The sequence below is a fragment of the Caballeronia calidae genome (assembly GCF_900044055.2).
GTDB lineage: Bacteria > Pseudomonadota > Gammaproteobacteria > Burkholderiales > Burkholderiaceae > Caballeronia > Caballeronia calidae.
Genome location: NZ_FCOX02000007.1, coordinates 113,613 through 171,283, shown reverse-complemented (window position 1 = coordinate 171,283; position 57,671 = coordinate 113,613). Strand labels below are relative to the sequence as shown.

Genomic DNA, 57,671 nt, shown 5'->3' with positions numbered 1-57,671 from the left:
TGGAAATCTTCCTTGTAAAGACGCGCGCGCGGCGCCTGGCCGGTGATCGCGAGAATGGGGATGGAGTCGGCCTGAGCCGAATACAGCCCGGTGATCATGTCCGTGCCCGCCGGGCCCGACGTGCCGATGCAAACGCCGATGTTGCCGGGCGCCGCGCGGGTATAACCTTCCGCCATGTGCGATGCGCCTTCGACGTGGCGCGCGAGCACGTGGCTGATGCCGCCCGACTTCTTCATCGCCGAGTAGAACGGGTTGATGGCCGCGCCCGGCACGCCGAACGCGGTATCGATTCCTTCTTTTTCCAGCACGAGGACGGCTGCGTCAACGGCTCTCATCTTGGGCATGGTTGTCTCCTTCCTGGGGTCTCTATCCGAAAATTCTGTCTGCATTCATGCAGGGTTCCGTTGCACTTTAATTCTGTGAAAAAGGTTTGATAAGATCAGCTGGAGTCGCTTTTTCCCAAACAAAAAGTATGGAATGACGATGCCGCGCGGCTTTGCGGCCAGCGCGCAGCCGGAGACACGAGATGGACCGCTTCAAGCAGATAGAAACCTTCGTGCGCGTGGCCGAGGCGGGCAGCCTGGCCGCGGCGGCGCTGGAAGAGGGCGTGTCGCCCGTGATTCTCGGTCGGCGCATCGACGCGCTCGAAAAGCGGCTCGGCGTGAAGCTGATGTATCGCTCGACGCGCAGGCTGGTCGTCAGCGAAGAGGGCGCGGCCTTTCTCGAGCGCTGCAAGAATCTGCTCTCTGAGTGGGATCAGGCGGAAAACGAACTCACGGCAGGGCGGCGCGCGGTGGGCGGGCATCTGATCGTGTCGGCGCCGGCGGCGTTCGGACGCATGCATGTGGCGCCGCACGCGCCGCCGTTCGTGCGCGACAAGCCCGAATTGCAGGTGTCCTTCAATCTGACCGATCGCGTCGTCGATCTGGTGCGCGAGGGTTACGACCTGTCGATCCGCATCGGCGGAACGGTCGATCCGAACTTCGTCGCGGTGAAGCTCGCCAGCAACCGGCGCGTCGTGTGCGGCACGCCGGCGTACTTCAGGAAGCACGGGCGGCCGAAAACGCTCGAAGATCTGCCGAATCACAACTGCCTCGCGTTCAATCTCCAGGGCGGCCAGAACCGCGGCTGGTATTTCCGGCGCAACGGGAAAGTCGTGACGGTGCGCGTCACGGGCAATCTCGATTGCAACGACGGCGAACTGCTGCACCGCTGGGCGTCGGAGGGGCTCGGGCTCGGCTGGCGCTCGACTTGGGAAATCCAGCGGCAACTGGAGTCGGGCGAGCTGGAAACCGTTCTCGACGACTTCGAGCTGCCCGATTACGACATTCTGGCCGTGTATCCACAGCAGCGCTACGTTCCTGCGCGTGTGCGCTACTTCATTGATTATCTTAAGGAAATCTACGCGCAGACCGGTTACTGGAGCCGTCCGCTCACGCTTCCCGGAGAATCGCAGCAGGAGCCCGCCCTCGGGCGCTAACTGCTTGAAAAGACGCTCGAAATTGCATTTGCGTGAGCGGAGTCATCAAGCTATAATCTTGGGCTTCTCACTTGCCGCACCGGTCCGACGCCCGGGTGGCTTCAATCCACAAGTCAGCACAAGGAGTGAATATGCGTCATTACGAAATCGTATTTATCGTGCACCCCGATCAGAGCGAGCAAGTGCCCGCGATGATCGAGCGCTACAAGGGCACGATCACGTCGCACGGTGGCCAGATCCACCGCATCGAGGACTGGGGCCGCCGCCAACTGGCCTACATGATCGAGAAACTCGCGAAGGCTCACTACGTCTGCATGAACATCGAATGCGATCAAGCCACGCTCGAAGAGCTGGAGCACGCGTTCAAGTTCAATGACGCCGTTCTGCGTCACCTCATCGTCAAGATGAAGAAGGCCGAAACCGGCCCGTCGCCGATGATGAAGGAAGTGCAGCGCGAAGAAGCCAAGAAGGCGGCCAGCCAGCCGTCCGAAGCGCAGGCTTAAGGACAGTTTCGAACTGTCAAGCCACCAGGATCGAACACTTTAAGTGAACCGGCTGCAACTGACAGCAAGCGTCGTGGAACGCGAACCGGTGCGGTACACGCCCGCCGGCATCCCGATCGCGAGCGTCACGTTGCAACACGCAGCGGAAGTCGTCGAAGCGGGCATTGCCCGAAAGATCGAACTGACCATGCAGGCGGTAGCGGCCGGCGAAGCGAGCGGCAAGCTGGAAAGCTGTCCGATGGGCGTCGAAACACGCTTCACCGGCTTTCTGGCGAAAAAGAGCCGTAACGCGCGAACCCTGGTGTTTCACATCACAGAATTGCAGGACATTGGAAAGGACTAATCATGCCCCGCCCGACTGGTAAGAAATTCGACAAGCGTCGTCAGCAACAAAACCCGCTCTTCAAGCGCAAGAAGTTCTGCCGTTTCACGGCAGCCGGCGTCGAGTACATCGACTACAAGGACACGGAAACGCTGAAGGACTTCATCGGCGAAAACGGCAAGATCACGCCGGCTCGTCTGACTGGCACGAAGGCGCACTATCAGCGCCAGCTCGACACGGCAATCAAGCGCGCGCGTTTCCTGGCGCTCCTGCCGTACACCGACCTGCACAAGGCCTAATCAGACGACGCACTAAGGAAAGCCAAAAATGCAAATCATTCTTTTGGAAAAGGTCGTCAACCTGGGCAACCTCGGCGATATCGTCAAGGTCAAGGACGGCTACGCACGTAACTTCCTGATCCCCGGCAAGAAGGCTCGCCGCGCGACCAAGGACGCAATCGCTGAATTCGAAGTTCGCCGCGCGGATCTCGAAAAGGTCGCCGCTGAAAAGCTGGCAGCCGCACAAGCGCAAGGCGAAAAGCTGAACGGCTTCACGGTTCAGATCGGCCAGAAGGCTGGCGTCGATGGCCGTCTGTTCGGTTCGGTCACGAACGCGGACATCGCTGACGCGCTGAAGAAGCAAGGCTTCGCGGAAGTCGAAAAGGCGCAAGTGCGTCTGCCGCAAGGCCCGATCAAGATGGTCGGCGACCATCCGGTTCAAGTGGCGCTGCATACGGACGTGCTGGTCGACGTCACGGTGTCGGTGCTCGGCGAGCACGCGTAAGTTTCAGGCGAGGCTTCGTGCCTCGCGAGCAGTATGAAAATGGCAGGAGCTTCATGGCTCCTGCCATTTTTTATTGTCCACGCACGGCCATTGTTCGATAATCCCACCCCATGAACGCTCCGTCCAAAGACCCGCAACTCGACGCGCTGAAGGTCCCGCCGCACTCGATCGAAGCCGAGCAATCCGTGATCGGCGGCCTGCTGCTGGACAATGCCGCATGGGACCGCATCGCCGATGTCATGCATCAGGGCGATTTTTATCGCTACGACCATCGCATCATCTACGAGCACATCGGCAAGCTGATCGCGGCGACGCGTCCGGCGGACGTGATCACCGTCTACGAAGCGCTCACGATGGCCGGCAAGGCCGAGGAAGTGGGCGGGCTCGCGTATCTGAACGCGCTGGCGCAAAACACGCCGAGCGCGGCGAATATCCGCCGCTATGCCGAAATCGTGCGCGATCGCGCGGTGCTGCGCCGCCTGGTTTCGGTCGCGGATGAAATCTCCGCCGACGCCTTCAATCCGCAAGGCAAGGAAGTCCGCCAGATTCTCGATGAAGCCGAAGCGCGCGTGTTCTCGATCGCCGAGGAAGGTTCGCGCGGCACGCAGGGCTTTCTCGAGATCGGGCCGCTGCTGACGCAGGTCGTCGAGCGCATCGACACGCTTTATCACACGGCCAATCCGAGCGACGTCACCGGCACGCCGACAGGCTTCGTCGATCTCGATCGCATGACCTCGGGCATGCACGGCGGCGAGCTGATCATCGTGGCGGGCCGCCCGTCGATGGGTAAGACCGCGTTCTCGATGAATATCGGCGAATACGTCGCGGTGGAATACGGCTTGCCCGTTGCAGTGTTCTCGATGGAAATGCCCGGCACGCAACTGACGATGCGTATGCTCGGCTCGGTCGGCCGGCTCGACCAGCATCGCATGCGCACGGGGCGGCTGACCGACGAAGACTGGCCGAAGCTCACGCACGCCGTGCAGAAAATGAGCGAGGCGCAGCTTTTCATCGACGAAACCGGCGGTCTGAACCCGATGGAACTGCGCTCGCGCGCGCGCCGTCTGTCGCGGCAATGCGGCAAGCTCGGTCTGATCATCGTCGACTATTTGCAGCTGATGAGCGGCTCGGGCGGCGGCGAAAACCGCGCGACTGAAATCTCCGAAATTTCGCGTTCGCTGAAGAGTCTCGCGAAGGAACTCGACGTGCCGGTGATCGCGCTGTCGCAGCTGAACCGCGGTCTCGAGCAGCGGCCGAACAAGCGCCCGATCATGTCGGACCTGCGCGAATCGGGCGCTATCGAACAGGACGCGGACGTCATTCTTTTCATCTACCGCGACGAAGTCTACAACCCCGACAGCCCCGACAAGGGCACCGCCGAGATCATCATCGGCAAGCAGCGTAACGGTCCGATCGGTCCGGTACGTCTGACTTTCCACGGCCAATACACGAAGTTCGATAATTTCGCCGGCGCGCAGAACTTCTACGGCGGCGAATAAACGCTCCACCGCATCCACTGTCAATGTGTCGCGACACCCGCAAGTCGCGCGTCAGGCACGCGCGGTGCGCGGGGTAGTGTGCGCAGGTACAATATGTCAGTTTGATGTCCGCCTCAAAACTGACCCATTTAACGGGAATTTCATGTTCGGTCGTTTCATGCCCACCGAGGGCAAATTCTTCGAGATCTTCAACGCGCACGCGAAATGCATGGTCGATGCCAGCCGCGAGCTCGAACTCCTGATCGACAACCTCGACGAAGCCGAGGTCCACAAGCAGAACGTGCAGGCGAACGAAAAGCGCGCCGACAAGCTCACGCACGAGACCATCGATCTGCTGCACAAGACGTTCATCACGCCGCTCGACCGCGACGAAATCCACAAGCTCATCACCACGATGGACGACATCCTCGACCTGATGGAGGACGTCGCCACGGCCATTTCGCTGTATGACGTGCGCTCCGTGACGTCGGAGGCGAGCCAGCTCGCGCATATCTGCACGAGCACGGTCACGCGCGTGCAGCAGGCCGTCGAATTGCTGGCAGATATGAAGCGCGCAAGCGAGATCCTGAAGATCTGCGAGGAAATCGACCGCCTCGAGTCGGATGCCGACCGCGTGCTGCGCTCGGCGATGTCGAAGCTCTTCCGCGAGGAAGACGACGTGAAGACGCTCATCAAGCTGAAGGCGATCTACGAACTGCTCGAGACGATCACCGACAAGTGCGAGGACGTCGCGAACATCATCGAAGGCATCGTGCTGGAAAACGCCTGATCAAGTCGTCCGAACCCGCGGCGCGCGGCAAGCCAGCGCGCCCGCACGAAAAACCGGCAGCGCATTTCCAGACCGGTCAAAACAAAACCAACTGATGCATTCGATTCAACTTGCCATTTGGGCAGTCGCCTTGCTCGTCATAGTCGCACTCGCGTTCGACTTCATGAACGGCTTTCACGACGCCGCCAACTCCATCGCGACGGTCGTTTCTACCGGCGTGCTCAAGCCGCAGCAGGCGGTCGCGTTCGCCGCGGCGTTCAACGTCATCGCGTATTTCATCTTCCACCTGAAGGTCGCCGCGACCGTCGGCAAGGGCACGATCGATCCCGAAATCGTCGATCACTACGTCATCTTCGGCGCGCTCGTGGGGGCGATCGGCTGGAACATCGTCACGTGGATCTACGGCATTCCCTCGAGCTCGTCGCATGCGCTGATCGGCGGTCTCGTCGGCGCGGCGCTCGCCAAGTCGGGCTGGGCATCGCTGAACTGGGACGGGCTGCTCAAAACCGTCGCGTTCATTTTCATTTCGCCGCTGCTCGGCTTCGTGCTCGGCTCGTTCTTCATGCTGCTCGTGTCGTGGCTGTATTTCCGCACGCCGCCTTCGAAGGTCGACCGGCGCTTCCGCCGCTTGCAGCTCGTGTCCGCCGGCCTGTATTCGCTCGGCCACGGCGGCAATGATGCGCAGAAGACCATCGGCATCATCTGGATGCTGCTGATCGCGACCGGCTATTCCTCCGTGACGTCCGAAGCGCCGCCGATCTGGGTGATCGGTCTCTGCTATCTCTCGATGGGCCTGGGCACGCTGTTCGGCGGCTGGCGCATCGTGCGGACGATGGGTCAGAAGATCACGAAGCTCAAGCCCGTCGGCGGATTCTGCGCGGAGACGGGCGGGGCGCTCACGCTCTTCATGGCGTCGTTCCTCGGCATTCCCGTTTCCACGACGCATACGATCACCGGCGCGATCGTCGGCGTCGGCGCGACGCAGAAGTTCAGCGCGGTGCGCTGGGGCGTCGCAGGCAATATCGTGTGGGCGTGGATTCTGACCATTCCCGCATCCGCAGCGCTCGCGGCAGCGGGCTGGTGGGTCGGCCACCGCTTCCTGTAAGGGTTCCACCTTGCCTTCGGCCCCGAACGCTTTCGGGGCCGAAGCGCGTCAGATGATCGGCGACGACACTCCGTCCATCGGAATGATCGCGCCCGACACGTAACTCGCGCGGCGGCTCGCCAGAAAGAGCGCCACGTCGGCGATTTCCTCCGGCTTCGCGTAGCGCCCGAGCGGCACTTTGGCCTGGCTGTCGGCGAGTACCTGATCGCGCGTGATGCCCTGGCGCGTCGCTTCGAGTTCGAGCGCTTCCTCGACACGTTCGGTCAGCGTCGCGCCCGGATTGATCGCGTTGATGCGGATGCCGAGCTTCGCATAGTGATGCGCCAGCCCGACCGTGTTGAGCATCAGCGCCGCATTGGCCGCGCCGCCCGCGATGTGGATGTCCGTCGCGATCTTTCCGCCCATCCCGACGATATTGACGATCGCGCCGGGCTCGGTCTGCGGATCGTTGCGCAGGCGCTCGGCCATGCGCTTCAGCACCACTTGCTGCGGATAGACATAGGAGAAGTACTTGGCGTCCATCGCGGCCTTGTAGGCGGCGGCATCGAGCGTATCCGGATCGTAGCGGCGCGCGGCGCCGGCGCTGTTGATGAGAATATCGATCGGTCCGAGCGCGGCGCTCGCTTCCTCGACGACATCCTCGGCGCTGTGCGCCTCGTGCAGATCGGCGCGGGCGAGATGGACGTGATGACCGGCGCTCGCCAGCTGCTCGCGGGCGCGGGCGAGATTCGCGGCATCGCGCGAGACGATCGCGACTTTCGCGCCTTCGCTCGCGAACGCTTTCGCGCATGCGAATCCGATTCCCTTGCTGCCGCCCGTGATCAGGACGACCTTGCCCGCGAGTCCCAGGTCCATGATGCCGCGCTCCGATGAAGATGATCGGAACACGATAGCAGAGACGTACAGCGCGCGTCAGTTGCTGCCAGTGGCGAAGCGCGCGATGGGATCGTCGCTTTGTGCGGGGCGCGGCGCGGCGAGCGAGCCGGTGGACGCGCGCATCACGCGCACGGGCGGTTCGGTGGAGTCCGCGGGTTCGGCCGGTGCCTGGGCAGCGCGTGCCTGCTGGCGCGCGGCGCGCGAGGTCGGCGGCGGCGGCTCGAAGGCGTCGGCGGCGGCCTGGATCGGATCGGACGACGCGTTGATCGTCGCGACGGAAGGCGCGGTCGCGCCCGCGGCCTGCGCCTGACGCTGCGCCGCGTTCAGGGACGAGGGCGGCGGCTCGAAGGCGTCGGCGTTCGCCGGCGCTGCTTGCCGGGCGTAGGCCGGCGCCGGAGCGGGCGCAGGCGTCTGCGCCGGCGATGCCATGTATGTGGGCGCATCGAACGGCGTCGGCGCTGCCTTGGGCGCCGCAACGCGCCGGATGCCGTCGAAGCGCTTTGCCCAATACGGATTCGTCAGATAGTCGAGCCGCACGGTGCCGCCCGTCGACGGCGCATTCACGAAGCGCAATTTGCCGACGTAGATGCCCACGTGCGAATGCGGCCGCCCGGTCGTGTTGAAGAAGACCAGATCGCCCGTCGCGATTTCGTCCGGCTCGACGGAATCGCCGCGCGAACTCATCTCCGCCGTCGTGCGCGGCAGATTGACCGACGCCGCGCGATCGACGACATAGCGCACGAGCCCGCTGCAATCGAATCCGGCGTCCGGCGTATTGCCGCCCCAACGGTACGGCACGCCGACGAGCGACATCGCCTGAATGGAGATTTCCTCGCGCCCGACGCTGTGATCGACGAAATTCGGGAAGCCGGGCGGCGGTTTGTAGGTGCGATTGGCGTTCGTGCTGGCGGCGGGCTTGCGCGCCGTCTGCTGCGGCGCGGTTCCACACGCGGCGAGCACCACGGCAACGAGAAGCAGCAACCAGATTCGACGCATTGCAATAGGCGAGCGAAAACGCGCCAGAAAGGGCAGTGTGCCGATACTAATCCGCCGAACGGGCGTGCAGCAAGATGTCTTGAGGATTTACATGAAGTTTATGCCGTAAGTGTTGCAACCGCGGAACGTTCAGACAAAAGAAAGCGGCCCGGCGGATCGCTCCGCCGGGCCGCTCATCGCGATGAATGCCGCGCGCTTACAGAATGTCGGACGCGTAGTCGGCGAGACGCGAACGTTCGCCGCGCGCGAGCGTCACGTGACCGCTGTGCGTCCAGCCCTTGAAGCGATCGACGACATACGTGAGGCCCGAGCTGCCTTCAGTCAGATAAGGCGTGTCGATCTGCGCGATGTTGCCGAGGCACACGATCTTCGTGCCCGGGCCCGCGCGCGTGACGAGCGTCTTCATCTGCTTCGGCGTGAGGTTTTGCGCCTCGTCGATGATCACGTACTTGTCGACGAAGGTGCGGCCGCGCATGAAGTTCATGCTCTTCACCTTGAGGCGCGAGCGGATCAGCTCCTGCGTCGCGGCGCGGCCCCATTCGCCGGCGGCGTCGTCGGTTTTCTGCAGGACTTCGAGGTTGTCGTCGAAGGCGCCCATCCACGGCTGCATCTTCTCTTCCTCGGTGCCGGGCAGAAAGCCGATATCCTCCCCGACCGGCACCGTCGCGCGCGTCACGATGATCTCGTTGTAGCGCTTGTCATCAAGCACTTGAGCGAGGCCCGCGGCGAGCGCCATCAGCGTCTTGCCGGTGCCCGCCTGACCGAGCAGCGTGACGAAATCGACTTCCGGGTTCATCAACAGGTTGAGCGCGAAGTTCTGCTCGCGGTTGCGCGCCGTGATGCCCCACACGTTGTTCTTGTGATGACCGTAGTCGCGCAGCGTCTGCAGGAGCGCGGTCTTGCCGTTCAGCTCGCGCACGACCGCGTGGAACGACGGCTCGCCGTTCTGCGGCTCGAGATAGACGAACTCGTTGACGAGCATCGAAGGGCACAGCGGCCCGGTGACGCGGTAGTACGTCGTGCCGGTCTTGGTGTCCTGCCAGCTCTCCATGCCCTTCGCGTGCCGGGTCCAGAAGTCCTGCGGCAGCGCGCGCACGCCCGAGTAGAGCAGGTCCTTGTCCTCGAGAACCTGATCGTTGAAGTAATCCTCGGCGGGCAGGCCGAGCGCGTGCGCCTTGATGCGCATGTTGATGTCTTTCGACACCAGCACGACCTGGCGATCCGGACGCTCCTTCTGCAGCGCGCGCACGACGCCGAGAATCTGGTTATCCGCCTTGCCGACGGGCAGGCCCTGGACCGGCTCGATATCGGTGAGCGTCGTCTGGAAGTAGAGGCGGCCGAGCGCATCGCGGTTGCCTTGCGACGCGAGCGGAATGCCCTCGGTCATCTTGCCCGCGTCCGCGACAAGCGCGTCGAGCGTGCGGCTCACCTGACGCGCGTTGCGCGCCACTTCCGACATGCCCTTCTTGTGGTTGTCGAGCTCTTCCAACGTCATCATCGGCAGATAGACGTCGTGTTCTTCGAAGCGGAAGAGCGAGCTCGGATCGTGCATCAGCACGTTGGTATCGAGCACGAAAAGCTTGCGCAGTTCGGTTTCGGCTGCCGCGCTCTTGCGGCGTTTGCTCTGCGCGCGGGTTTCCGTGGCAGCGGCCGGCGCGGGCGCGACGGGCGTCCCGGCGCGCTCCGCGCGGACTTCGGCTTCGCCCGGCGTGGCGCGCGCGGCGGGCGCGGGCTGGAGCAGCGCCGCGGTCTGTTTCGATTTTCGGCCGCGCGTGGGCACGGTGCCGGGCGCGGGCGGCGGCACGACGGCTTCCGCGTGCGCTTCGGCGGGAATCTGAGTCAGCACGTCGCTCGCGATCGAGCGCAGCGTGTGCGCGGCGTTGGTCGCGGGACGTTCGGCGGCGACGGTCTCGACCGCGCCGTACGCGTCGTCATCGCTCGCCGCGGCTTGTTTTTTCGACTGCTTCGAAGGCCGGGCTTTGGCCTTGTATTCTTCAGCCGGTAGGAGATGGCCGAGCTTGGCCGGGGCGGTAGGCAAAGGCATGGTGTTCCCTCGAAAGGAATCGGGTTCGTGTATCGTGCGCCGCCTGTCGCATCCTGCTCGTACGCCCTCGAAGCGATACGGGTCCCGCAGTTTGCGCCCGGTGGCGCGCTTCGTTGTCGAAATCGCCGGTTCGCCTAAGTTTCGATCTGCTCCTTGGAGGTTGCATGCAACACGCCGCGCGCGAGCCGATGAAGCGTGGCTTTTGTGCGACGCCAAATAAAAAAGCCGCCGTTCCGACTACCGGAACCAGCGGCTCACTTCTGCTGCAGAGCGCCTTTCCCTTGCCGAGTCCACGTAGCCGGGGTCCATGCCGACCGCGCCGACTGGCGCACGGCGGCTCGCGCTAAGGCAAAGGGAATGGGGAGGACAGGCGCTCATTGCGGTCCAATATAACGTGCCTCAAATCGCTTGTACAGCCTCGACGATGGCCTCTACGTGGCCCGGCACCTTGACACCGCGGAACTCGCCACGAAGCACGCCTTTGGCGTCGATGAGGAAGGTCGAGCGCTCCACGCCGCGCACTTCCTTGCCATACATTTTCTTCATTTTGATGACATCGAAGAGCGAGCAGATGGCTTCGTCGCCGTCCGATACCAGCGTGTACGGCAGCTCCAGCTTCGCCTTGAAGTTGTCGTGCGATTTCACGCTGTCGCGCGAGATTCCGACGATTTCCGCGCCGGCCGCCTTGAACTGGTCGTAGTGATCGCGGAATTGCAGGCTTTCGGTCGTGCAGCCCGGCGTGTTGTCCTTCGGGTAGAAGAAGAGCACGACCTTCGTGCCGCGCAGGCTCGAAAGCGTGAACTCGCCACCCGTCGCGGGTGCGGTGAAATCGGGAACGGGCTGGTCGACTGCGACTGACACGAAGGCTTCTCCAGTTGTTGTGATTTGGTAGCTGAGAAATAGCGACGAGACGACGTGCCGCCACAGCGCGCTGCTTTCAGCCCGGCTGAACGATCAGCTCGCCCGCGCGGCCCGGAATCTCGCCCCACGTCACAGGGTACGTGGGCAGCGTCGAGCGGTCCAGCGCCGCATGGTAATCGCCCATCGTGGCGAAGCTGTGTCCCTGCGCGCGCCAGCCGGCGAGCAGTTGCTCGAACACCGGCGCGAGCTTCTGGCCTTCGAGCTCGGCGTGCAGCGTGAACACCTGATCGTGCGGATTGTTCTCCGTGCGACCCAGCAGATGCGCCGCGACATTGCTTACGTCGACGCCATCGACGCCCAGCACTTCATCGAGCGTGGGCAGGGTGGTGGGCATCTGGACGTGGTTGAGCGTGCGGCCGTCGAGCACGGGGATGTACGGCGTGTGGCCGCGCCCGTCCGATGCGTAACGCATGCCCCACGCATCGATCTGCTCGAACGCGTAGCCGTTCATCTGCCAGCCGGCGGCGCCGTGCGTGACGGGCGGCGCCCCGAAGATCTCGATGAAGCGCGCATGGCTCTGCCGCATCTGCGCGACGGTCCATTCGCGGTCGCGCGCACGCACGTTGTCCTGCCAGTAGACGTGGTCCCACGTGTGGATGCCGCATTCGAAGCCGGCCTCGTGGATGGCGCGCATCTCCGACACGGCTTCGCGGCCGATGTCCGGTCCCGGCAAAAGGACGCCGTACATGAGCGTCTTCACGCCGTAATGCTCGACCACGGACGTGCGCGACACCTTCTTGAGAAAGCCCGGCCGGAACACGCGTCTGAGCGCCCAGCCGGTGTGATCGGGGCCGAGGCTGAAGAGGAACGTCGCGCGGGCGCTGTACTTGTCGAGCAGACGCCCGAGATTGGGCACGCCCTCGCGCGTGCCGCGCAACGTATCGACGTCGATCTTGAGAACGATGCGGGCCACGCTTCTTCCTCTTGCTTACGCTTGCTCGACGAGCTTGCGGGCTTCGCCCACGTGTCCGCGGTACGCTTCGAAGATCTTCCGCAGCGCGTCGTCCATGGTGGCTTGCGGGGCCCAGGCGAGCTCCTGCATCGTGTTCTCGATCTTCGGCACGCGGTTTTGCACGTCCTGATAGCCCGTGCCGTAATACGCGCCCGACGAGGTCTCGACGAGCTGCACGTTCTTCGCGCTGTCGGCGTATTCGGGGAACTCGTTCGCGAGCGCGAGCATCTTGTTCGCGAGCTCGCGCACCGAGAAGTTGTTCTTCGGATTGCCGATGTTATAGATCTTGCCGGTCGCCACGCCGTTCTTGTTCTCGATGATCTTCATCAGCGCGCCGATGCCGTCGTCGATATCGGTGAACGCGCGCTTCTGCGCGCCGCCATCCACGAGGCTGATGTTCTCGCCGCGCACGATGTGGCCGAGGAACTGCGTCACGACGCGCGACGAACCTTCCTTCGGCGTGTAGATGGAGTCGAGGCCCGGGCCGATCCAGTTGAACGGACGGAAGAGGGTGAAGTTCAGCCCTTCCATGCCGTAGCCCCAGATCACGCGGTCCATCAGCTGCTTCGAGCACGCGTAGATCCAGCGCGGCTTGTTGATCGGACCGTAGGACAGCACGGAGTTTTCCGGATCGAACTGCTCGTCGGTGCACATGCCGTACACCTCGGACGTCGACGGAAACACCAGATGCTTGCCGTACTTCACCGCCGAGCGCACGATCGGCAGGTTCGCTTCGAAGTCGAGCTCGAACACGCGCAGCGGCTGCTTCACGTAGGTCGCGGGCGTCGCGATCGCGACGAGCGGCAGGATCACGTCGCACTTCTTCACGTGATACTCGACCCACTCCTTGTTGATCGTGATGTCGCCTTCGAAGAAGTGCATCCGCTCGTGATTCGCGAGGTCGCCAAGGCGATCGGTTTGCATGTCCATCCCGAAGACTTCCCAGTCGGTGGTCTCGAGGATGCGCTTGGACAGGTGATGGCCGATGAAGCCGTTGACACCGAGGATCAGAACTTTTTTCATGAATGACGAGAGGATTGAATGATTCGGCCGACTTCGGCGGGATCGACGGTGCGCGCTTCGCCTGACGGAGCGCCTTCGGCCTCGAGCGGCCGATGGCGCAACTCGCGGATGGCGACGACGCGGCCATCGCCGCAGACGCCAAACAGCGCATTATCCGCCACCCTTAGGCCCGGGGGCAAACTCCGCAGCTCACCGAGTCTTTCGGGAGAGACGCCGGGTGCGCCGGTTTCGGGCACGAGCCGCGCCCGCGCGACGATGAACCGGTGCTCGCCGATATCCGTGAATGCGCCCGGATACGGCGGCGCGACCGCGCGAATCAGGTTGTAGACGCGCTGCGCCGGCTGCGTCCAGTCGATGCGCCCGTCTTCCGGCTTGCGCCCGCCGTAGTAGCTGCCGGATGCGAGATCGTTCGGCAGATGCGGCGCTTCGCCCGCGAGCAGGGCGGGCAGCACGCGCCAGAGCGTCTGCTCGGCCGCGACGACGGTTTTGTCGAAGACTTGCGCCGCGGTGTCGTCGGGGAGAATGGGCACCGGCGTCTGCGCGAGGATCGCGCCCGCGTCGGGCTTCTCCGCCATTTCGTGCAGCGTCGCGCCGGACTCGGTCTCGCCGTTGAGCACCGCCCAGTTCGTCGGCACGCGGCCGCGATACTTCGGCAGCAGCGAGCCGTGCATGTTGTAGGCGCCGCGCCGCGCGAGCGAGAGCAGCGAAACCGGCAGCATGTTCCGGTAATAGAACGAGAAGATGAAGTCCGGCGCGAGCTTCTCCACGGTGTCGTGAAGCTCGGGCGACTTCGGATCGGCGGGCGTGATCGTGTCGATGCCGTGTTCCGCCGCGACCTGCGCGACGCTGCCGAACCAGATGTTCTCGCTCGCGCTGTCTTCGTGCGTGACGACGAGCGCGACATCGACGCCGCGCGCGAGCAGCACCTGCAGACAGCGCACGCCGACGTCGTGATACGCGAAGACGACTGCGCGCGGCTTCATTGGCCGTCTTCCTCGCGGACGATGGCCACGCGCTGGACCGGGTCCGGAAGCGGCTTGGCCGTCATGGGCAGGCCTTCGCGCTCCTCGAGGATCGTCTGCACGAGATAGCGCGGACGCGCGCGCACCTGCTGATAAATCCGGCCGATGTATTCGCCGAGCAGCCCGAGCGCGAAGATGATCACGCCGAGCATGAAGAACGTGATGGCGAACAGGGTGAACACACCCTGAACTTCCGCGCCGAACATGAAGCGGCGAATCAACAGCAGCAGGAACAGGCCCGCCGAGCCGACCGAAAGAATCACGCCGATGAACGACAGCCATTGCAGCGGCACGACCGAGAAACCCGTGACGAGATCGAAGTTCAGGCGGATGAGGCTGTAGAGCGAATACTTCGATTCGCCGGCGAAACGCTCCTCGTGCGCGACATCGACTTCGATCGGATTCTGCGCGAAGGTGTACGCGAGCGCCGGAATGAACGTGTTGATCTCGCCGCAGCGGTTGATCGTATCGATGATATGGCGGCTGTATGCGCGCAGCATGCAGCCCTGATCCGTCATCTTGATCTTCGTGATGCGCTCGCGCAGACGGTTCATCGCGCGCGACGCCTTCTTGCGCCACAGGCTGTCCTGACGCTGCTGACGGATCGTGCCGACGTAGTCGTAGCCCTCGCGCATCTTCCTGACGAGCTTGCCGATTTCCTCCGGCGGATTCTGCAGGTCGGCATCCAGCGTGACGACGATCTCGCCGCGCGACTGCTCGAAGCCCGCGAGGATCGCCATGTGCTGGCCGTAATTGCCGTTCAGCAGAATGACGCGCGTGGTGTCGGGCCGCACGTGGAATTGCTGCGCGAGCAGCGCCGCCGATTTGTCGCGGCTGCCGTCGTTGATGAAGATCACCTCGTACGACGTACCGAGCGCGTCGAGCGCCGGATAGAGGCGCTCGAAGAGGGCGGCGAGCCCTTCCTGCTCGTTGTACACCGGGATGATCACCGAAAGCTCGGGGGAGGTCGCCGGAAAATCCATATGACTCATGTTGCGCTGGTTGTCCTTGGTTACCCGTGGCTCTTGCTGTGGTCCGCGAACTGCTCGCAGATCTCATTGATCGATTTCACGACGTACGTCACATCGTCCGGGCTCATCAGCGTGAAGAGCGGCAGCGTGACCGTCGATGCGCCGTAGCGCTCCGCGTGCGGGAACATGCCTTCCCTGAAGCCGCGCGCGCGATACAGCGTGAAGAGATGCAGCGCCGGGTAATGCAGACCCGTGCCGATGCCGCGCTCCTTCATCTCGGCCATGAACGCCGCGCGCGTGAGCCCGAGCTTCTCGAGCGGCAGCGCGATCTGGAACATGTGCCAGTTGCTGTCGGTGAAATTCTCCGGCGGCAGACCGACGCCGAGCTTCACCGCAGCGCCGCCTTCGAACGCGTCGAAGTACGCGCGCGCGAGCTGCCGGCGCTTCTCGGTGAAACGCTCGACCTGGCGCAACTGGCCGAGCCCGACGCGCGCCGCGACATCGGTCAGGTTGTACTTGCCGCCCAGCACGTCGCAGTCCATCCCGTCGAAGCCCGTGCGCGTGATGCCCTGCAGCCGGTACTTGCGCGCGAGCTCCGCCTCGTCCTCGTTGTTCATGACGAGCGCGCCGCCTTCGATCGACGTGACGTTCTTGTTCGCGTGGAAGCTGAACGAGACGATGTCGCCGATCGCGCCGATGCGCTTGCCTTTCCAGGTCGAGCCGAACGCCTGCGCGGCGTCCTCGATCACGCGCAGCTTGTGGGCGCGCGCGATCTCGTAGAGCTTGTCCATATCGACCGGCAGGCCCGCCAGATACACCGGCATGATCGCTTTCGTGCGCGGGGTGATCGCACGTTCAAGCAAGTTCAGGTCCATGTTGCGCGTGACCGGATCGATGTCGACGAACACCGGCGTCGCGCCCACTTCGATGATCACGTTCGCCGTCGACACCCAGGTCATCGGCGTGGTGATGACTTCGTCACCCGGGCCGACGCCCGCGATGCGCAGGCCGATCTCCATCGTGCAGGTGCCGGAATTGAACGCGCGCACCGGGCGGCCGCCCACATACGCCGACAACTCGGCCTCGAACTGCTGATTCTGCGGGCCGGTGGTGATCCAGCCGGAGCGGAGCACGTCGACGACGCCCTGAATGGTTTCCTCGTCGATCTCGGGCTTCACGAAAGGCAGAAACGGCCGCGTTGTTTGAGTCATGGACTATGCGCTTAAAAAATGATTGATCCGGGCGAAGCCGCGATGCGGCCCACTAGCCGCGCGCGAGCACGACGACACCGACGAGAATGATGCCGATGCCGACGAGCCGCTGCATCGACAGCACTTCGCCGAACAGATACCACGCCGCGAACGCATTGACGACGTAGCCGAGCGAGAGCATCGGATAGGCGATCGACACATCCACCCGCGACAGCCCGACGATCCACACGACGACGCTCAGCACATAGCACGCGAGCCCGCCGATGATGGGCAGCTGCGTCGCGATCTTGAAACCGACCGGAATGATATTGGCGGGCGTGAAGTCGAAATGGCCCACCGCATTCACGCCGGCTTTGAGCAGAAGCTGGGCGCACGCGTTCAACGATACGCCGATGACGATGCAAATAAAGGAAATCGGGTTCATCGCGCGTTTTTCAAATGCGGAACAAGGATACTCGGTTCATCGGCGGATGCCGAACGATCGTGCGCCGCAGCATCGGCGCAAGCGGGGGTGAAATGGCTCACGGCTGCGGCTTCTCCACAATCACGCGGCGCTCGTCGCGTGCGATCACCTGCATCGGCACGTGGCGCGCGGCGAGCTCGTCGTAGCGGCCCGGCGGCATCAGCGCGAGCGCGTAGCGCTTCGAATCCCACAGCGTGACCCACTCGTCGATGCTCGGCACCCATTTCTGCGGCTCGGTCTGCACGCCGAAGGTCAGCTCGTCGGCCTCGCCGACCATGATCATCGTGTGGCCGAGATAGAAGGGCATCGTGTGATCGAGCTTCGCGATCGAATAGAACGGCGTGTCGGGCGGCAGCTTCGCCATTGCGGCCTTCACGGCCGGCACGAGGTTCACGCCCGAGCTTTGCGTGCCGAACACGTCGTGTCCCGAGCCCGCGATAGTGCCGAGCAGCAGCCATGCCGCGCCCAGTCCCGCCGCGCCGGCGAGCACGCTGCGCCGGTTCAGCCAGAGCGCGAGCAGCGTCACGACGAAGGCGACGGCGAGGCCCGCGTAGACCCAGACTTGGAACGCACGATACAGCGCGTTGGGCGTGTTCGCGCTGCCCGCCCGGCCGAGGAAGATCGCGCCGAACGCCGCCGCGATCAGGAACACCGCGTAGCCGATCAGATGCATGCGGTACTGCGGCTTCGTCAGCGACGGCAAATAGAGCCCGATCACGAGCGCGATCGCGGGCGCGACCGGCAGCACGTAGGAAATGAGCTTCGAATGCGACGCGCTGAAGAACAGGAAGATGAACGCGGACCAGACGAGCAGCAGCGTGACGGGCGCGAAGCCGTTGGGCTGGCGCGGCGTCTTCAGGCCGTGGCGCACGCTCTGAAAGGCGATCGACAGCCACGGCAGAAAGCCGACGATCAGCACCGGCACGAAGTAATAGAACGCGCCGGGGCGATTCTGCTCGGGCGTCAGATAGCGCTTGAACTGCTGGACGATGAAGAAAAAGTCGAAGAACTCGGGATTCTTCATCTGAACGAGCGCGAACCAGGGGCCCGTCACGATCAGGAACACGATCAGCCCGCTGCCGATGTAGAGCCGCTTCCAGAGCGCCCAGTCGCGCGCGAAGAGCGAATAGAGAACGAGCACCGCGCCCGGCAGGATCAGGCCGACCAGGCCCTTGGAGAGCACCGCCGCGCCCATCCCGGCCCAGCAGAGCCACATCCACAGGCGCACCTCGCGCGTCGGCAGGCCGGGGCGCTGGGCGAGCAGAAGCGCGCAGAGCGTCAGCTCCATCCAGAACGCGAGACCCATGTCGAGCGTGTTGAAGTGGCTCATCAGGTTCCAGTACGGGCAGGTCGCGAGAATGACCGCGGCCGCGAAGCCGGTCATCGCGTTGAATACGCGCGTGCCCGTGTAGCCGACGAGCAGCACGCCCGCGAAACCCGTGAGCGCGGTATAGAGACGCGCCTGCCATTCGCCGATGCCGAACCACGCGAACGTGAGCGCATTCGCCCAGGTCTGGAGCGGCGGCTTCTCGAAGTATTTGTAACCGTTGTAGCGCGGCGTGATCCAGTCGCCGGTGATGAACATCTCGCGCGCCATTTCCGCGTAGCGGCCTTCGTCGCTCGGCACGAGATGGCGATAGCCCAGCGGCGCGAACCAGATGATCGCGAGCGCGAGAACCAGAAGAATGAGCGAAAGACGTGTGAGCGGTAGCCGCGAAGGCGTATCGTTCATGAAGTCGACCTGTCCGATGCCGCGATGCGCGGCGCTAGTGAAACGAAATGGGCGATGAATGCGGGCAGCGCGACGATGCCGCTTGCGCATGCTCAGGCACGCATTTTCGCTGCAAGTTCGCAAACCCGGCCCGCCGCGCGCTACGCGCGCCCCATCGGCGGCCGGATTTGCGCGGCGAAACCATTCCGGCGAATGCCCGCCGAATCCGTCCGCGCCATGCCCGAGGCGCCCCGGAAAGCGAACGCCGGGCGGGAGTTTAGCGCACGACCGGCCGACACTCGTAAAATCGGCGCGCGACAGTCCGGGCTGCGCCGATCTCTGACGGGCGGCGGCAGTCTGCCAGCGCTTCCTTAGCGTTTCCTTAGGAATGTCGTCAGGCTTCGATCAGGAGCGCGGCGGCCACGCGCCGGCCTTCCGACATCAGGATGTTGTAGGTGCGGCAGGCGGCACCGAAATCCATCGTCTCGACGCCGATGCGATGCTTCGCCAGTTGCGCCGTGAGACGCGGATGCGGAAAGCGCAGGCGCGCGCCGCTGCCGAAGATGACGACTTCCGGCGCGGCCTCGACGAGCGCATCGAAGTGCTCGGGCGTGAGCGCATCGAACGATGACACCGGCCACGCCGCGACGGGCGTCTGGGGCATGATGATCACGCTGCCTTCGTGCCTTTCGAGATTGACCGCCACGAAACCGTCTCCGTAGCTCGTTATGGTGTTGAGCGCGCTGTTGGAATCCTGGTGAAGTTTCAAAACAGTGATCCGGCAAGGGAAAGAGGAGAGGCCCGGCGTCCGCGCAGCCATGCCAACCGGTGGGCGCGTGCATGCGAACCGCGATTTCCGCCGCGGCCGGCGCGTTCCTTTGGTGCATTGCGGAACTGGGCCATAATCAGTAAATTATAACTTTCCGGCTGCCGGCCTCGCTCGTGCGCCGCCCGTTGCGCTCGCGTGCCGCCACAAGCCGCCTCCGACACGCAATCCGGTCCGCATCGCCCATGCCTTACCTGGCGCGGCGTCTAAAATGCATCGTTCGGCGCTCGGAGACGAGCGAGTCGTCCGGGCGAGCCGCCTTCAGGCTTCAACCTCGGTTCCTTGCACCCCGCCCATCCGCTGCCCGCGCGCGGGGCTGGCTGTGCGGAATACCGGGCCGCGCCTGATCGGCACCAACAAAAACCAGTCCGCATCACCACCCAAGACCCAGAGCGCCAGCGTGAAACCGATTCTCAAATCCAACAAGCTGCAAAACGTCTGCTACGACATTCGCGGGCCCGTGCTCGAACACGCGAAGCGCCTCGAAGAGGAAGGCCATCGCATCATCAAGCTCAATATCGGCAATCTGGCGCCGTTCGGCTTCGAGGCGCCGGACGAGATCATCCAGGACATGATCCGCAATCTGCCGGGCTCGTCGGGCTATTCGGATTCGAAGGGTGTGTTCGCCGCGCGCAAGGCGATCATGCATTACACGCAGCAAAAGGGTGTGACGGGCGTCGAGCTGGACGACATCTACATTGGCAATGGCGCGTCCGAGCTCATCGTGATGGCGATGCAGGCGCTTCTCAACGACGGCGACGAAGTGCTGCTCCCGGCGCCGGACTACCCGCTCTGGACGGCCGCCGTGAGCCTGTCGTCCGGCACGCCGCGCCACTATATGTGCGACGAGAGCAACGGCTGGATGCCCGATCTCGACGACATCCGCGCGAAGATCACGCCGAACACGAAGGCGCTCGTCGTCATCAACCCGAACAACCCGACCGGCGCGCTGTACTCGGACGAGCTGCTGCTCGACCTGATCGCGCTCGCGCGGGAGCACGGGCTGATCATTTTCGCGGACGAGGTGTACGACAAGATCGTCTACGACGGCAAGACGCACACGTCGATGGCCGCGCTGTCCGAGGATGTGATCACGGTCACGTTCAACAGCCTGTCGAAAAGCTACCGGTCGTGCGGTTATCGGGCGGGCTGGATGGCGATTTCCGGATTGATCGAAGAGAACCGCCGCCGCGCGAAGGATTACCTCGAAGGCCTCGGCATCCTCGCATCGATGCGACTGTGCCCGAACGTGCCCGGCCAGTATGCGATCCAGACCGCGCTCGGCGGCTATCAGAGCATCAACGACCTGATCGTGCCGGGCGGGCGCCTCTTCAAGCAGCGCGAGCTCGCCTACGAGATGCTCACGGCCATTCCGGGCGTGACCTGCGTGAAGCCGCAAGCCGCGCTCTACATGTTCCCGAAGCTCGATCCGAAGATGTACCCGATTCAGGACGACCAGCAGTTCATCACCGATTTGCTGCTCGAGGAGCGTGTGCTGCTCGTGCAGGGCACGGGCTTCAACTGGCCGACACCGGATCATTTCCGCGTGGTCTTCCTGCCGAACGTCGACGATCTCGCGGATTCGATTCACCGCATCGCGCGCTTCCTCGACGGCTATCGCAAACGACATTCCGCTTAATTTCTCTTTTATAGACTCGCGCTGCATGGAACCGATCAAAGTAGGACTCTTGGGCTTCGGCACGGTCGGCAGCGGCACCTTCACGGTGCTGCGCCGTAACCAGGAAGAAATCAAACGACGCGCCGGACGCGGCATCGAAATCACGCGCGTCGCGGTGCGAACGCCGGCGAAGGCCGAAGCCGCGAAGCAGGAAGGCATCGCGGTGACGGACGACTTCAACGCCGTCGTCGACGATCCTTCCATCGATATCGTGTGCGAAATGATCGGCGGCACCGGCTTCGCGCGTGAACTCGTGCTGCGCGCGATCGCGAACGGCAAGCATGTCGTCACGGCCAACAAGGCGCTGCTCGCGGTGCACGGCACGGAAATCTTCGAGGCCGCGCGCGCGAAGGGCGTGATGGTCGCGTTCGAAGCGGCGGTGGCGGGCGGCATTCCCATCATCAAGGCGCTGCGCGAAGGGCTGACCGCGAACCGCATCGAGTACATCGCGGGCATCATCAACGGCACGACGAACTACATTCTTTCGGAAATGCGCGACCGCGGGCTCGACTTCGCGACCGCATTGAAAGCCGCGCAGGAGCTCGGTTACGCCGAGGCCGATCCGACCTTCGACATCGAAGGCGTCGACGCCGCACACAAGGTCACGATCATGAGCGCGATCGCGTTCGGCGTGCCGGTGCAGTTCGATCGCGCGTACGTGGAAGGCATCAGCAAGCTCGCGGCCATCGACATCAAATACGCCGAGGACCTCGGCTATCGCATCAAGCTGCTCGGCATCGCGCGCCGCTCGGAGAAGGGCATCGAGTTGCGCACGCATCCGACGCTCATTCCGGCGAAGCGCCTGCTCGCGAACGTCGAAGGCGCGATGAACGCGGTCGTCGTGCACGGCGATGCCGTCGGCACCACGCTGTACTACGGCAAGGGCGCCGGCGCGGAGCCGACCGCTTCGGCCGTGGTCGCGGATCTCGTCGACGTGACGCGCCTGCATACAGCCGATCCGGAGCATCGCGTGCCGCATCTGGCGTTCCAGCCGGACAGCCTCTCCAACACGCCGATCCTCCCGATCGACGAAGTGACGAGCGGCTATTACCTGCGTCTGCGCGTCGCGGACGTGACGGGCGTGCTCGCGAACATCACGCGCATTCTGGCCGACAAGGCCATCTCCATCGATGCCTTGCTGCAGAAGGAATCGGAGGAAGTCGACGGCGCGAACAAGGGCGAGACGGACATCATCCTCATCACGCACGCGACGCTGGAGAAGAACGTGAACGCGGCGATCGCGGAGATCGAGGCGCTGTCCACCGTGGTCTCGAAGGTGACGAAGCTGCGCATGGAAGCGCTCAACTAAGGGCAAGCACGATGAACTACATCTCGACGCGCGGCGCCGGCACGAACGAGCGCCACACGTTTTCCGACATCCTGCTGGGCGGCCTGGCGAAGGACGGCGGCCTGTATCTGCCGAACGAGTATCCGAAGGTCAGCGCCGATGAGCTCGCGCGCTGGCGCACGCTGTCGTACGCGGACCTCGCGTTCGAAGTGCTGTCGAAGTTCAGCGACGACATTCCCGCCGACGACCTGCGCTCGCTCACGCGCAAGACCTACACCGCGCAGGTGTACAGCAACGTGCGCCATGAAGAGAGCGCCGTGCAGATCACGCCGCTGAAGACCCTCGGCGAGGAAAACGGCACGACGCTGTCGCTGCTGGAACTGTCGAACGGCCCGACGCTCGCCTTCAAGGACATGGCGATGCAACTGCTCGGCAATCTGTTCGAGTACGCGCTGGCGAAGCACGGCGAGACGCTGAATATCCTCGGCGCGACTTCGGGCGACACCGGCAGCGCCGCCGAATATGCGATGCGCGGCAAGACCGGCGTGCGCGTGTTCATGCTGTCGCCGCACAAGAAGATGAGCGCGTTCCAGACCGCGCAGATGTTCTCGCTGCAAGATCCGAACATCTTCAATCTGGCCGTGGAAGGCAACTTCGACAACTGCCAGGACATCGTCAAGGCCGTGTCGAACGATCACGCGTACAAGGCCAAGCACAAGATCGGCACGGTCAATTCGATCAACTGGGCGCGCGTCGTCGCGCAGGTCGTGTACTACTTCAAGGGCTATTTCGCGGCCACGAAAAGCAACGACGAGCGCGTGTCGTTCACGGTGCCGTCGGGCAACTTCGGCAATGTGTGCGCGGGTCATATCGCGCGCATGATGGGCCTGCCGATCGATCAGCTCGTCGTCGCCACGAACGAAAACGACGTGCTCGACGAGTTCTTCAAGACCGGCGTGTATCGCGTGCGCGGCGCGGCGGAGACGTATCACACGACGTCGCCGAGCATGGATATTTCGAAGGCGTCGAACTTCGAGCGCTTCGTGTACGACCTGCTCGGCCGCGATCCGGCGCGCGTGCTGCAACTGTTCCGCGACGTCGAGGAGAAGGGCGGCTTCGATCTGGCCGCGAGCGGCGACTTCGCGCGCGTGAAGGCGTTCGGCTTCGTGTCGGGCAAGAGCGGGCACGACGATCGCGTGAAAACCATCCGCGACGTCTTCGAGCGCTATCAGACGATGATCGACACGCACACCGCCGACGGCGTGAAGGTCGCGCGCGAGAACCTGAAGCCCGGCGTGCCGATGATCGTTCTCGAAACCGCGCAGCCGATCAAGTTCGGCGAGACCATCCGCGAGGCGCTCAATCGCGAGCCGGAACGGCCGGCGGCGTTCGTCGGACTTGAAAAACTGCCACAAAGGTTCGATATCGTTCCTGCGGATGCAGGCGTCGTGAAGGCGTTCATCGCCGAGCGCACATAACGCGAGAGGCGCATCCGCCTCGTGCGGATCGCCTTCGGAACGCATGGGGCGCGGCCGCATCGGCTGCGCCCTTTTTTCATGATGCGGCATGCGCGCCGCATTCGGGCGCGGTTCGCCGGAATTGCGCCATCGGGCAAAACCCCGCCAAAAGCTGTTAAAATCTCAGGTTTTTCGTCGTACCCCATTCAAAAGGACGCGCCGTGCTGTCTACCGCCAATATCACCATGCAATTCGGGCCCAAGCCCCTCTTCGAGAACATCTCGGTCAAGTTCGGCGAAGGAAACCGCTATGGACTGATCGGGGCGAACGGCTGCGGCAAGTCGACCTTCATGAAAATCCTGGGCGGCGATCTGGAGCCGAGCTCCGGCAACGTCGCGCTCGAGCCGAACGTGCGTCTCGGTAAATTGCGCCAGGACCAGTTCGCGTACGAAGACATGCGCGTGCTCGACGTCGTGATGATGGGCCACACCGAAATGTGGGCCGCGATGACCGAGCGCGACGCGATCTACGCGAACCCCGACGCGACCGACGACGACTACATGCGCGCCGCCGATCTCGAAGCCAGGTTCGCCGAATACGACGGCTACACGGCCGAGGCGCGCGCGGGCGAGCTGCTGCTCGGCATCGGCATCGACATCAACGATCACAATGGCCCGATGAGCAACGTCGCGCCGGGCTGGAAGCTGCGCGTGCTGCTCGCGCAGGCGCTGTTCTCGAAGCCCGACGTGCTGCTGCTCGACGAGCCGACCAACAACCTGGACATCAACTCGATCCGCTGGCTGGAAGACATCCTCAACCAGTACAACTCGACGATGATCATCATCTCGCACGATCGGCACTTCCTGAACCAGGTCTGCACGCACATGGCGGACATGGATTACGGCACGCTGAAGGTCTGGCCCGGCAACTACGACGACTACATGCTGGCGTCGACGCAGGCGCGCGAGCGTCAGCAGGCCGCGAACCAGAAGGCGAAGGAGCGCGTGGCCGACCTGCAGGACTTCGTGCGCCGCTTCTCGGCCAACAAGTCGAAGGCGCGTCAGGCGACCAGCCGTCTCAAGATGATCGACAAGATCAAGATCGAGGAATTCAAGCCGTCGTCGCGTCAGAATCCGTTCATCCGCTTCGAGTATGAAAAGAAGCTGCACAACATCGCGGTGGTCGCGGAAGGCATCACGAAGAAGTACGACCGCACGATCTTCCAGAACTTCGATCTCAGCGTGCAGCCGGGCGAGCGCATCGCGATCATCGGCGAGAACGGCGCGGGCAAGACGACGCTGCTCAAGTCGCTCAAGGGCGCGCTCGATCTCGACGCCGGCAACGTGAAGTGGGCGGAGAACGCGAACGTCGGCTACATGCCGCAGGACACCTACGAAGAGTTTCCGAAGGACGAAACGCTCACCGAGTGGATCGACCAGTATCGCAAGGAAGGCGACGACGAGCAGATGATGCGCGGCACGCTCGGCCGTCTGCTCTTCAACGCGGACGACATCAAGAAGAACGTGAAGGTGCTGTCGGGCGGCGAGAAGGGCCGCATGATCTGGGGCAAGCTGATGCTCGGCCGCCACAACGTGCTGCTGATGGACGAGCCGACGAACCACATGGACATGGAGTCGATCGAATCGCTGCAGATCGCGCTCGAGAAGTTCGAAGGCACGCTGATCTTCGTGTCGCACGACCGCGAGTTCGTGAGCGGGCTGGCGGACCGGATCATCGAAGTGAAGACCGATGGCACGTTGCGCGACTTCGGCGGGAATTACGAGGATTTCCTGTTGAGTCAGGGGATTCAGTAAGTCCGCGCCTCCAGCCGCATTTCGCAAAAAAAGCCGCATTTGCGGCTTTTTTTGCGTGGAAGCGTACCGGTTTTGTTGTGTCGGGAAACCGGCAACCCCGCATCGGCAGCCCATCCCGGGTTTCGCCATGACGGAGGCGGATACGGCTCTCCGGGTCCGCCGATTGTCATCTTATCCGGCTGGCGGACGGGCGTTCACAGCCTGTCGTTCCGGAACCGCATCGCCGTTCCCTCGCGCGTGATGCGCTCCCAGATCGCGCGCTTTTCCTCATCGGAAAGAAACACCCAGTTGGACACTTCGCCCGCCGTGCGGCCGCAGCCCTTACAGATTTCGTCGAACAGCGTGGAGCACACGCCGATACAGGGGCTGTCAGGAAGATCGTGAAGATTCGAAGACATGAAGGCAAGCTCTAAGCCGCGTCATCGCGGGGAAAAAAGGGCGATAACGCGACGGTCAAATTCGAAAAAAACTCAGCGCGATACTTTAGCCTATTCGCGCGATCCGGTGATGCCGCTGATGTCGTCGGGGGCGGCGTTACTCCGAAACCACCGCCTGCCACAGCATCGCGCCATTCAACGCGACGATCACGCCCGCGCACGACCACGCCAGCGCGAGCGGCACCCGCGTGACGCGCCATCGGCCCATCAGGCCTGCATCGGAGGCGAAGCGCACGAGCGGAATCACCGCGAGCGGCAATTGCAGGCTAAGCACCACCTGTGTCGCGACGAGCAGCGCGTTCGAGCCGTGCTGCCCGAAGCCCGCAACCGCAACGAGCGCGGGCCCGATCGCGAGACCGCGCGTCAGAAGCGCCCGCGCCCAGCGCGCCACCTTCAGGCGCAGGAAGCCTTCCATGACCGCCTGACCGGCCAGCGTGCCGGTCACGGTCGCATTCAGCCCGCAGGCGAGCAGGGCGGCGGCGAACACGACACTCGCCCAATGGCTGCCGACGAGCGGCGCGATGAGCCGGTGCGCATCGGCGAGATCGTCGACCTGGGTGTGGCCGGCCGCGTGGAACACCGCCGCCGCGACCACCAGCAGCGATGCGTTGACGATGAACGCGAGCCCGAGCGACGCGAACGTGTCGATGTTGACGCCGCGCAGCGCGTGCCCGATGGCCGCGTCGTCGCGGGCGTTCGCATGCTCCTTGACGAGCGCCGAGTGCAGATAGAGGTTGTGCGGCATCACCGTCGCGCCGAGCACGCCGGCCGCGAGCCACAGCATGCCGGCGTCGCGCACCAGCTCGCGCGACGGCGCGAGGCCGCGCAGCGCCTCAGCCCAGACCGGATGCGCGAGCGCGAGCTCGACCACGAAGCAGACGCTCACGAACAGGATCAGCACCGTCACGGCGCGCTGCAATGGGCGTTTGCCGCGGCTTTGCAGCGCGAGCATCGCGAAGGTGGCGACCGCCGAGATCAGCACGCCCGCGACGAGCGAGAGGCCGAAGAGCAACTGAAGCGCGACCGCGCTGCCGACGACTTCCGCCACGTCGCACGCGATGATCGCGATTTCGCACGCGATCCACAGCACGAGCGTCGTGCGCGGGCCGTAGCGTTCGCGGCACAGCTGCGCGAGATCGCGCCCGGTCACGACGCCCACACGCGACGCGACCCATTGCAGCAGCATGCCCATCAGGCTCGCGAGCAACACGACGACGAGCAGCGAATAGCCGTAGCGCGCGCCGCTCGACAGCGCCGTCGCCCAGTTGCCGGGGTCCATGTAGCCGACGGCGACGAGGGCGCCCGCGCCCGCGAACGAGGTCCATCGTCCGCGCGGACGCGGGGCGGGCGTCGTGTCCTCGCGGGCGGGCCGCTGCGTGCCGGATTTCGCGGCGGAAAGCCGGCTGAGCACGGACGGATTGGTATTCATGCGGGAAGCGGCCTCGATAGCGATGCAACGGCGGCGAGTCGGTCGTCTGCGCGTGCGTTGCCGGTTCAGAAGACGCCGCTGTGGGCGGCGCACGTCGAATTGGCTCGCAACAACCGTTCCGCTGGCTATTCGTCAGGCTCGGGGCGCCCGTCATCGCGGGGCTGGAGGCCGATCATGAATAATGACATTGCATCGGGCTTACGCGTCCGTGTCACTTTGCCGAGTGTGGTTTTCTGAGGTGCCGCCGGGGTCGATTAGGGGCTAAAATGCGCGGTCTTTACGGCCGCCTCGAGCAGCGGTCGCGGCCGGCAAATACCGTATGCCGGAGCTGCGCGGGCGCATGGCGTGAGGGCGTGTACATTTTGCGCGACACGCCGCGCATTATTTTTTGTCGCGCTTGTGTTTAGTGGTAGTTTTCGGGGTTTTAAAGGGAGTCGCGGGCCAGACCGGCGATGGGACAATGCGCCGGGTCCGCGCGGCACGACGCCGTGACAAGTCGGAAAAAGGGAGAATCGAGATGAACGAGAAACTGGCAAGCCCCGTGGCGAAGCTGGCGGGCGCCCTCGCATGCGCCGCGATGTTGGCGCCGCTCGCAGCGTCGGCGAAGGACACACAGTTGAACGTGTACAACTGGTCGGACTATATCGCCAAGGACACGATCCCCAACTTCACCAAGCAGACCGGCGTCAAGGTGAAGTACGACAACTACGACAGCGACGACACCCTGCAGGCCAAGCTGCTCACCGGCCACTCGGGCTATGACATCGTCGTGCCGACGAGCAACTACGCGGGCAAGCAGATCGCCGCGAACATCTTCGCGCCGCTCGACAAATCGAAGCTGCCCAATCTCAAGTATCTCGATCCCGACCTGATGAAGCTCGTCGAGGGCGCGGATCCGGGCAACAAGTACACGGTGCCCTGGGCGTACGGCACGACCGGTCTCGGCTACAACGTCGACAAGGCGAAGCAGATTCTCGGCGCGAACGCCGAACTCAACAACTGGGACATCCTCTTCAAGCCCGAGAACATCTCGAAGCTGAAGGCCTGCGGTGTTTCCGTGCTCGACGCGCCCGACCAGATGTTCGCGGCCGCGCTGCATTACATCGGCAAGGATCCGATGAGCACGAACCCGGCCGACTATCGCGAAGCGCTCGCGATGATGAAGAAGATCCGCCCGTACATCACGCAGTTCAACTCGTCGGGCTATATCAACGACATGGTCGGCGGCGACATCTGCTTCACCTACGGCTGGTCGGGCGACGTCGTGATCGCGAAGCATCGCGCCATCGAGGCGAAGAAGCCGTTCAAGATCGAGTACTACATTCCGAAGGGCGGCGCGCCCGTGTGGTTCGACGTGATGGCGATCCCGAAGGACGCGAAGAACAAGGAAGCCGCGCACGAGTGGATCAACTACATCGAGACGCCGCAGGTTCACGCCGCAATCACGAACGCGGTGTACTACCCGAGCGCGAACCTCGAAGCGCGCAAGTACGTGGACAAGGACGTCGCGAACGATCCGGCCGTGTTCCCGCCGCAGGACGTCATCAAGACGCTGTTCCTGCTGAAGCCGCTGCCGCCGGAGATCCAGCGCCTGCAGACGCGGCTCTGGACGGAATTCAAGTCCGGCCGATGAAACTGGTAAGCCGGTTATTCTTTTGAATCGACGAAGCCCCTGGACCTCCGGGGGCTTTGTTCGTGGTCGCATCGCACGTCGGGGCGAGCCACGAAGGACGCATGGAAGCAAGGAGTTGAACAGGCAATCATGAGTGAGCAGTCGAGCGCGTTGAAGGCAGCGCCTAATTCCGGCCGGCGCGAGCCGGGCAGTTCTCCGTCGTCGCTGGGTACGGACGACAACTTCGTGCAGATCGTCGACGTCGTGAAGAAGTTCGGCGAGACGACGGCCGTGCGGGGCGTCAGCCTGTCGGTGAAGAAGGGCGAGCTTTTCGCGCTGCTCGGCAGCTCGGGCTGCGGCAAGTCGACGCTCTTGCGCATGCTTGCCGGGCTCGAGTCCGTGACCGAAGGGCAGATTCTGATCGACGGCGAAGACCTCGCGAAGATGCCGCCGTACAACCGGCCCGTCAACATGATGTTCCAGTCTTACGCGCTCTTTCCGCACATGAGCGTGGAGTCGAACGTCGCGTTCGGGTTGAAGCAGGAAGGGGTGCGCGGCAGCGAGCTGAAAGACCGCGTGCATAACGCGCTGCAACTCGTGCAGATGGCGCAGTACGCGAAGCGCAAGCCGCATCAACTCTCGGGCGGCCAGCAACAGCGCGTCGCGCTCGCGCGCAGTCTCGTCAAGCGTCCGAAGCTGCTGCTGCTCGACGAGCCGATGTCCGCGCTCGACAAGCAGATTCGCCAGCGCACGCAGATCGAACTCGTCAACATTCTCGATCAGGTCGGCGTGACCTGCATCATGGTGACGCACGATCAGGAAGAAGCCATGACCATGGCCAATCGCCTCGCCGTGATGAGCGAAGGCCAGATCGTGCAGCTCGGCACGCCGCATGAAGTCTATGAGTATCCGAACAGCCGCTTCTCGGCGCAGTTCATCGGCTCGACCAATCTCTTCGACGGCAATGTCGTGGAGGACGAGCCGGATCACGTGTTCGTCGAATCGGCGGAGCTGCCGGTGCGTCTCTATGTGAGCCACGGCATCACCGGGCCGCTCGGCATGCCGGTGACGATCTCCGTGCGCCCGGAGCGCATCGCGCTGACGAGAAAGCCGCCCGAGGGCGCGTACAACTGGGGCCGCGGCAAGGTGACGAACATCGCGTACATGGGCGGCTACACGCTCTATCACGTGACGCTCGATTCCGGCAAGGTCGTGGTCGCGAATCTGTCGAGCCTCGCGATCGGCGAGATCGATTCGCCCACGTTCGACGACGAAGTCTACGTGCGCTGGAGCGCGTCGGCGGGCGTGGTGCTGACGTCATGATGAATCTGCTCAAGCGCGTCGGCGTGAGCGGGCGCACGCTCGTCATCGGCGGGCCGTATCTGTGGCTCCTGCTGCTGTTCTTCGTGCCGTTCCTGCTCGTCGTGAAGATCAGCTTCTCGGACAGCCAGCTCGGCATTCCGCCGTACACGGATCTCGTGTCGATGGAAGAGGGCGTGATGCACATCGCGCTCGACTTCGCGCACTACGCGTTCCTCGTGCAGGACAGCCTGTACTTCGCGACCTACATGAACTCGCTGCTGGTCGCGGCGGTATCGACTGTGCTGTGCCTCGTGATCGGCTATCCGATGGCGTATTACATCGCGCGCTCGAATCCGGCCACGCGCAACATCCTGATGATGGCCGTGATGCTGCCGTTCTGGACGTCGTTCCTGATCCGCGTGTATGCGTGGATCGGCATTCTCAAGAACAACGGCCTGCTCAACAACTTCCTGATGTCGATCGGCCTGCTGCATTCGCCGATCGAGCTGTATCACACGAATATCGCGGTGTATATCGGCATGGTGTATTCGTATCTGCCGTTTCTCGTGATGCCGCTCTACGCGCATCTCGTGAAGATGGACCTGACCTTGCTCGAAGCCGCCTACGATCTCGGCGCGAAGCCGTGGAAGGCGTTCGTGCAGATCACGCTGCCGCTGTCGAAGAACGGCATCATCGCGGGCTGCCTGCTCGTGTTCATCCCGGCGGTGGGCGAGTACGTGATTCCTGAACTGCTCGGCGGCGCGGATACCCTGATGATCGGCCGCGTCATGTGGAACGAGTTCTTCAACAACGCCGACTGGCCGATGGCCTCCGCCGTCACCTGCGCGATGGTCTTGCTGCTGCTCGTGCCGATGGCGCTTTTCCAGCACTTCCAGGCGAAGCAACTGGAGGAAAAGCGATGATCAAGCCCAGCCGTCCGTTGCAAATCACCGCGCTGGGCCTCGGGTTCGCATTTCTGTATATCCCGATCCTGAGTCTCATCGTCTATTCGTTCAACGACTCGCCGCTCGTGACCGTATGGACCGAGCCGTCGCTCAAGTGGTATCGCGCGCTCATCACCGATGACGAGCTCATCAACGCCGCGTGGCTGTCGTTGCGCATCGCGTTTTTCACGGCGTGCGCGTCGGTCGTGATCGGCACGTGGGCGGGCTTCGTGCTCGCGCGCATGGGCCGCTTCAAGGGCTTCACGCTCTACACGGGCATGATCAACGCGCCGCTCGTGATTCCCGAAGTCATTCAGGGCATTTCGCTGCTGCTGCTGTTCGTGGAGATGGCGAAGCTGATCGGATGGCCTGAGCGCGGCTTCTTCACGATCTGGATCGGCCACGTGATGCTGTGCATCTCGTATGTGGCGATCATCGTGGAGTCGCGCGTGCGGGAGCTGAATCCGTCGCTGGAGGAAGCCGCGCTCGATCTCGGCGCGACGCCCCTGCGCGTGTTCTTCTCGATCACATTGCCGCTGATCTCGCAGGCGCTCGTCGCGGGATGGCTTTTGTCCTTCACGCTGTCGATCGATGACCTCGTGCTGTCGGCGTTCCTGTCCGGCCCCGGCTCGACGACGCTGCCGCTCGTCGTGTTCTCGCGCGTGCGTCTCGGCCTGAATCCGGAGATGAACGCGCTCGCGACCTTGTTCATCGCGCTCGTGACGATCGGCGTGATCGCGGCGAATTACTTCATGCAGCGCAGTGAGCGCAGAAGGCTCGCAGCCGTGATGTAACGCAGGACGCAGCAAAAGAGGCGGCCCCTTATCGACGGATAAGGGGCCGCGTGCGTTTCAGGCGTTCGCCAGATGCTTCGCGAATGTCGCCGGATCGGTATTGGTCCCGCACAACAATACGCCGACGCGCCGGCCTTGCAGACGCTCGCGCAACGGGCCGAGCAGGGCGGCCGTGGCGGCGGCGCACGCCGGCTCGACCGCGAGTTTCAGCTCGTTGAAAAGCTGCAGCATGCCGTGACGCAATTCGTTGTCGGACACGGTGACGATTTCATCGATATGCCGCCGGCAGAGTTCATAGCTGTACTGCTCGGTGTGCGGCGCCATCAGCGAATCGGCGATGCCGTGCATCGCGCCCATCTTGATCGTGTGATTCGCTTCGAAGCTGCGCCGCATCGCGTCCGAGCCTTCCGGTTCGACGCCGTACACATGCAGCGACGGATTCGCGAGACGCATCGCCGTCGATACGCCCGCAGCCAGTCCGCCGCCGCCGATCGGCAGAATCACCGCGTCGAGATCCGGCGCCTGCGATGTCCATTCGTAGCCGAGCGTCGCCGTGCCGAGCACCGTGCGATAGCCGTTGAACGGATGGATGAACACGCGTCCTTCTTCCGCTTCGATGCGTCGTACGACATCGAAGGCCTCGGCGACGTTCTCCGCGAACACGACCTCCGCGCCGAAGCGCCGGCATAGCGCGACGCGCGCCGGGCTCGCGCTCTTGATGATGACGACCTTCGCGCCCACTTCCATGCGCTGCGCGGCATATGCGACCGCCACCGCGTGATTGCCCGCCGACACGCACGTGACGCCGGCCGAACGCTCGCTGTCGCTCAATGCGAGGATGTTCGAGAACGCGCCGCGCGCCTTGAACGTGCCGCTCGCCTGCAGCAATTCGAACTTGAACGTGATCGGCGTGCCTTCGAGCGTCGGAAAGTCGTGGCGCTCGAAGGTGGGCGTGCGCGCGACCCAGGGCGTGAGCGCCATGTGCTGCTCGGCGATGTCGTCGAGCGTCGGAATCGGCGTGCCGTCGATCGTATTGTCGGAATGCTGCGTGGCAGTGGACATGGTTCTTCTTGCTCTGAAAAGATCAGCGGCCCTGTGCTTCGACGGACATGCTGTGAATGAACTTGCCGAGGAATGCCTCGCACTGCGCGAGCTGTTCGAGCGACACGTATTCGTTCGCCTTGTGCGCCTGCTCGATGTTGCCCGGCCCGCACACGATGCTCGGCACGCCAGCGTTCGCGAACAGACCCGCTTCGGTGCCGTACGCGACCTTGCGCTTGTCCTGGTTCTCCGTGAGCGCGCGTACGAGTTGCGTGATGGCGGCCTGCTCGGTGGCGTCGAGGCCCGGCGCGGAGGCGAGCTTCGTGAATTCGATGGCCGCGTTGCCGTGCTCTTTCAGCATCTTCGGCAGCAGCGTGTCATGCGCGTACGATTCGATGCGCCTGAAGATCTGCTCGGGGTCCATCGTCGGCAGATTGCGGAATTCGAATTCGAAGTTGCATTCGGCGGGCACGGTGTTGATCGCGTTGCCGCCTTTGATCGTGCTCGTCTGGCTGGTGGTGAAGGGCACGTCGTAGAGTTCGTCGAAGGGTCCGTTGGCGCGGAATTCGTCGGCGATATCGCGGATGTGGCAAATCAGCCGCGCGGCGTATTCGATTGCGTTGAGGCCCTTCGGCGTCAGCGACGAGTGCGCCGCGAAGCCGCGCACGCAGCAGTGATACGTGTTGATGCCTTTATGCGCGATGATCGGGCGCATCGACGTGGGTTCGCCGACGATGCAGCCGTCCGGTTTCACGCCGCGCTTCAGCAGGTCGGCGATCATCAGCGGTGCACCGGCGCAACCGATTTCTTCGTCGTACGAAAGCGCGAAGTGGATGGGTTTCGCGAGCTTCGTCGCCTGCATCTTCGGCAGCATCGCGAGTGCCGCGCCGATGAAGCCTTTCATGTCGCACGAGCCGCGGCCGTAGAGCAGGCCGTCGCGGATTTCAGGCCTGAACGGGTCGCTCTGCCAGTCCTGACCATCGACGGGCACGACATCCGTGTGACCCGAGAGCACGATGCCGCCGTTGGTCTCGCCGTCGTGCGCCGGGACCGTGGCGAAGAGGTTCGCCCATTGACCGCGCGGATCGGTGGTGATGGTGGCTTCGATGCCTGACTTGCGCAGTTCGTCGCGGACGGTTTCGATCAGGCCGAGGTTCGGATTGCGGCTGACAGTATCGATGGAAACTAGCCGTTCGATCCACGGCAGGGAAATGGGCGTTTCGGTTCTGGATTGAGCTTCGAGATGCGCCGGATCAGCGATCTGTGACATTTTTTTACTCCTGCGGGTAGGGTTTGATCATAGCCGAAATGTGGGGGGCTGGCCCGCCGGCTGGGGCTTTTGGTTTTTTGGTTTTGGGTTTTTCGTTTTTTGGTTTTCGCCGGATCCCATATTCGCGTCGGTCTATTGGCGTTGCCCCTGTGCGGGGCGGCAGTCACTTTCTTTGCTGCTGCAAAGAAAGTAACCAAAGAAACAGCTATCCCCATCCAAAGTACTTCACACCGGCCCCGGCACAGAACTTCGCACGTGGTCCGGCAGTAGCGAGTGCCCTCATAGGCCTAACCGGGCTTGGACCGCGCACGGTCTGACAAGCTAGTCGGTGTAGCGCACTGGTTCAGCACCAAATAGCTCCGGCACAGCGCTACGCGCTGCCGAAGGGTATGCAAGGGAAACCAACGGAAGGCCGACGCAGTGAGATAGAAGCATCAGCCAGCAAAGAAGCGCGCGCAGACCCGATGGACCGGTCGGCCGCGAAGCGGGCCGGAGCTATTTGGCGCCTTACCCGTCAGTTGGGCGGCGCGATGTGACAGACCGTGCGCGATCCAAGCCCGGTATGGCCTATGAGGGCACTCGCTACTGCCGGACCACGAGAGTACTTCTGTGCCGGGGCCGGCATGAAGTACTTTGGATGGGGATAGCTGTTTCTTTGGTTACTTTCTTTGCAGCAGCAAAGAAAGTGACTGCCGCCCCGCACAGGGGCAGAGCAAATAGACCGACACGAATACAGGAAGTCTATAGAAGCACCAGCGAACCATCCCCAAAACACGTCACCGCGCTGCAGCAATCGACTGCCTAACCGGCCCCCCCAGCGCCCGCAGCGTCTCCTTGACCGTCGAGAGCCTCACAGCCAGATCAGGGCTGCGCGTCTCGATCCGCAACTTATCCTGCCCAGCCAGCTTGATGTGCTTATGCTTCTGCACCATCTCGATGATCTTCATCCCATCGACAGGCGGATTCGGCACGAACTGCAGCGAGATGGACTGCTCGGCCGCATCGATCTTGGAAATGCCGAGCGGCTTGGCCGCCAGCCTCAACCGATGCGTCTCGACGAGCGCATGCGCCTGCGGCGGCAGCTTGCCGAAGCGATCCACCAGCTCTTCGAGAATGCCGTCGATCGCATCGCTCGATTCGCAGTTCGCGAGCCGCTTGTACAGCGACAGACGCTCCTGCACATCGCCGCAGTAATCGGCCGGCAAGATCGCGGGCGCGTGCAGATTGATCTCGGTCGTCGCCGCCAGCGGCGCGTTCAGATCCGGCTCGCGGCCTTCCTTCAGCGCGCGCACGGCATCGTTCAGCATGTCGGTGTAAAGCTGGAAGCCGATCTCGTGAATCTCGCCCGACTGCTTGTCGCCGAGCACTTCGCCGGTGCCGCGAATCTCGAGGTCGTGCATCGCCAGATAGAAGCCCGAGCCGAGTTCCTCCATCTGCTGAATCGCTTCGAGCCGGCGCTGCGCCTGCTTCGTCAGCGACTGCGGATCGTGCACGAGCAGATACGCATACGCCTGGTGATGCGAGCGCCCGACACGCCCGCGCAACTGGTGCAACTGCGCAAGCCCGAACTTGTCCGCGCGATGCATGAGGATCGTGTTCGCGCTCGGCACGTCGATGCCGGTCTCGATGATCGTCGTGCACAGCAGCACATTCGCGCGCTGGCCGACGAAGTCGCGCATCACGCGTTCGAGTTCGCGCTCGTGCATCTGTCCATGCGCGACCGCGATGCGCGCCTCGGGCACGAGCGCTTCGAGCATCGCGCGACGATTGTCGATGGTCTCGACTTCGTTATGCAGGAAGTACACCTGGCCGCCGCGCTTCAGTTCGCGCAGCATCGCTTCGCGGATCACGCCGTCTTCCTCGCGGCGCACGAAGGTCTTGATCGCGAGGCGCTTCTGCGGCGCGGTCGCGATCACAGAGAAATCGCGCAGGCCTTCCAGCGCCATGCCGAGTGTGCGCGGAATCGGCGTCGCGGTGAGCGTGAGCACGTCGACCTCGGCGCGCAATGCCTTGAGCGCTTCCTTCTGCCGCACGCCGAAGCGATGCTCCTCGTCGATGATGACGAGCCCGAGCCGCTTGAACTTCACATCGCTCGACAACAGCTTGTGCGTGCCGATGACGATATCGACGCTGCCTTCGTTGATCTGCTGCACCGCCGTCGACACTTCCTTGCCGGTCTTGAAGCGCGACAGCTCCGCGATGCGCACGGGCCAGTCGGCGAAGCGGTCGGTGAAGGTCTGCGTGTGCTGTTCGGCGAGCAGCGTGGTGGGCGAGAGAATCGCGACCTGCTTGCCCGCCATCACCGCGATGAACGCGGCGCGCAGCGCGACTTCCGTCTTGCCGAAGCCGACGTCGCCGCACACGAGGCGGTCCATCGGCTTGCCGCTCGTCATGTCGCCGATCACGGCCGCGATCGCCGCCGCCTGATCGGGCGTCTCCTCGAAGCCGAAGCTTTCCGCGAACTTGGTGTAGTCGCGCGGTTCGAGCTTGAACGCGTAGCCTTCGCGGGCCGCGCGGCGCGCGTAGAGGTTGAGCAGTTCGGCGGCAGTGTCGCGGATCTGCTGCGCGGCCTTGCGCTTCGCCTTTTCCCACTGGCCGGAGCCGAGCTGATGCAAAGGCGCGCTGTCCGGGTCCGCGCCGCTATAGCGCGAGATCACGTGCAACTGCGAAACGGGCACGTATAGCTTCGCTTCGTTCTGGTACTCGAGATGCAGGAATTCGGTTTCGCCTTCGCCGAGATCCATCGACACCAGACCCATATATCGGCCGATGCCATGCTGCGCATGCACGACCGGATCGCCGACCTTCAGCTCGGCGAGATCGCGCACCATCGAATCGACGTTGCTCGCCTGTTCCTGTCGACGTCGACCGGCGCGGCGCGCGAGCGGTCCGTAAAGCTCGGTCTCGGTGACGATCGCGAGCTTCTCCGACGGCAGCACGAAGCCGTTGGCCAACGGCGCGATGCCGAGCGTGAACTTGCCGTCGCTCGTGAGCCATTCGTGGAACGTGTCGCGCGCGTCGCCGCGCAGGCCGTTGTCCGCGAGCAATTGCTGAATGGTCTCGCGCCGTCCCGCCGATTCCGCGACGAGCATCACGCGGTTCTCCGTCTGCTCCAGATAGTGGCGCAGCGCGAGGAGCGGCTCGTCGGCGTGGCGGTCGATCGCGAGTCCCGGCAGCGGCACGGCCCAGCCGCCTTCCGGCGTGCTCGGGAACTTCAATTGCGCGAAAGGCTTCGCGAACGTGAAGAAATCGTCGTCGGTGAGAAAGAGCCGGCGCGGTTCGAGCAGCGGGCGCTCGCGGTCATGCGAGAGAAAGTCGTAGCGTTGCTTCGTGTCGCTCGTGAAGCGCTTGATGGCCGCGTCCATGTCGCCGACGAACGCGAGCTGCGAGCCTTCCGGCAGATAGTGGAAGAGCGTCGCGGTTTCTTCGAAGAAGAGCGGCAGATAGTATTCGATGCCCGCCGACGGCACGCCGTTGCCGATGTCCTTGTAGATCTGCGAGCGGCTCGGATCGCCTTCGAAGACCTCGCGCCAGCGGCTGCGGAAAGCGGTGCGCGCGGCTTCGTCGAACGGAAACTCGCGGCCGGGCAGGAGGCGCACGTCGCGCACGGGATAGAGGCTGCGCTGTGTGTCCGGATCGAACGCGCGGATGGAGTCCACCTGATCGTCGAACAAGTCGATGCGATAGGGCAGCGCCGAGCCCATCGGATAGAGATCGATGAGCGAGCCGCGCACGCAGTATTCGCCGGGACGCACGACCTGGCTCACGTGCTCGTAGCCCGCGAGCGTCAGTTGCGCCTTCAGCTTCGCTTCGTCGAGGCGCTCGCCCTGCGTGAACGAGAACGTATAGGCGGCGAGAAACGACGCCGGCGGCATGCGATACAGCGCGGTCGTCGCCGGCACGATGAGGATGTCGCAGCGGCCTTCGCCGAGATCGTGCAATGTGGCGAGACGCTCGGAGACGAGATCCTGGTGCGGCGAGAACGTGTCGTAAGGCAGTGTTTCCCAGTCGGGCAGGAGGCGCACGCGTGCGTCCGGCGCGAAGTAGGGAATCTCGGCGGCGAGACGTTGCGCATCGACCGCGCTCGCCGTGACGACCGTCAGCAGCGGCACGCTCTCGCGATAGGCGGCGTAATAGCGCGCAATGGCGAGCGCGTCGGACGAGCCGGTCGCGCCGTCGAAGGCGAACCGCTGGCCCGGCTTCACGAGCGCGATGGGGGAACTGGACTGCGCTTTGACGGCTTTGGAAGGCATAAGGTGTGCATGGAGCCGACCGGCGAACGCGGGTTCAGGAACCGAACCGGCGTGCGCGGGACGTGGTCGCGAAAGACCTATTATAAAATCCGGGCTTCAACTTTGACTCGCCCACTTCATTTGCCCGTGACTTCGCGCCTGTTTTCACTGATTCCCTGCGCCGGAACCGGCAGCCGTTCCGGCGCGCCGATGCCGAAGCAATACCAGACCGTCGCGGGCCGTCCGATGCTCGCGTACACGCTCGCGGCGTTCGACGCGTGCTCCGAATTCTCGCAGACGCTCGTCGTGCTCGCACCGGACGACCATCATTTCGACGCGCGCCGCTTCGCCGGGCTGCGTTTCGCGGTGGAACGCTGCGGCGGCGCCTCGCGGCAGGCGTCGGTGTACAACGGGCTCATCGCGCTCGCGAAATTCGGCGCGCGCGACGACGACTGGGTCCTCGTGCACGACGCCGCGCGCCCCGGCATCACGCCGGAGCTGATTCGCAAACTTGTCGCGGAACTGCGCGATGATGCGGTCGGCGGCATTCTCGCACTGCCGGTCGCGGATACGCTGAAGCGCGTCGCACCGAACATGCCCGATGTGCCGTCGCCCGCAGGGGAAGGCGAGACGCGCATCGCCCGGACGGAATCGCGCGACGGCCTCTGGCAGGCGCAGACGCCGCAGATGTTCCGGCTCGGCATGCTGCGCGAGGCGATCGAACGCGCCCGTCACGACGGACACGACCTGACGGACGAAGCGAGCGCCATCGAATGGCTCGGGCACTCGCCGAAGCTGGTTCAGGGCAGCTTGCGCAACTTCAAGGTGACTTATCCGGAAGATTTCGCGCTCGCGGGCGCGATTCTTTCCGCGAACGCCTGACTCACACTCAACCAAGGTTTGGATCGATGGATTTCAGAATCGGACAAGGGTACGACGTCCACCAGCTCGTCGAAGGTCGCCCGCTCATCATCGGCGGCGTGACGATTCCCTACGAACGCGGCCTGCTCGGCCACTCGGACGCCGACGTGCTCCTGCACGCGATCACCGACGCGCTCTTCGGCGCGGCATCGCTCGGCGATATCGGACGGCACTTTCCGGACACGGCGACCGAATTCGCCGGCGCGGACAGCCGCGTGCTGCTGCGCGAAGCGTTCAAGCGCGTGTCGGAGGCGGGTTTCGCGATCGCCAACGTGGACAGCACGATCATCGCGCAGGCGCCGAAGCTCGCACCCCACATCGACGCGATGCGCGCGAACATCGCCGCCGATCTCGACCTCTCGATGGATCGCGTGAACGTGAAGGCGAAGACCAACGAGAAGCTCGGCTATCTGGGCCGAAAAGAGGGCATCGAGGCACAGGCGGCCGTGTTGCTGCGCCGCACGTCCATCGACGGATGAAGCAACGCCACGCTGACTTCCGCGTGGCGTCTAGGAAAAACTTACTTCCCTTCCGCTTCGATCGTCAGCGCGACCGCGTTGACGACCGCCGCGATGCGGCCGACGTCGCGCAATTGCGTCGTCGACATGCCTTCGGTCACGAGATTCTCGTAGTGCGACTTCACGCAGAAGTGGCACTTGCCGACGATCGACGCCGCGAGCGCATACATCTCGAAGCGCCGCTTGTCGACGCCGCCGTGGGACGCATACGCGTTCATGCGCAGACCGGCGGGCTGCGTCTTCAGATCGGCGTTGTCGGCCATCTCCAGATACGGATACCAGACGTTGTTCATGCCCATCAGCGCGGCGGCGGTGAGCACGGCGTTCGTCTCTTCGGGCGACAGCACGCCCGCATTGCGGATGATGCCGACGAGCTTCGTCGCCTTCGCGGCATAGGCGGCGGCGAGCGCGACGCCCACCGCATCATTGCCTTCGAGCGACGACCGGGCGATGGTGCCGTCGACGTTCAGGCGGATATCCTTCGCGTAGTCCGGCACCAGTTCCTTGATCGCAGACAGGAATTCCATTGTTTTCTCCTATTCGATGGCGTTAAAAAGCCCGCCAGCGCCGAGCGATCACTCGGCCGAATGGCGGGCTTGCGGCATCCGGAACGCTTACAGCGTCGCGCCGCCGACAGCGCGGTTGCACGGGCACAGTTCGTCCGTTTGCAAACCGTCGAGAATACGCAGGACTTCTTCCGGGCTGCGGCCCACGTTCAGGTTGTTGACCGACACGTGCTGAATGACATTGTCCGGATCTATGATGAACGTCGCGCGCAGCGCCACGCCGGCTTCCTTGTCGCGCACGCCGAGCTGGTCGATCAGCTCGCCCTTCACGTCGCCGAACGCGTAGTGGTTCAGCTTGTTCAGGTCCTTGTGCTCGCGGCGCCATGCCAGCTTGACGAACTCGTTATCGACGCTGCCGCCGAGCAGAACCGCGTCGCGGTCCTCGAAATCGTTCGCGAGCTTCGCGAACTCGACGATCTCGGTCGGGCACACGAACGTGAAGTCCTTCGGGTAGAAGTAGATGATCTTCCACTTGCCCGGGAAAGACTGCTCGGTGATTTCCTCGAACGCGGACTGGCCGTTTTCTTCGTGATGGTTGAAACCCGGCTTCGCAGCGGTGACGGTGAATGCTTCGACTTTATCGCCAACGGTCTTCATGCAGTAACTCCTGTCGAATCGTTGAAGGGACAAACTCCAGCCAAACTACGTGATCGCCGTAACGCTCGCGTGACACGCTCATGCCAGACGCGCTGCGCGTTAACCCGGTCATCTTAACTCTGATTGAAAATTCGCCTCAATAGGTTTTAACTAACCGATCGGGGCAGCAACTTTAGCCGTCGAAGCGCGCGCCGCCCTTCATCGGCGGGAAGTCGATCGTCACTTCGAAACCCGGCAGCGGCGTGCGGTTGCGCAGGCGCAGCGTGCCGCGCTGACGCGTGACGAGGCGCTGCACGATCGCCATGCCGAGGCCCGTGCCGTTGGCCTGCGTGCGCGCCGCATCGACGCGATAGAACGGGCGCGTGATGAGCGCGACCTGATCGTCGGGGATGCCGCGGCCTTCGTCCATCACCGAGAGCTCGACCTTGCCGTGTGCGACGCGCGTCTGCAGCGTGATTCGCGCGATGTCGTCGTGCTCGCTGCGTCCGTACTTGCGCGCGTTTTCCAGCAGATTGCCGACGACGCGGCGCGCGTCCGTCGGATCGCCTTCGATCACCGCGCCCTGCGCGAGATCGGTGTGCATCACGACGCCGTCGTCCGCCTGGAAGCGCACGGCGAGCTCGCTCGCGATCATCGACAGATCCACGGCTTCGGGCATGCGCTGCATCGGCCGCGCGTAATCGAGGAAGCGGCCGATGATCATGTCCATCTGCTCGATGTCGTCGATCATCGCGAGTTTGGTCGCTTCGTCCGACGGGCTCATCTCCGTCTCCAGACGCAGGCGCGCGAGCGGCGTGCGCAGATCGTGCGAGATGCCCGCGAGCATCAGCGCGCGGTCCGCTTCGAGCTGCTCGAGGTCCTGCACCATCTGGTTGAAGCTTCGGTTGGTTTCCGCCGCAACGCCCATGCCGCGTTCGGGCAAGGGCTCGGGGGACTGACCCGAGCCGAGCTTGCGCGCCGCGAGCGCGAGGCGCGCGAACGGTCGGTTGACGAGACTCGTGATGAACGCCGCGCCGAACAGCGACAGCGCCAGCGCGAACACGCCCCAGCCGGCCCATTGCAGGCCCGTGACGGTGTCGAGCTGATCGCGGTCGAGCGCGACCCAGTAATCGTCGTCGTCGATCTTGAAGCTGATCCACACGCCGGGAATGTCGTTCACCGACTGCGCGATGATCGTCTCGTTGCCGAGCCGCCCGCGCACGTCGCGCTCGATGAGCCGGTTGAGCGATTCATCGGGCTGGAGCTTGTATTTGTCGGTGGTCTCGCGCGGATACACGCGCACACCCTCGTTGCTCTCCAGATCCTGAAGCAGCGCGCGGCGTAAGTCGGGATCGGAATAGAGCAGGGCGGTACGCGTGAGCTTGACCACGGCGACGAGTTGCAGCGCGACGCGCTGCGCGCGCGGCTCGCGCTCGATCACGCGAAAGCTCTGGAACCACGCCGTCAGACTGACGGCGATGAGCAGCGCGATCAGCGCGAAGGTTCGCCAGAACAGGCCGCCGAACGCGAGCGCCAGTAGCCGCCTGTCGATGCGCATGGGTCTGTCGGGTTCAGCTCGGTGGAGGGGAGAAAGCGTGACGATAATCGCTCGAAGATCGATCAGGCCGCGCCGTCGGGAATGAAGACGTAGCCGAGACCCCACACGGTCTGAATGAAGCGCGGACTGCTGGGATCGGGCTCGATCAGCTTGCGCAGACGCGAGATCTGCACGTCGAGGCTGCGATCGAACACTTCGTATTCACGGCCGCGCGCGAGCTCCATCAGCTTTTCGCGCGAGAGCGGCTGGCGCGGATGACGCGCGAACACTTTCAGCACCGAGAATTCGCCGGTGGTCAGCGGAATTTCCTGGCCGTTCTTCGTGAGCGTGCGCGTCGCGAGGTTGAGCGCGAACTCGCCGAACTCGAACACTTCGGTGGTTTCGGACGGCGCGCCCGGCAATTCGGACGGCGTCTGACGGCGCAGCACCGCATGAATGCGCGCGACCAGCTCGCGCGGATTGAACGGCTTCGGCAGATAGTCGTCGGCGCCCATTTCGAGGCCGACGATGCGATCGACGTCTTCGCCCTTCGCCGTGAGCATGATGATCGGCGTGCGATCGTTGCTGCCGCGCAGACGACGGCAGATGGAAAGACCGTCTTCGCCGGGCAGCATCAGATCGAGCACGAGCAGATCGAAACGCTCGCGCACCCAGAGCTTGTTCATCGACGGCGCGTTCTCCGCGACATACACGTTGAAGCCCTGCTCACCGAGATAGCGCCGCAGCAGATCGCGCAGGCGCGGATCGTCGTCGACTACGAGAATTTTTGAAGGGTTCTTGGTTTCCATGGCGGCATCTTAGCGCGTTTGATCAAACGCCGAGTTTGTAACAAAAGCGAGTGTAACAGTTGGTTACAAAATTTACGGGGGCTGTGGCACGGCCCAGGAGTTTGGTGCGTACACTGCTTTACCTAAGCCCGCCATTCGGTAGATACTCCATTAGACCAGCGCATCATGCGGCCCGACCAAGCCGTGGCAGACGCGCGCGAAAAGACTGAGGCTGTCCGGTTGTCGAGCAACGAAGGGAACAACATGAAGGGAGCGCGGCAGCGCGGACCCGTGCGCGCCGAGCGCATTTTCAGACAGACACTTCTTGCCAGTGCGCTCTACGCAGTACTGAGCGCACCTCACGCCTATGCGCAGTCCACCGGTTTCGATCGCGGCATCGCCGGTTCGTCGCATCGTTTCGATGGCCATATGATTCGCGCGCAGCAGCGCATGAGCAAAGGCTCGGCTGCTTCGAGCCGCGATCACGATCCGAAGGCGGCCATGCAACCCATCCAGCAGGTCGATCAGACACCGCCCGCGCGTCCGCCGCGCCACACCGTGATGACCGCCGATGAGCGGCGTCTCTTGCGGCAGCACATCGAAGAAGCGGTGCGCGATCTCTACAAGCGGTAAGCGGCCCGAACCGCGATGAACCGACGTCAATTCCTCTCGATTGCCGGCGCGTTCGCGGCATGGGCGGGCAGCGTCGGCGAGACGTTCGCCTTCGATCGTGCCGATGCTTCCCCGTCCATTCGCTCGCTCGTGCTCGTCGATCTCGACGGTGGCAACGATGGCCTCAACACCGTCATTCCAATCGCCGATCCGGGCTATCGTGCGCTCAGGCCCAAACTCGCGATATCGAAAGACCGGGCGTTGATGCTCGATGAGCGCACCGCCTTGCATCCGTCGCTGCTTCCGTTGATGAGCGCATGGCGCGCGGGCGAACTGGCGATCGTGCAGGGCGTCGGATACGACGCGCTCAACCGGTCGCATTACCGCTCGCGGCAGATCTGGGACACCGCTTCGCACGTCGATGAATATCGCACCGATGGCTGGCTCGATCGCATGAGCCTCGCGCAGACGCACGGCGTCACCGAGGTGGCGACGTTTGCCGCGGCGAGCGATGCCGTCGCGCGCGGAGCATCGCGCGGCGTGAACGTGATCCATCTCACGCTGCACGGCTTCGATACGCACGAGAATCAGGGCTATCGGCACGCGTCGCGTCTTGCGCAGCTGGCCGATGGACTGGCTTCACTGCGCGCGGCGTCGATGGCATCCGGCGTATGGGATCGCACGCTCGTCATGACGCGATCGGAATTCGGGCGCACCGCGCGCGAGAATGCCGCGGGCGGCACGGAGCACGGCGCGGCGGCGGCGCATTTCATGATGGGTGGAAGCGTGCACGGCGGCCTTTTCGGCACACCGCCACGCCTCGATCGACTCGATGCGGGCGGCGGCTTGGCCGTCGGCATCGATTTCAGAAGACTCTATGCGACGGTCCTCGGCGCATGCTGGCGGATCGATTCGGCATCGGTGCTCGGTCAGCGCTTCGAGCCGCTGCCGGTGCTGCGCGTCTAGCGCTAGCGCGTCTTCCACGTGATCCACAGCTTGCGGATCGGCGTGAGCGAGATGCGTTGATGCAGCACCTGAAAGTTTTCCCGTTCGATTTCGTCGAACCGCGCGAGCGACAGCGCGGCCTGCGCGCGCAGCACGCGTTGCGTCGCGCGTTCCGAAGCGGGCATGGCCGCGAGCGCATCGCCGAGCGCCTGACGCGCGCGGCCGGTCTGAAAGCGCATGAGATCCGCGAATGCATCGCTGTACTTGCGATTGATGATATCCGCGGCCGTCACGCTGAAGCGCTGCAACTCGTCGATGGGAATGTAGATGCGGCCATTGCGCGCGTCATCGCCGATCTCCTGGACGCGCTCGGCCAGCAACAGCGCCGAGCCGAGCGGCGCGGCCCATGCGGCGGCCTGCTGCGGATCGCGTGCGCTCGCCCGCGCGATGGCCGTCGCGAACGCGCCGCCGGTCTGATCGAGGTAGCGCCTGAAGCCGGGCCAGTCGAGATAGCGCGCCTGATCCAGATCCATGCCGAAGCCATCGACGAGCGCCGCGAGCGATGCACGTCCGGCATCGTCGAGCACGGGATGCGCGGCGTCGCCGGCATGCGCCTTCAATGCCTTCGTCACCGGATGCGTGGGCTCGCCGCCATCGAGCCGGCCGAGCTCGCCTTGCCACCACGCGTGCTTGGTGCGGCCGATGGTCGGATCGCTGGTTTCCTTCACCGTCTCTTCGAGCTCGCGATAGAGCGCGTAGAGCGCGGTCAGAAGCGGCTGGCTCGCGGCGGGTGCGCGCCGCAGCGCGTAGTACGTGCCGGAGCCATCGGGGGCGGCCTTTTGTTGGCAATAGTCGTCGAAGTTCACGAACGGAGCTTGTGGGGTTCGAAGGATGGGCGTCGCGGCCGGTCTTGCCTGTTCTTGTCTTGCGTCTGCGCGTTGCGCGTGCGCCAGGCGCGTGGCCGCTCATTTTATCCGGCGGGGCGCGGCTTCGCTGACCGACGCCTGAGCTTGCGAAATCACGATGTTCGAATCGGACGACATCGACATCGAGCACGCAACGATCGAGCCGCAGAAACAAAAAACCCCTTTGCCGATGAAAGGGGTTTGATGTGGTGCGAGGAGGGGGACTCGAACCCCCACACCCTTGCGGGCGTCAGGACCTAAACCTGGTGCGTCTACCAATTTCGCCATCCTCGCAGCACGGCGTGTGCGGCCGTGTCCGGCACCGGTCCAATGTGCGGAGCCAAAGATTCTAACCGATCCGTCTGGCAATGTCTGCGAAATTGCGTCGATGCCCGGAGCATGGCGAGCAAGACACATCATGCGCGTCAGATTTCCGATGCCGACCATTACGCACCGCGAGATTGCGGCATCTTCCGGGCCTGCCTACAATTCCGTTCCATCCTCCGCTTCGTCACGCACTGTCCCTCATGACTCGCAACGCGCGCAATCGCTTCGTCGCATGGCTCGGCATCGCCGCCATGTGGCTCGCCATTGTTGCGCCGGTCATCAGTCAGACGCTCGCCGCGCGCAATGCCGCGAACGATCCGCAAGCGATCCTGTGCGCCGTCGACACGACTGCGGCCGATGCGCACGAAGGGCATCACGCCGTCGTGCAGGAGGACACCGGACACACCGGCCATCACGACGCCGCGAGTCATTTCGACGCCTGCTCGTACTGCGGACTCCTCGCGCACCATCTGCCGATCGCCACGGACATCGCGCATGACATCGCGCGCATCGAGCGCGTCACGCGTGTCCCGGCCTTCGCGGATATCGACAGCGTCGTTTCCAAGTCCTTCAACGCCGCGAGCCCGCGCGCGCCTCCCGTCCTTTCCTGAAACCGTCCATCGTCCGATCGCTTCGACGTTCACCGCGCGCATGAGCGCGACGGTGCGCGCGGTCGTCCGTCATCTTTCAGGAATTCACGATGTTCACGCTCACAACGCGAGCGCGACGGCGTTCGCGCCGCCGTGCCATGGCGCATGCGCGCGCCTGGCTGCCGCTATCGCTGATGGCGCATGCGGCCTTGTCCGCTGCTGCTGCTCCCGTCTCTACATCGGCGCAAGCCGAAAACAGCACGTCCGCCGATCCGGCCGATGCCGCGCTCGCGCCGGTCGTCGTCACGGCGCAGGCGGCGCCGCGCGCGTCGTCGCTCGATCCGAATCTGCCCGCGAGCGTCAATACCGTCACCGCCGACCAGTTCCAGTACTGGAACGTGACGACGCCCGAAGACGTGCTCAAGTACGCGCCGAACATGGCGGTGCGAAAGCGCTTCATCGGCGACCCGAACGCGACGATCGCCGTGCGCGGCACGAGCAATTCGCAGACGGCGCGCGGCCTCGTCTATGCGGACGGCCTGTTGCTCAGCAACTTCCTCGGCAACACCTGGACGTTCGCGCCGCGCTGGTCGATGGTCTTCGCCGACGACATCGAGCGCACCGACGTCATCTACGGTCCGTATTCGGCGCTCTACCCGGGCAACTCGATCGGCGCGACGGTCGCGATCACGACACGCATGCCGACGAAGTTCGAGGCCGACGCGAAAGTGCAGGGCTTCACGCAGCACTTCGATCTCTTCGGCGTGAACCGCAACTTCAACGGCACGAACACGACGGCGACCGTCGGCGATCGCATCGGCAAGCTGTCGTTTCTGATCGGGGTCGATCATCTCGAGAACACGGGGCAGCCGCTGCAATTCGCGACGCTCCCGCAATCGAAGACGCCCGCGAACGCCGCCGACAAGCCCGTCACCGGCGCGACCTTCTACAACGATCAATTCAATGCGCGCACCGCGGTGCTCGGCACGTCGAGCGAGGGCATCGAGCGCACGTTTCAGGACCAGTTGCGCGTGAAGCTCGCGTACGACCTGACGGACACGCTGCAGGCGGGTTTCACGCTCGGCTACTGGCATCAGAAGTACAACAGCGACACGCAGACCTTCCTGCGCGACGCGGCCGGCAATCCGGTGTATAGCGGGCGCGTGAATATCGGCGGATTCGAGTACACCATTCCGGCGGCGACGTTCGCGCCGAGCATGGGATCGAGCGAGAACTTCCTCTACGGCCTGTCGCTGCGCACGCACAACGACACGGGCTGGAACGCGGAAGCGATCGCGTCGTACTTCGACATCACGCAGAGCTTCGCGCGCACAGCGAGTTCCGGCGTGCCCGGCGACGGCCCCGGCACGCTCACCGACGGCAGCGGCTCGGGATGGAAATCGCTCGATGTGCGCACGAGCTGGACGCCGACCGCGCGTTCGGGTCTCGCCGCGCACGCGCTGTCGTTCGGCTATCACTACGACAACTATTTCCTCGACAACGTGACGTCGAACACGGATGCGTGGCGCGACGGCCCCGGCGTGTCCTTCGCCAATTCGTTCGGCGGACGCACGCGCACGCAGGCGGTCTACGCGCAGGACGCGTGGCGCTTTCTGCCGCGCTGGGCGTTCACGTACGGCGCGCGCTACGAGAACTGGAACGCGTACGACGGCACGCGCGCGGTCGGTTCGACCGCGCTCGGGTATGCGGACGCGAGCGAGAGTCACTGGTCGCCGAAAGCATCGCTGTCGTTCGACGTCACGCAGGATCTGACGCTGCGCGCATCGATCGGGCGGGCGTACCGGTTTCCGACCGTCGGCGAGTTGTTTCAAGGACAGATCAACGGCATCTCGATCGTCAACAACAATCCGAACCTGAAGCCCGAAGACGACCTCTCGAAGGAACTCACGGCCGAATGGGTGCGCGGCAACGGCCTGTATCGCTTCACGCTCTTTCAGGACGACGTGAAGAACACGATCTTCAGCCAGACCAACACGACGGTCATTCCCAACGTCACGAACTTCCAGAACATCGACAAGGTGCGCTCGCGCGGCGTCGAGTTCGCTTACGAAGGACAGGACGTGCTCGTGCGCGGTCTCGATCTGATCGCGAATGCCGCGTACACGCAATCGAAGATTCTCGCGAACAGCAACAATCCGGCGTCGGTGGGGAAGTACTTCTATCGCATTCCGTTGTGGCGCGCGAATGTGGCCGCGACCTATCACACGCCCGGGAATACGGCCACGACGCTCGCGGTCCGTTACTCGGGCCGGCAATACAACACGCTCACCAACACCGACGTGAACCCGGACACGTACGGCGGCACGAGCACCTACGCGGTCGTCGACGCGAAGTTCACCTGGAAGCCGACGAAGCGCACGGAACTGGGCGTCGGCGTCGACAACCTGTTCGACAAGCGCTACTACGTGTTCCATCCGTACGCGGGGCGCACGTTCTATCTCGAAGGGCGCATCGGCATCTGATGCTCTTCAACTGACACGCACACATTCAACGAGAATCGCCATGCTTGCACCCAACTCGAACACGGCAGCGGCAACGTCGAACGCGGAGGTCATCGCGCATCGTCGCACGCTCTGGCGCTGGCATTTCTATGCGGGCCTCTTCGTGATGCCGCTCCTCATCGTGCTCGCCATCACGGGCACGATCTACTGCTTTCAACCGCAGATCGAGCCGCTGCTGTATCGCGACAGGATGATCGTCGCGGATACGCACGGCCCGCAACTTCCACGCGACGTGCTGCTCGCGAAGGCCGCCGCGAGCGAGCCGCGCGGCGCCGTGCCGACGCTCGCGCAAATCGAAACCGATCGCACGCGCAGCGCGGAGTTCGTGTTTCGGCTGCCTTCGGGCGAGAGCGAGAGCGTCTACGTGAATCCCTACGATGGCGCCGTGCTCGGCACGCTCTCCGTCGAACATCGGCTGATGAAGCAGATCCGCAATCTGCATCGCGGGCTGATGCTCGGCAAGACCGGCGAGCTGCTGATGGAACTCGCGGGCTGCTGGACGCTCGTGATGATCGGCACGGGCGTCGCGCTGTGGTGGCCGAATCGCGCGAACGCGAGACAGGGCGGGGTGTGGCTGCCGCGTCTGTCGCTGCAAGGGCGCGCGTGGTGGCGCGATCTGCATGCGGTCGGCGGCATCTGGCTCGCCATCGGCGCGCTCTTCTTCGTGCTCTCCGGGCTGCCGTGGTCGGGATCGTGGGGCAAGCAGTTCAAGGCGCTGGCGACATCGGCGTCGCTTGGTTATCCGAAGGGCGCGTGGGGCGAGGCGCATGTGCATTCGACGGCACTCGGCGCTGCGTCGAAAGACGCGGATGAACACGCGATGCACGGCATGCACATGAAGATGGACGATCTGCCGCTGCATCAGACGCCGTGGGCCGTCGGCGCGACGACGGTGCCGGACGGCGCGAATGCGTCGGCATCGGCCGCGCGCGTGTCGATCGACGATGTCGTCGCGCTGGCGGCACAGCACGGCGTTGCCGATGACTACGGCATCGCGCTTCCCATCAAGCCGACGGGCGTCTACACCGTGTCGTATTTCCCCGCCGATCCGCGCGCCGAACGCACGCTGCACATCGATCAGTACAGCGGCCGCGTGCTTTCCGATATCGACTACGCGAGCTACGGACGCGTCGCGCAATGGATCTCGTATGGCACGTCGCTGCACATGGGGCGCTACTTCGGGCTCGCGAACCAGATCGTCTGCTCGGCGATCTCGCTCGGGCTCGCGGCGCTGTCGGTGACGGGCTTCATCATGTGGATGAAGCGCCGGCCCTCGCGCGAACTCGGCGCGCCGGCACGCCCGGTCAAGCGTCCGCCGATGCGCGCGTGGCGCGGCGGCCTGACCTTCCTCGGCGTGATTTTCCCGTTGATGGGCGCGACGATGCTCGCCGTCTGGTGCCTCGACCGGCTCGCGTTCGGCGGTAAGCGCGCGGCCGCCTGAGGCACCCGCGCGCATCGTCCCGGAATTACTTCGAGCCGAACTTCAGGCGCGTGAGCTGCTCGGCTTCGTTCGCGAGCAGCCGCGCGGCATCACGGATCGCGACGTCCAGCGTGATCGGGCCGGGGGCGGGCGAAAAGCAGCCGCTGAAGTACTCGGAGAGGCGCGGCAGCGCGGCCGAATCGACGGCGCCCGACAGCAGCGACGCCGGCACGCCCGCATCGCGCGCGTGCTTGCAGGCGATGAAGGGCGCCTTGCCGTGCAGCGTCTGCACGTCCGAGCGGCCTTCGCCCGTGATGAGCCAGTTCGCGCCTTCGAGCGCAGCGTCGAGCCCGATCTCGCGCGCGACCACTTCCGCGCCCGTCTCGAAGCGCGCGCCGAGCATGTGCAGCGCGAAGCCGAGTCCGCCCGCCGCGCCGGCGCCGGGCTCGTTGCGCTTGACCACGCCCATCGCGGGTTCGAGCACATCGGCGAAATGGGCGAGCACGGCGTCGAGCGTCGCCACCTGCTCCGGCGTCACGCCTTTTTGCGGACCGAAGATCGCGGTCGCGCCGTGGTCGCCCGTGAGCGGATTATCGACATCGGACATGCCGACGAACTCCGCGTCCTTCACGCGCGGGTCGAGCCCCGACGCATCGATGCGCGCGATCCGCGCCAGCGCCGACGGCACCGGCTCGAGCTCCTTGCCGTTAGCATCGAACAGCTTCAGCCCGAGGCCGACGAGCAGACCCGCGCCGCCGTCGTTCGTGCTGCTGCCGCCGAGCGCGACGTAGAACGTGCGCGCGCCCGAGTCGAGCAGCGCGCGAATCGCCTCGCCCATGCCGAGCGTGCTGCGTTCGGTGACGGGTACGGCCATGCCGTCCGGATCCGTGATGCCGACGACTTCCGCCGTCTCGATGATCGCGCCGCCATCGGCGAGCAGGCCCGTCGCGGCATCCCGGCGCGCGGCGGCCGCGCCGCGCACGTTGAGCATGCGCCGCTCGCCGCCCGCCGAGAGCATCGCGTCGAGCGTGCCTTCGCCGCCGTCGGCCATCGGGCGGATGCGGATATCGGCGTCCGGCCGCGCGCGCCTGATGCCTTCCGCGATGGCGTTCGCGACGCCTTCCGCGGAAAGCGAGCCCTTGAAGGAATCGGGAGCGATGACAACTACTGGAGCAGCAGACGTAGCGTTAGGCATGGTGTCTCGAATGTTCTCGTGTGGAAGGAGCGATTGAAAAGCCGCGGTGAGGCTCTATCTATGCACTTGCTGCATGCGCTTCATGCGCTGCGGCAATGGATTGCGCGTTCGGCGGCTTCGTCGCGTGAAACATGCGCCGGCAAGCTTAGCAGCGTGGCGCGCGACGCAAAATAGCGGCGTGCCGATAGCGGGAATTGTGCGCGCGCGCAGGCGTCGGGAAAACGCGGGCTTACGCCGAAATCCGCACGGAAACCGCGCAGTTCCAGGGCAAATCCGCCCGAAACGCCGTGTTGATGAATTCGTCGGACAGACCGGCCGGAATTGTTTGCTAAAATGCTTGGCTCTGTTGACTGACACCGTGTCGGGCGACGGCCCGGCTCTCCGGCGAAGCGCGTTTTGCGCGTCTTCCGGCGCCAGGCGTCGATTTCGGCCGGCTCGCGCAGAGCCCGCATCCGGACCCGCGCCTTAAGAACCGCGGAAGAACCGAACACCGAATTTACGATTTACTCTAGGACGATTTCAGCCATGGCTAACGTAGTTGAGAACCTCGGCAAGCTCGAACGCCGCGTGACGATTTCCCTGCCGAAAGACACCGTGCAGAAGGAAGTGGATTCGCGTATCCGCCAGTTGGCCAAGAACGTGCGCATGCCGGGTTTCCGCCCGGGCAAGGTGCCGCTCAAGATGGTGACGCAGCAGTACGGCGGCCAGGTCGAGGCCGAAGTGCTGAGCGACAAGGTCGGCAAGGAGTTCTTCGACGTCACGCGCGCCGAGAACCTGCGCGTCGCGGGTCAGCCGAGCTTCGCGCCGAAGTCGGAAGGCACGGAAGACCAGTACGCGTTCGACGCGACCTTCGAGGTCTATCCCGAAGTGCAACTGGGCGATGTGGCGACCGCTGAAATCGAACGCACGGTCACGACCATCTCCGAAGCCGAAGTCGATCGCACGCTGGACATCCTGCGCAAGCAGCGCGTGCACTTCCACGCGCGCGGCGAAGCCGGCGAGCACGGCGACGGCGGCGAGCAAACCGCGGCCAAGGAAGGCGACCGCGTGACGCTCGACTTCGTCGGCAAGATCGACGACGTCGCGTTCGAAGGCGGCAGCGCACAGGACTTCGCGTTCGTGCTGGGTGAAGGCCGCATGCTGCCGGAATTCGAGCAGGCCGCGACGGGCCTGAAGGCCGGCGAATCGCGCGAATTCGACCTCAAGTTCCCCGAGGACTATCACGGCAAGGAGGTGGCGGGCAAGACGGCGCAATTCACGATCACGATCAAGAAGGTCGAGTGGCCGCATCTGCCGGAAATCAACGCGGACTTCGCGAAGTCGCTCGGCATCGAAGACGGCGATCTCACGAAGATGCGCACCGAGATCAAGGACAACCTGGAGCGTGAAGCGAAGCGTCGCACGCAGCAGATCGTGAAGAACCAGGTCATGGACGCGCTCCTCAAGATTTCCGAGCTGGACGTGCCGAAGGCGCTGATCGAGCAGGATCAGCAGCGCCTCGTCGAAATGGCTCGCCAGGACCTGCAGCAGCGCGGCGTGCCGAACGCCGCCGACGCGCCGATCCCGGCCGAAATGTTCGCCGAGCAGGCCGAGCGCCGCGTGAAGCTGGGCCTCGTGCTGGCTGAACTCGTGAAGGCCAACGAACTGCAGGCGAAGCCCGAGCAGATCCGCGCTGAAGTGGACGAATTCGCCAAGAGCTACGAAGACCCGAAGGAAGTCGTCCGCTGGTATTATTCGAACCAGCAGCGCCTCGCCGAGATGGAAGCGTACGTCGTGGAAAGCAACGTCGTCGATTTCGTCCTGGGCAAGGCCAAGGTGACCGACAAGGAAGTCAGCTTCGAGGAACTGGCCAGCGCAACGGCGCAAGCCTGACGCGTCAGGCAAGGGGCGTGCGGAGTCGTCGGACTGACGGCTCGCACGCCTTTTTTGCATTAAAGTTTGGGCGTTTGCATGCCGTTTTAGTGGATGTTCCTTTGTCGTTCAGTATCCCTATTCCGAACAAGGAAATTGCATGACCTTTCGCGCTGAATTGCTCGACACGTTGGCGTCCCACGCACCGCGGGATTTCGAAGCCCAGGCGCTCGGCCTCGTTCCGATGGTCGTGGAAACGAGCGGCCGCGGCGAGCGTGCCTATGACATTTACTCGCGCCTCCTCAAGGAGCGCGTGGTGTTTCTCGTCGGCGAAGTGAACGACCAGTCGGCGAATCTCGTCGTCGCGCAGTTGTTGTTCCTCGAAAGCGAGAACCCGGACAAGGACATCAGCCTGTACATCAACAGCCCGGGCGGTTCGGTCTCGGCCGGCATGGCGATCTACGACACGATGCAGTTCGTGAAGCCGGACGTTTCGACGCTGTGCATGGGTCTCGCCGCAAGCATGGGCGCGTTCCTGCTGGCGGCGGGCGCGAAGGGCAAGCGCGTCGCGCTGCCGAACGCGCGCGTGATGATCCACCAGCCGCTCGGCGGCGCACGCGGTCAGGCATCGGATATCGAGATCCAGGCGCGGGAAATCCTGTACCTGAAGGAGCGTTTGAATCAGTTGCTGTCGCATCATACGGGTCAGCCGGTCGAGCGCATCGCGCGCGACACGGATCGCGACAACTTCATGTCGGGCGACGACGCGCAGGCTTACGGCCTCGTCGACCAGGTGCTTCACAAACGTCCCTGAAGGCGTCCGGAGCGGCGCCGCGCCGGTGATCGGAGACGAAACCGGCCAAGAGTGCGAAGTCGCGCATGCGGCCCAACGCCAAAACGCGCTTCGTTCGTCCTCGCGGGTGTGAATCTGCGTGGGCGAATTGAAGGGCGTATCATGTAACAAGAGTGTCCGGAGGCTTACACATTTATGGCGGACAAAAAAGGTTCCAGCAGCGAAAAGCTGCTGTATTGCTCGTTCTGCGGCAAAAGCCAGCATGAGGTGAAAAAACTCATCGCTGGGCCGTCGGTGTTCATCTGCGATGAATGTATCGACCTGTGCAACGAGATCATTCGCGACGAAGCAGCCGGCGCGGCGGAAGAGGCCGGGCTGACCAAGTCCGACCTGCCGAGCCCGCAGGAAATCAGCGATATCCTCAATCAGTACGTGATCGGCCAGGAACGCGCGAAGAAAATTCTCGCGGTGGCCGTGTACAACCATTACAAGCGGCTCAAGCATCTCGACAAGAAGGACGACATCGAGCTGTCGAAGAGCAACATTCTCTTGATCGGGCCGACCGGCTCGGGCAAGACGCTGCTCGCGCAGACGCTCGCACGCATGCTGAACGTGCCGTTCGTGATCGCGGACGCAACGACGCTGACCGAAGCCGGTTACGTCGGCGAGGACGTCGAGAACATCATTCAGAAGCTGCTGCAGAACTGCAACTACGAAGTCGACAAGGCGCAGCGCGGAATCGTTTATATCGACGAAATCGACAAGATCAGCCGCAAGTCGGACAACCCGTCCATCACGCGCGACGTGTCGGGCGAGGGCGTGCAGCAGGCATTGCTCAAGCTGATCGAAGGCACGATGGCGTCGGTGCCGCCGCAAGGCGGGCGCAAGCATCCGAATCAGGACTTCATCCAGGTCGACACGACCAACATCCTGTTCGTCTGCGGCGGCGCGTTCGACGGGCTGGAAAAAGTCATCACCGATCGCACCGAGAAAACTGGTATCGGTTTCGGCGCGAGCGTGAAGAGCAAGCAGGACCGCGATGCGGGCGAAGTGCTGCGCGAAGTCGAGCCGGAAGATCTGATCAAGTTCGGTCTGATTCCGGAACTGATCGGCCGTCTGCCCGTCGTGGCGACGCTCGGCAAGCTGGACGAAGCCGCGCTCGTGAAGATTCTGATCGAGCCGAAGAACGCGCTCGTGAAGCAGTATCACAAGCTCTTCGCCATGGAGCGCGTGGAATTGGAAATTCGTCCGGCCGCGCTGCAGGCCATCGCGCAGAAAGCGATTCGCCGCAAGACCGGCGCGCGCGGCCTGCGTTCGATTCTGGAACAGGCGTTGCTTGACGTGATGTACGAACTGCCGACCATGAAGGGCGTTTCGAAGGTGATCGTCGACGACAACACGATCGACGGCGACGGCAAGCCGCTGCTCATCTACGAAGACGCACCGAAAGTAGCAGGATCGAACTGAAGCAGGCTGTGTGTCGGCGAAAGGCCATTCATGGCGACGTGAACGGCCTTTTATTTTTGTCGGTTTATCTTGTGGACGTTACTGACGCGATCTTTGACTAACGACTTTTCCCTTCCGATAAAGGCTTGCAATAGCTCTGAACGGCCTTACTTACGATTGAACTGATTCCACTCATGGGGAAATGAAATGTCAGGAACCCAACTCCTCCCGCAGGAACGCATTACGCTGCCGCTGCTCCCGCTGCGCGACGTAGTCGTTTTCCCGCATATGGTGATTCCGCTCTTCGTCGGGCGGCCCAAGTCGATCAAGGCCCTCGAAGCCGCGATGGAAGGCGGCAAGCACATCATGCTCGTCGCCCAGAAAACGGCGGCGAAAGACGAGCCGACCGAAAAGGACATGTACGAAGTGGGATGTGTCGCCAACATCCTGCAAATGCTGAAGCTGCCTGACGGCACCGTGAAGGTGCTCGTCGAAGGCTTGCAGCGCGCGAAAACGCTGTCGATCGAAGAGCAGGAAACGCAATTCTCGTGCGACGTAATGCCGCTCGAGCCCGATCACGCCGACAGCGCGGAAACCGAAGCGCTGCGCCGCGCGATCGTCTCGCAGTTCGATCAGTACGTGAAGCTTAACAAGAAGATTCCGCCGGAGATCCTGACGTCGCTGTCGGGCATCGACGAGGCGGGTCGTCTTGCGGACACCATCGCCGCGCACTTGCCGCTCAAGCTCGATCAGAAGCAGCACATCCTCGAGATGTTCCCTGTCATCGAGCGTCTGGAGCACCTGCTCGCCCAGCTCGAAGCCGAAATCGACATCCTTCAGGTCGAGAAGCGCATCCGCGGCCGCGTGAAGCGCCAGATGGAAAAGAGCCAGCGCGAGTACTACCTGAACGAACAGGTCAAGGCCATCCAGAAGGAACTGGGCGAAGGCGAAGAGGGTGCGGATCTCGAAGAACTCGAGAAGCGCATCACCGCCGCGCGCATGCCGAAGGAAGCCAAGAAGAAGGCCGACGCCGAGCTCAAGAAGCTGAAGCTCATGTCGCCGATGTCCGCCGAAGCGACCGTCGTGCGCAATTACATTGACACGCTGATCGGCTTGCCGTGGCGCAAGAAGAGCAAGGTCAACAACGACCTCTCGAACGCCGAGCGCGTGCTCGACGAAGACCACTTCGGCCTCGAAAAGGTCAAGGAACGCATTCTCGAATATCTCGCGGTTCAGCAGCGCGTCGAGAAAGTGAAGGCGCCGATTCTGTGTCTCGTCGGGCCTCCGGGCGTCGGCAAGACGTCGCTCGGTCAGTCGATCGCGCGCGCGACGAACCGCAAGTTCGTGCGCATGGCGCTCGGCGGCGTGCATGACGAGTCCGAGA

At 63.8% G+C, this 57,671-nt stretch carries 52 protein-coding genes and 1 tRNA gene (2 of these 53 cut by a window edge); 27 read left to right on the top strand and 26 right to left on the bottom strand.

Features of this window, described 5'->3' with window-relative positions:
* Positions 1–344, bottom strand: the start of a protein-coding gene (gene gcl / locus AWB78_RS09900; RefSeq protein ID WP_062604381.1) for a glyoxylate carboligase. The gene continues 1,432 nt to the left of window position 1, outside the view; 344 of the gene's 1,776 nt are visible here — the first part of the coding sequence; it begins with the start codon at positions 342–344; the stop codon falls past the left edge of the window.
* Between the two features lie 182 nt (positions 345–526).
* On the opposite strand from gcl, the gene AWB78_RS09895 reads away from it, so the two are divergent.
* The 8 genes from AWB78_RS09895 (at position 527) to AWB78_RS09860 (ending at position 6,461) form a co-directional block, all read left to right on the top strand.
* Positions 527–1,480, top strand: coding sequence for a LysR family transcriptional regulator (locus tag AWB78_RS09895; protein WP_062604380.1), 954 nt, complete (start codon positions 527–529; stop codon positions 1,478–1,480).
* Between the two features lie 131 nt (positions 1,481–1,611).
* Positions 1,612–1,983, top strand: coding sequence for a 30S ribosomal protein S6 (gene rpsF / locus AWB78_RS09890; protein WP_014191231.1), 372 nt, complete (start codon positions 1,612–1,614; stop codon positions 1,981–1,983).
* A gap of 43 nt (positions 1,984–2,026) precedes the next feature.
* The gene (priB, locus tag AWB78_RS09885; RefSeq protein WP_062604379.1) at positions 2,027–2,326 is read left to right on the top strand and encodes a primosomal replication protein N; all 300 of its coding nucleotides are present in this window, start codon (positions 2,027–2,029) and stop codon (positions 2,324–2,326) included.
* A 2-nt stretch (positions 2,327–2,328) separates the two neighbouring features.
* Positions 2,329–2,604 (top strand): 30S ribosomal protein S18, encoded by a 276-nt coding sequence (gene rpsR / locus AWB78_RS09880; protein ID WP_007000150.1) that lies wholly within the window; start codon positions 2,329–2,331, stop codon positions 2,602–2,604.
* A 28-nt stretch (positions 2,605–2,632) separates the two neighbouring features.
* The gene (gene rplI / locus AWB78_RS09875; protein ID WP_062604378.1) at positions 2,633–3,088 is read left to right on the top strand and encodes a 50S ribosomal protein L9; all 456 of its coding nucleotides are present in this window, start codon (positions 2,633–2,635) and stop codon (positions 3,086–3,088) included.
* A 110-nt stretch (positions 3,089–3,198) separates the two neighbouring features.
* The gene (locus AWB78_RS09870; protein WP_062604377.1) at positions 3,199–4,587 is read left to right on the top strand and encodes a replicative DNA helicase; all 1,389 of its coding nucleotides are present in this window, start codon (positions 3,199–3,201) and stop codon (positions 4,585–4,587) included.
* A gap of 142 nt (positions 4,588–4,729) precedes the next feature.
* Positions 4,730–5,356 (top strand): DUF47 domain-containing protein, encoded by a 627-nt coding sequence (locus tag AWB78_RS09865; protein ID WP_062604376.1) that lies wholly within the window; start codon positions 4,730–4,732, stop codon positions 5,354–5,356.
* Positions 5,357–5,450: 94 nt separating this feature from the next.
* A complete protein-coding gene (locus tag AWB78_RS09860) occupies positions 5,451–6,461 on the top strand; it encodes an inorganic phosphate transporter (protein ID WP_062604375.1) in 1,011 nt (336 codons plus the stop codon).
* Positions 6,462–6,509: 48 nt separating this feature from the next.
* Here the strand turns inward: AWB78_RS09860 and AWB78_RS09855 are convergent, their stop codons facing one another.
* The 12 genes from AWB78_RS09855 to AWB78_RS09800 form a co-directional block, all read right to left on the bottom strand.
* Entirely contained in the window at positions 6,510–7,316 is an 807-nt protein-coding gene (locus tag AWB78_RS09855) for an SDR family oxidoreductase (RefSeq protein ID WP_062604374.1), read from the bottom strand.
* 57 nt (positions 7,317–7,373) lie between these two features.
* Positions 7,374–8,333, bottom strand: a complete 960-nt coding sequence (locus tag AWB78_RS09850; RefSeq protein WP_062604373.1) for a C40 family peptidase — start codon at positions 8,331–8,333, stop codon at positions 7,374–7,376.
* Between the two features lie 196 nt (positions 8,334–8,529).
* Positions 8,530–10,377, bottom strand: coding sequence for a PhoH family protein (locus AWB78_RS09845; protein WP_062604372.1), 1,848 nt, complete (start codon positions 10,375–10,377; stop codon positions 8,530–8,532).
* A gap of 399 nt (positions 10,378–10,776) precedes the next feature.
* The gene (locus AWB78_RS09840; protein WP_062604371.1) at positions 10,777–11,238 is read right to left on the bottom strand and encodes a peroxiredoxin; all 462 of its coding nucleotides are present in this window, start codon (positions 11,236–11,238) and stop codon (positions 10,777–10,779) included.
* A 76-nt stretch (positions 11,239–11,314) separates the two neighbouring features.
* Complete coding sequence (locus AWB78_RS09835) at positions 11,315–12,211, bottom strand: polysaccharide deacetylase family protein (protein ID WP_062604370.1); 897 nt, start codon at positions 12,209–12,211, stop codon at positions 11,315–11,317.
* Between the two features lie 15 nt (positions 12,212–12,226).
* Complete coding sequence (locus tag AWB78_RS09830; RefSeq protein WP_062604369.1) at positions 12,227–13,273, bottom strand: bifunctional UDP-4-keto-pentose/UDP-xylose synthase; 1,047 nt, start codon at positions 13,271–13,273, stop codon at positions 12,227–12,229.
* Positions 13,270–14,256 carry a formyltransferase gene (locus AWB78_RS09825; protein ID WP_062604368.1) on the bottom strand — a complete coding sequence of 329 codons (987 nt, stop codon included), beginning with the start codon at positions 14,254–14,256 and terminating at the stop codon, positions 13,270–13,272. The genes AWB78_RS09830 and AWB78_RS09825 overlap by 4 nt, the downstream gene beginning before the upstream one ends.
* On the bottom strand, positions 14,253–15,287 hold the full coding sequence (locus AWB78_RS09820; protein WP_062604367.1) for a glycosyltransferase: 1,035 nt from the start codon (positions 15,285–15,287) through the stop codon (positions 14,253–14,255). Before AWB78_RS09820 ends, AWB78_RS09825 begins: the two co-directional genes overlap by 4 nt.
* A gap of 20 nt (positions 15,288–15,307) precedes the next feature.
* Positions 15,308–16,477: a DegT/DnrJ/EryC1/StrS family aminotransferase gene (locus tag AWB78_RS09815; protein WP_062604366.1), complete on the bottom strand. Its 1,170-nt coding sequence runs from the start codon at positions 16,475–16,477 to the stop codon at positions 15,308–15,310.
* Positions 16,478–16,529: 52 nt separating this feature from the next.
* A complete protein-coding gene (locus AWB78_RS09810; RefSeq protein ID WP_062604365.1) occupies positions 16,530–16,901 on the bottom strand; it encodes an SMR family transporter in 372 nt (123 codons plus the stop codon).
* Positions 16,902–16,998: 97 nt separating this feature from the next.
* Positions 16,999–18,672 carry a glycosyltransferase family 39 protein gene (locus tag AWB78_RS09805; protein ID WP_062604449.1) on the bottom strand — a complete coding sequence of 558 codons (1,674 nt, stop codon included), beginning with the start codon at positions 18,670–18,672 and terminating at the stop codon, positions 16,999–17,001.
* A 373-nt stretch (positions 18,673–19,045) separates the two neighbouring features.
* Positions 19,046–19,420 carry an Mth938-like domain-containing protein gene (locus tag AWB78_RS09800; RefSeq protein ID WP_062604364.1) on the bottom strand — a complete coding sequence of 125 codons (375 nt, stop codon included), beginning with the start codon at positions 19,418–19,420 and terminating at the stop codon, positions 19,046–19,048.
* 457 nt (positions 19,421–19,877) lie between these two features.
* On the opposite strand from AWB78_RS09800, the gene AWB78_RS09795 reads away from it, so the two are divergent.
* The 4 genes from AWB78_RS09795 to AWB78_RS09780 all read left to right on the top strand — a co-directional run bounded on the left by AWB78_RS09795 (position 19,878) and on the right by AWB78_RS09780 (position 25,714).
* The gene (locus AWB78_RS09795; protein ID WP_062604363.1) at positions 19,878–21,116 is read left to right on the top strand and encodes a pyridoxal phosphate-dependent aminotransferase; all 1,239 of its coding nucleotides are present in this window, start codon (positions 19,878–19,880) and stop codon (positions 21,114–21,116) included.
* A 25-nt stretch (positions 21,117–21,141) separates the two neighbouring features.
* Entirely contained in the window at positions 21,142–22,464 is a 1,323-nt protein-coding gene (locus AWB78_RS09790; RefSeq protein WP_062604362.1) for a homoserine dehydrogenase, read from the top strand.
* 11 nt (positions 22,465–22,475) lie between these two features.
* Positions 22,476–23,921, top strand: a complete 1,446-nt coding sequence (gene thrC, locus AWB78_RS09785; RefSeq protein ID WP_062604361.1) for a threonine synthase — start codon at positions 22,476–22,478, stop codon at positions 23,919–23,921.
* Positions 23,922–24,121: 200 nt separating this feature from the next.
* Positions 24,122–25,714, top strand: a complete 1,593-nt coding sequence (locus tag AWB78_RS09780; RefSeq protein ID WP_062604360.1) for an ABC-F family ATPase — start codon at positions 24,122–24,124, stop codon at positions 25,712–25,714.
* A 194-nt stretch (positions 25,715–25,908) separates the two neighbouring features.
* Here the strand turns inward: AWB78_RS09780 and AWB78_RS09775 are convergent, their stop codons facing one another.
* Together AWB78_RS09775 and AWB78_RS09770 are read right to left on the bottom strand one after the other, a co-directional pair.
* Positions 25,909–26,112: a DUF1289 domain-containing protein gene (locus AWB78_RS09775; RefSeq protein ID WP_062604359.1), complete on the bottom strand. Its 204-nt coding sequence runs from the start codon at positions 26,110–26,112 to the stop codon at positions 25,909–25,911.
* A 136-nt stretch (positions 26,113–26,248) separates the two neighbouring features.
* Positions 26,249–27,580 carry an Nramp family divalent metal transporter gene (locus AWB78_RS09770; protein ID WP_062604358.1) on the bottom strand — a complete coding sequence of 444 codons (1,332 nt, stop codon included), beginning with the start codon at positions 27,578–27,580 and terminating at the stop codon, positions 26,249–26,251.
* A 577-nt stretch (positions 27,581–28,157) separates the two neighbouring features.
* Between AWB78_RS09770 and AWB78_RS09765 the strand changes: the two genes are divergently transcribed.
* The 4 genes from AWB78_RS09765 to AWB78_RS09750 all read left to right on the top strand — a co-directional run bounded on the left by AWB78_RS09765 (position 28,158) and on the right by AWB78_RS09750 (position 32,232).
* The gene (locus AWB78_RS09765) at positions 28,158–29,213 is read left to right on the top strand and encodes a polyamine ABC transporter substrate-binding protein (protein ID WP_232477662.1); all 1,056 of its coding nucleotides are present in this window, start codon (positions 28,158–28,160) and stop codon (positions 29,211–29,213) included.
* Positions 29,214–29,342: 129 nt separating this feature from the next.
* On the top strand, positions 29,343–30,515 hold the full coding sequence (locus AWB78_RS09760; RefSeq protein WP_062604356.1) for an ABC transporter ATP-binding protein: 1,173 nt from the start codon (positions 29,343–29,345) through the stop codon (positions 30,513–30,515).
* Entirely contained in the window at positions 30,512–31,417 is a 906-nt protein-coding gene (locus tag AWB78_RS09755; protein ID WP_062604355.1) for an ABC transporter permease subunit, read from the top strand. Before AWB78_RS09760 ends, AWB78_RS09755 begins: the two co-directional genes overlap by 4 nt.
* Positions 31,417–32,232, top strand: coding sequence for an ABC transporter permease subunit (locus AWB78_RS09750; protein WP_062604448.1), 816 nt, complete (start codon positions 31,417–31,419; stop codon positions 32,230–32,232). The genes AWB78_RS09755 and AWB78_RS09750 overlap by 1 nt, the downstream gene beginning before the upstream one ends.
* Before the next feature lie 57 nt (positions 32,233–32,289).
* On the opposite strand, the gene AWB78_RS09745 is transcribed toward AWB78_RS09750, so the two are convergent.
* The 3 genes from AWB78_RS09745 to mfd all read right to left on the bottom strand — a co-directional run bounded on the left by AWB78_RS09745 (position 32,290) and on the right by mfd (position 38,796).
* The gene (locus AWB78_RS09745; RefSeq protein WP_062604354.1) at positions 32,290–33,294 is read right to left on the bottom strand and encodes a threonine/serine dehydratase family protein; all 1,005 of its coding nucleotides are present in this window, start codon (positions 33,292–33,294) and stop codon (positions 32,290–32,292) included.
* 22 nt (positions 33,295–33,316) lie between these two features.
* Entirely contained in the window at positions 33,317–34,543 is a 1,227-nt protein-coding gene (gene argE, locus AWB78_RS09740) for an acetylornithine deacetylase (protein WP_062604353.1), read from the bottom strand.
* Positions 34,544–35,319: 776 nt separating this feature from the next.
* Positions 35,320–38,796 (bottom strand): transcription-repair coupling factor, encoded by a 3,477-nt coding sequence (gene mfd, locus AWB78_RS09735; protein WP_062604352.1) that lies wholly within the window; start codon positions 38,794–38,796, stop codon positions 35,320–35,322.
* Positions 38,797–38,922: 126 nt separating this feature from the next.
* Between mfd and ispD the strand changes: the two genes are divergently transcribed.
* Together ispD and ispF are read left to right on the top strand one after the other, a co-directional pair.
* Entirely contained in the window at positions 38,923–39,657 is a 735-nt protein-coding gene (gene ispD, locus AWB78_RS09730; RefSeq protein WP_062604447.1) for a 2-C-methyl-D-erythritol 4-phosphate cytidylyltransferase, read from the top strand.
* A gap of 26 nt (positions 39,658–39,683) precedes the next feature.
* Positions 39,684–40,175: a 2-C-methyl-D-erythritol 2,4-cyclodiphosphate synthase gene (gene ispF, locus AWB78_RS09725; protein ID WP_062604351.1), complete on the top strand. Its 492-nt coding sequence runs from the start codon at positions 39,684–39,686 to the stop codon at positions 40,173–40,175.
* A 41-nt stretch (positions 40,176–40,216) separates the two neighbouring features.
* Here the strand turns inward: ispF and AWB78_RS09720 are convergent, their stop codons facing one another.
* The 4 genes from AWB78_RS09720 to ompR all read right to left on the bottom strand — a co-directional run bounded on the left by AWB78_RS09720 (position 40,217) and on the right by ompR (position 43,702).
* Positions 40,217–40,741, bottom strand: coding sequence for a carboxymuconolactone decarboxylase family protein (locus AWB78_RS09720; protein WP_062604350.1), 525 nt, complete (start codon positions 40,739–40,741; stop codon positions 40,217–40,219).
* A gap of 87 nt (positions 40,742–40,828) precedes the next feature.
* Positions 40,829–41,377 (bottom strand): peroxiredoxin, encoded by a 549-nt coding sequence (locus AWB78_RS09715; protein ID WP_062604349.1) that lies wholly within the window; start codon positions 41,375–41,377, stop codon positions 40,829–40,831.
* A 172-nt stretch (positions 41,378–41,549) separates the two neighbouring features.
* Positions 41,550–42,914: a two-component system sensor histidine kinase GluS gene (locus AWB78_RS09710; protein WP_062604348.1), complete on the bottom strand. Its 1,365-nt coding sequence runs from the start codon at positions 42,912–42,914 to the stop codon at positions 41,550–41,552.
* A 62-nt stretch (positions 42,915–42,976) separates the two neighbouring features.
* On the bottom strand, positions 42,977–43,702 hold the full coding sequence (gene ompR / locus AWB78_RS09705; RefSeq protein WP_008349770.1) for a two-component system response regulator GluR: 726 nt from the start codon (positions 43,700–43,702) through the stop codon (positions 42,977–42,979).
* 243 nt (positions 43,703–43,945) lie between these two features.
* Between ompR and AWB78_RS09700 the strand changes: the two genes are divergently transcribed.
* Both AWB78_RS09700 and AWB78_RS09695 read left to right on the top strand, forming a co-directional pair.
* Entirely contained in the window at positions 43,946–44,314 is a 369-nt protein-coding gene (locus tag AWB78_RS09700; protein WP_062604347.1) for a hypothetical protein, read from the top strand.
* A gap of 15 nt (positions 44,315–44,329) precedes the next feature.
* On the top strand, positions 44,330–45,259 hold the full coding sequence (locus AWB78_RS09695; RefSeq protein WP_062604346.1) for a DUF1501 domain-containing protein: 930 nt from the start codon (positions 44,330–44,332) through the stop codon (positions 45,257–45,259).
* A 2-nt stretch (positions 45,260–45,261) separates the two neighbouring features.
* Here the strand turns inward: AWB78_RS09695 and AWB78_RS09690 are convergent, their stop codons facing one another.
* Together AWB78_RS09690 and AWB78_RS09685 are read right to left on the bottom strand one after the other, a co-directional pair.
* Positions 45,262–46,104 carry a squalene/phytoene synthase family protein gene (locus AWB78_RS09690; protein WP_062604345.1) on the bottom strand — a complete coding sequence of 281 codons (843 nt, stop codon included), beginning with the start codon at positions 46,102–46,104 and terminating at the stop codon, positions 45,262–45,264.
* 246 nt (positions 46,105–46,350) lie between these two features.
* Positions 46,351–46,437, bottom strand: a tRNA-Leu gene (locus AWB78_RS09685).
* Between the two features lie 233 nt (positions 46,438–46,670).
* Here AWB78_RS09685 and AWB78_RS09680 point away from each other — a divergent pair.
* The 3 genes from AWB78_RS09680 to AWB78_RS09670 all read left to right on the top strand — a co-directional run bounded on the left by AWB78_RS09680 (position 46,671) and on the right by AWB78_RS09670 (position 51,023).
* Complete coding sequence (locus AWB78_RS09680; protein WP_062604344.1) at positions 46,671–47,081, top strand: DUF2946 domain-containing protein; 411 nt, start codon at positions 46,671–46,673, stop codon at positions 47,079–47,081.
* Positions 47,082–47,170: 89 nt separating this feature from the next.
* Complete coding sequence (locus AWB78_RS09675) at positions 47,171–49,543, top strand: TonB-dependent receptor (RefSeq protein WP_082883274.1); 2,373 nt, start codon at positions 47,171–47,173, stop codon at positions 49,541–49,543.
* A 40-nt stretch (positions 49,544–49,583) separates the two neighbouring features.
* Positions 49,584–51,023, top strand: a complete 1,440-nt coding sequence (locus AWB78_RS09670; RefSeq protein WP_062604343.1) for a PepSY-associated TM helix domain-containing protein — start codon at positions 49,584–49,586, stop codon at positions 51,021–51,023.
* Between the two features lie 25 nt (positions 51,024–51,048).
* Here the strand turns inward: AWB78_RS09670 and AWB78_RS09665 are convergent, their stop codons facing one another.
* Complete coding sequence (locus tag AWB78_RS09665) at positions 51,049–52,197, bottom strand: glycerate kinase (RefSeq protein WP_062604342.1); 1,149 nt, start codon at positions 52,195–52,197, stop codon at positions 51,049–51,051.
* Positions 52,198–52,277: 80 nt separating this feature from the next.
* Positions 52,278–52,688, bottom strand: coding sequence for a hypothetical protein (locus AWB78_RS46400; RefSeq protein WP_198399244.1), 411 nt, complete (start codon positions 52,686–52,688; stop codon positions 52,278–52,280).
* Between the two features lie 34 nt (positions 52,689–52,722).
* Between AWB78_RS46400 and tig the strand changes: the two genes are divergently transcribed.
* From tig to lon, 4 genes are all read left to right on the top strand, one after another.
* A complete protein-coding gene (gene tig, locus AWB78_RS09660; RefSeq protein ID WP_062604341.1) occupies positions 52,723–54,069 on the top strand; it encodes a trigger factor in 1,347 nt (448 codons plus the stop codon).
* A gap of 139 nt (positions 54,070–54,208) precedes the next feature.
* Positions 54,209–54,862 (top strand): ATP-dependent Clp endopeptidase proteolytic subunit ClpP, encoded by a 654-nt coding sequence (gene clpP / locus AWB78_RS09655; protein WP_008349755.1) that lies wholly within the window; start codon positions 54,209–54,211, stop codon positions 54,860–54,862.
* Positions 54,863–55,036: 174 nt separating this feature from the next.
* A complete protein-coding gene (gene clpX, locus AWB78_RS09650; RefSeq protein WP_008349753.1) occupies positions 55,037–56,308 on the top strand; it encodes an ATP-dependent Clp protease ATP-binding subunit ClpX in 1,272 nt (423 codons plus the stop codon).
* A 186-nt stretch (positions 56,309–56,494) separates the two neighbouring features.
* On the top strand, positions 56,495–57,671 hold the 5' portion of the coding sequence (lon, locus tag AWB78_RS09645; RefSeq protein ID WP_062604340.1) for an endopeptidase La. The gene runs 1,247 nt beyond the window's last position; only the first 1,177 of its 2,424 coding nucleotides appear in the window; the start codon lies at positions 56,495–56,497; the stop codon falls past the right edge of the window.

Bases quoted from the DNA above. Each gene is read 5' to 3' on its own strand.
- AWB78_RS09895 (WP_062604380.1), top strand. From the start codon at position 527: ATGGACCGCTTCAAGCAGATAGAAACCTTCGTGCGCGTGGCCGAGGCG.
- rpsF (WP_014191231.1), top strand. From the start codon at position 1,612: ATGCGTCATTACGAAATCGTATTTATCGTGCACCCCGATCAGAGCGAG.
- rpsR (WP_007000150.1), top strand. From the start codon at position 2,329: ATGCCCCGCCCGACTGGTAAGAAATTCGACAAGCGTCGTCAGCAACAA.
- rplI (WP_062604378.1), top strand. From the start codon at position 2,633: ATGCAAATCATTCTTTTGGAAAAGGTCGTCAACCTGGGCAACCTCGGC.
- AWB78_RS09870 (WP_062604377.1), top strand. From the start codon at position 3,199: ATGAACGCTCCGTCCAAAGACCCGCAACTCGACGCGCTGAAGGTCCCG.
- AWB78_RS09865 (WP_062604376.1), top strand. From the start codon at position 4,730: ATGTTCGGTCGTTTCATGCCCACCGAGGGCAAATTCTTCGAGATCTTC.
- AWB78_RS09860 (WP_062604375.1), top strand. From the start codon at position 5,451: ATGCATTCGATTCAACTTGCCATTTGGGCAGTCGCCTTGCTCGTCATA.
- AWB78_RS09855 (WP_062604374.1), bottom strand. From the start codon at position 7,316: ATGGACCTGGGACTCGCGGGCAAGGTCGTCCTGATCACGGGCGGCAGC.
- AWB78_RS09850 (WP_062604373.1), bottom strand. From the start codon at position 8,333: ATGCGTCGAATCTGGTTGCTGCTTCTCGTTGCCGTGGTGCTCGCCGCG.
- AWB78_RS09845 (WP_062604372.1), bottom strand. From the start codon at position 10,377: ATGCCTTTGCCTACCGCCCCGGCCAAGCTCGGCCATCTCCTACCGGCT.
- AWB78_RS09830 (WP_062604369.1), bottom strand. From the start codon at position 13,273: ATGAAAAAAGTTCTGATCCTCGGTGTCAACGGCTTCATCGGCCATCAC.
- AWB78_RS09825 (WP_062604368.1), bottom strand. From the start codon at position 14,256: ATGAAGCCGCGCGCAGTCGTCTTCGCGTATCACGACGTCGGCGTGCGC.
- AWB78_RS09820 (WP_062604367.1), bottom strand. From the start codon at position 15,287: ATGAGTCATATGGATTTTCCGGCGACCTCCCCCGAGCTTTCGGTGATC.
- AWB78_RS09815 (WP_062604366.1), bottom strand. From the start codon at position 16,477: ATGACTCAAACAACGCGGCCGTTTCTGCCTTTCGTGAAGCCCGAGATC.
- AWB78_RS09810 (WP_062604365.1), bottom strand. From the start codon at position 16,901: ATGAACCCGATTTCCTTTATTTGCATCGTCATCGGCGTATCGTTGAAC.
- AWB78_RS09805 (WP_062604449.1), bottom strand. From the start codon at position 18,672: ATGAACGATACGCCTTCGCGGCTACCGCTCACACGTCTTTCGCTCATT.
- AWB78_RS09790 (WP_062604362.1), top strand. From the start codon at position 21,142: ATGGAACCGATCAAAGTAGGACTCTTGGGCTTCGGCACGGTCGGCAGC.
- thrC (WP_062604361.1), top strand. From the start codon at position 22,476: ATGAACTACATCTCGACGCGCGGCGCCGGCACGAACGAGCGCCACACG.
- AWB78_RS09775 (WP_062604359.1), bottom strand. From the start codon at position 26,112: ATGTCTTCGAATCTTCACGATCTTCCTGACAGCCCCTGTATCGGCGTG.
- AWB78_RS09770 (WP_062604358.1), bottom strand. From the start codon at position 27,580: ATGAATACCAATCCGTCCGTGCTCAGCCGGCTTTCCGCCGCGAAATCC.
- AWB78_RS09765 (WP_232477662.1), top strand. From the start codon at position 28,158: ATGTTGGCGCCGCTCGCAGCGTCGGCGAAGGACACACAGTTGAACGTG.
- AWB78_RS09760 (WP_062604356.1), top strand. From the start codon at position 29,343: ATGAGTGAGCAGTCGAGCGCGTTGAAGGCAGCGCCTAATTCCGGCCGG.
- AWB78_RS09755 (WP_062604355.1), top strand. From the start codon at position 30,512: ATGATGAATCTGCTCAAGCGCGTCGGCGTGAGCGGGCGCACGCTCGTC.
- AWB78_RS09745 (WP_062604354.1), bottom strand. From the start codon at position 33,294: ATGTCCACTGCCACGCAGCATTCCGACAATACGATCGACGGCACGCCG.
- argE (WP_062604353.1), bottom strand. From the start codon at position 34,543: ATGTCACAGATCGCTGATCCGGCGCATCTCGAAGCTCAATCCAGAACC.
- mfd (WP_062604352.1), bottom strand. From the start codon at position 38,796: ATGCCTTCCAAAGCCGTCAAAGCGCAGTCCAGTTCCCCCATCGCGCTC.
- ispF (WP_062604351.1), top strand. From the start codon at position 39,684: ATGGATTTCAGAATCGGACAAGGGTACGACGTCCACCAGCTCGTCGAA.
- AWB78_RS09720 (WP_062604350.1), bottom strand. From the start codon at position 40,741: ATGGAATTCCTGTCTGCGATCAAGGAACTGGTGCCGGACTACGCGAAG.
- AWB78_RS09715 (WP_062604349.1), bottom strand. From the start codon at position 41,377: ATGAAGACCGTTGGCGATAAAGTCGAAGCATTCACCGTCACCGCTGCG.
- AWB78_RS09710 (WP_062604348.1), bottom strand. From the start codon at position 42,914: ATGCGCATCGACAGGCGGCTACTGGCGCTCGCGTTCGGCGGCCTGTTC.
- ompR (WP_008349770.1), bottom strand. From the start codon at position 43,702: ATGGAAACCAAGAACCCTTCAAAAATTCTCGTAGTCGACGACGATCCG.
- AWB78_RS09700 (WP_062604347.1), top strand. From the start codon at position 43,946: ATGAAGGGAGCGCGGCAGCGCGGACCCGTGCGCGCCGAGCGCATTTTC.
- AWB78_RS09695 (WP_062604346.1), top strand. From the start codon at position 44,330: ATGAACCGACGTCAATTCCTCTCGATTGCCGGCGCGTTCGCGGCATGG.
- AWB78_RS09680 (WP_062604344.1), top strand. From the start codon at position 46,671: ATGACTCGCAACGCGCGCAATCGCTTCGTCGCATGGCTCGGCATCGCC.
- AWB78_RS09675 (WP_082883274.1), top strand. From the start codon at position 47,171: ATGTTCACGCTCACAACGCGAGCGCGACGGCGTTCGCGCCGCCGTGCC.
- AWB78_RS09670 (WP_062604343.1), top strand. From the start codon at position 49,584: ATGCTTGCACCCAACTCGAACACGGCAGCGGCAACGTCGAACGCGGAG.
- AWB78_RS09665 (WP_062604342.1), bottom strand. From the start codon at position 52,197: ATGCCTAACGCTACGTCTGCTGCTCCAGTAGTTGTCATCGCTCCCGAT.
- tig (WP_062604341.1), top strand. From the start codon at position 52,723: ATGGCTAACGTAGTTGAGAACCTCGGCAAGCTCGAACGCCGCGTGACG.
- clpP (WP_008349755.1), top strand. From the start codon at position 54,209: ATGACCTTTCGCGCTGAATTGCTCGACACGTTGGCGTCCCACGCACCG.
- clpX (WP_008349753.1), top strand. From the start codon at position 55,037: ATGGCGGACAAAAAAGGTTCCAGCAGCGAAAAGCTGCTGTATTGCTCG.